The following is a 57671-nucleotide window of genomic DNA, read 5'->3' as shown; positions in this document are numbered from 1 at the left end:
AAAGAAAGCCTTGTCAATGCTGGTTGGCTCTTGCAAGATTCGCATATCACGCCCATTGATAGCGAACATTTTGGGCTATGGTATTTGCTCGGCAATCGCCCTTTACATAAACTCTATATTACAGCGAGTGGTGGGGCGTTTAGGGATTATCCGCTTGATAAGATTCCACTCGCCACACCACAAGAAGCCCTCAAGCACCCAAATTGGCAAATGGGGCAGAAAATCACCATAGATTCAGCGACAATGGCAAACAAACTCTTTGAATTGCTCGAAGCGCGGTGGCTCTTTGATACCTCACATATAGACGCGCTTATTGAATCTAGCTCAAGCATTCACGCACTCATCGAGTTCAAAGACGGCAGCACAACCGCGCACATCAGCCACCCAGATATGAAACTCCCTATTGCCTATGCGATAAATCCTGCCCTTGCAATGGAGCAGGGTTTTATCTCGCCTCTCTCGCCCTACTCGCTCTCTCTTAGCTTTAAGCCTATTGAATCTACGCGCTATCCTTTGTGGACTCTAAAAGATACACTTTTACACACACCGCAAAAGGGTGTAGTGCTTAATGCAAGCAATGAAGTCGCCGTGGCACATTTCTTATCTAGGCACATACCTTTTGGCGAAATTAGTGCGCTTGTCCTTGCGATGATAGAATCTTTTGCAGACACTGATTTCAGCACTCTGCGAAGTTTAGAATCTATTTGCGCTCTTGATAAAAATGTAAGGGCAAAAAGCACAGAATGGCTTCAAGCACGAGGATACAGCATAGACTAATTAATGAGATAAAGCATAAAATTTTAAGATTCAAATACAGCAAAATTATCGTAACTTGGCACTTTATGTAACAAGCTTCATATTTCTTATAGGAAATGGAAAAGTTTATTTTTTTTTTTTTGTCGTTGGGCTACAATAGAAAATCCATTGTCTCAAATTTGATGGGGCAAATTTTAAGGATATGAAAGGATAAGATATGAAAAAAATCTCAATAGTATTAGCGGGTCTCCTCTGCGTAGCGGCAAATGCACAAAGTAACGGTTTGTTTGTCGGGGTAAATGCAGGTGTGCCTATTACTACGCCCTCATATACAGGATTCACAGGATTAAAAGATAACTTCCCTACAAGTGGCTTTGGTTGGGCAGTAGGGCTAGATGTAGGCTATAAACAAGCTTTGAGCGAAAATTATGGTTTAAAATACTATATCAGCTATAACTACAATCAAAGCAAAGGCTCTAAAGATAATTCTACACTAATTGGCAATGTAGATGCTGATATTAATCAACATCTTATCACTGCAAATGTAGATTATTGGTTGAATTTTACTCGCTCTTTTGGCGCGTATATCGGTATCGGTGTAGGCTATCAACAATATGACCCTACTTGGAAAACAGCAATGATGAGTATTTCAGCTGGTGCTAAAGGCGGACTTGCTGTGCCTTTAAATGTAGGGCTTACCTATAACTTCAATGATGCAAGTCAAATCCTCCTTGGAGCAAAGATTCCATTAGTAGCCTATGATTACGAATCAGATACTAATCCTATGATGCTACCTATGGCAAATGGGACAGCTACACTTCGCACTTATATCGTGCAAATTGGATACAACTACACTTTCTAAGATTTTGTCGAACTCTATCTCTTAGAAATATTCTGCTAGGGAATCTCACACTCCCTAGTTTGCTTCTTATTTCTTTTAGCCGTGTTATTAATTGAGTATGGTAGAATACTTGCAAATTTGCGTAATAATCCACTCACAAGGAATACTATGAATATCCGCACTTTTATCTCCACAAGAGATTCTAACCCCGCTCTTGCAAAAAATTTCAAAGATGCTATTCTCAATCCCTCCGCACCACAGGGAGGACTCTACACTTTTGATACTCTGCCAGAACTTAGCACACAAGATATCAACTCTCTAGGTAGTTTAAGCTATGAAGAGCTGTGTATCAAGCTTTTTAAAACTCTTAATTTGGGGCTTGATGAGGTGCTTTTAAAAGATATATTACAATGCTATAAAAGCTTTGATAATCCAAATAATCCTGCCCCAATTATGAGCTTTGATGAAAATCTCTTTATGCTTAATCTCTACTCTGGTCCTACTCGCGCATTTAAAGATATGGCATTACAACCTTTTGGGGCATTGCTTTCGCACTTTGCCGCACAAAAAGAGCAAACTTATATGATTCTTGCCGCCACAAGCGGTGATACAGGACCTGCAACCTTACAAAGCTTTGCCAATAAGCCCTTTATCAAGGCTGTTTGTCTTTACCCAAGTGGTGGCACAAGCGATGTACAAAGACTACAAATGACAACACAAGAAGCAAGTAATTGTAAAGTGATAGGCATTTATGGGGATTTTGATGACGCACAAAATGCACTCAAATCCCTACTAAACAACACACATTTTATAGAATCTCTCCATAAGCAAAACATTGCTCTTTCTGCGGCAAATTCTGTCAATATAGGACGCATTGTTTTTCAAATCGTTTATCATTTTTGGGCGTATATGAGTCTTTTAAAAAATAACAAACTCACACTTGGTGAAAAAATCTCCATTGTCGTGCCAAGCGGTAATTTTGGCAATATTTTGGGAGCATTTTTTGCAAAAAAAATGGGTTTGCCCATAGATAAACTTGTCGTTGCATCAAATGTCAATAATATCTTAAGTGATTTTATCAATACAGGCGTGTATGACATTTCTCAACGCACTCTCCTCAAATCCAAATCTCCTGCTATGGATATTCTCAAAAGCTCAAATGTCGAGCGTGTGCTATATACACTCTTTGGGGCAAAACGCACAAAAGAATGTATGCAATCACTCAATACAACAGGAACTTACGCGCTTAATAAAGATGAATTAGCCCTTTTGCAAGAGGATTTCCTCGCCTTATTTTGTGATGATACACAATGTCTTCAAAGTATAGCGCAAGGATTCAAAAAAGGCTTTGTGCTTGACCCACATAGCGCAATAGCATATTATGGAGCAAAAAAACTACAAGAAGAAGGTGCTATTACTAAAACCATTTTTCTCTCCACAGCAGAATGGAGTAAATTTGCCCCGAGTGTGTGGGAAGCTCTAGCTAAGGCTCATATCGTGCAAGGAATATGCAAAAATGATAAAGAAGCATTGGAGGGTATTTGTGGGCATACACAAGTGAGTATCCCTCCACAAATTGGCATACTTTTTGATAAGGAGGAAGTGCAAAATGATGTGATTTCTCCCACAGAGATAGAATCTTGCATTATGCAGTGGCTTAGAGATAAAAACTGAAAATTTAAAACAAATATGATAGAATCAACGATTTAAGCTAGGCTATATTATCTAAGGAGCAAAGATGGATTTTGTAAGTGTCATTATGGGAAGCAAAAGCGATTGGAATGTAATGAGTGAGTGCATAGAGGTTTTTAAAAAATTTGATGTCGCCTATGAAGTCATCATTAGTTCAGCTCATCGCTCACCCGAGCGCACAAAATCCTACATCAAAGACGCACAATCTCGCGGGGCGCAAGTTTTTATTGGGGCAGCGGGTATGGCAGCACATTTAGCAGGAGCGATTGCCTCACAAACTTGCAAACCTGTTATAGGTGTGCCCTTAAGTGGTGGTGCGCTTGATGGGCTTGATGCACTTTTATCCACCGTGCAAATGCCTAGCTCTATGCCTGTAGCAACGGTAAGTATTGGTAAAGCCGGAGCGATAAACGCAGCGCATTTAGCTATGCAAATCTTAAGCCTTAAAAATGATGAGCTTGCGGGAAAACTTATAGAAGACCGCGTGATGAAAGCAAAAAAAGTCGAGTTAGATTCTGCTGAAATTGAGGTGAGGAGGGGCTAATGGAGAATGCAACGACTTGGGTTGAGTTAGAAGAGTTTGTAAAACTCTCTGGCTTAGATGAAGCCAAAATCACGGAACTCATTAGCGAAGGAAGCATCAAAAGCAAAAAAGACGGAGAAAAAACCTTTGTCGATGCGACTTCTGGCGTGGGTGCGCTCGTGAAAAAAGTAGAATCTAATCTCGTCTCTGCTGATATGAGTGGCAAGGAGCTAGACCCTGTTTTTGTTGAAAAAACAATCTCTACGATTTTAGGGCTACACGATAAAGTCATCTCGGCAAAAGATGAAACCATAAGTGCTTTTAAAAATGAAAATAGCTTCCTCAAGGATGCGCTTATTTCTATGCAAGAAGTCTATGATGATGATAAAAAAACAATGGAAACCCTACGTTTAGAACTTGAAAAAGCGCGTGAGGAAATAGAATTTATGAAGCGAAAATATCGCCTAATGTGGGGTAAAGTCGCTAATATGACCGAGACAAAATGATAGCGACTAATGCGTGTTTTAGCTGTTTGCAATCCCAAGTAGATAATCTCTGCGCTATGTTGCAAATGGATAGCAAAACTATTCGACAAAACATAGATAGTGTGCTTGAAAATGCTAAGGGGCGAGGGCTTATGCCACCTCAAATCGCTATTGATGTGTATGAATCCTTTCGACATAGCACACATTTAAGCGACCCATTTGCAGAGATAAAAAAAGAGAGTATAGCTCAAGCTACTAAAATCGTGCAAAGCCTCCTTAGCACCTATCCTGCGCCGATTTTAGAGATAGGTAAAGATGTAGATTCTAAACAGAATTTAGAATCCCAACAGAAAGCAAATTGTATTGTCAAATCTGCGTGTGAAAGCTTCACCTTAGAATCTCCCACAGAATCTACCACAAACTTCAGCGCAGATTCTATTTTTAAAAGACTTAATTGGGCGGTGCGCGTGGCGATTTTAGGCAATGTGATTGATTATGGCTCACAGCATAGCTTTGATTTCGCGCAAGGCGACTTTAGCTTTCATACTATTAATTTTGCGCGTTTTGATTTAGAGCTGTTTATCTCTAGGCTCAATAGCGCGCAAACTCTCCTTTATATCGCTGATAATGCGGGGGAAAATCTCTTTGATGAGGTGCTACTTCAATCACTTAAAAGCATTTATCCACATTTACAGATTTTCTATGCCACGCGCGGAGAACCTATTATCAATGACTTGACTATTACAGATTTAGCTCACCCTTTAGCACAAAACATACAAAAATATTGCACTTTGCTTGATAGTGGCGTAAGAAGCCCGGGCTTTGTCTATGCGGGAGCAAACGCGCAAACACGGGGTATTTATGATAATGCCGATGTAATTTTAGCAAAGGGAATGGGGAATTTTGAATGTCTCAATACCCAAAAAGATGAACGTCTTTTCTTGCTTTTTAAAGTCAAATGCGATGTGGTGGCGCAATACTGCGATGTGGAAAAAGGCAGAATGATGTTTATCCACAATCGCACAACAAAGGAGTAGTATGCTAAGCTTTTCAAATATTTTATTAAAGCTACAAGAATTTTGGAAAAATCAAGGTTGCCTCATCGTGCAACCCTATGATATTCCCGCAGGAGCGGGGACATTTCACCCGGCAACTTTATTAAGGAGCTTAGATTCTAAGCCGTGGAGTGTAGCCTATGTCGCGCCCTCACGCCGCCCCACAGACGGACGCTACGGAGAGAATCCAAATCGCTTAGGAAGTTATTATCAATTTCAAGTGCTTATCAAGCCAAGCCCGGATAAGATTCAGGAGCTATATTTGCAGAGTCTTGAATCCTTGGGATTAGATTTACGCGCTCACGATGTGCGCTTTGTAGAGGATAATTGGGAATCCCCAACACTAGGCGCGTGGGGGCTTGGCTGGGAAGTATGGCTTGATGGTATGGAAGTAACGCAATTCACATATTTTCAACAAGTAGGTGGGATACCCTGCTCACCTGTGGCGGTAGAAATTACCTATGGTGTGGAACGATTAGCAATGTATATTCAAGGAGTAGAAAACATCTTTGATATAAGGTGGAATGACTTTGAAAATGCTGCACCTATGTCATATGCTGATGTACATTTACAAGGTGAATATGAGTTTTCTAAATATCATTTTGAAATTGCCGATACACAAATGCTTTTTTCACTCTTTAATCAATATGCAAAGGAAGCACAAAACTGCCTACAAGCGAGAATCCCGCTTGTTGCGTATGATTATACGATGTTTGCAAGTCATAGCTTTAATGTCCTTGACGCAAGAGGCGTTATCTCTGTCGCACAAAGACAAGATTATATTTTGCAAATACGCGAGCTTGCTAAAGCCTGTGCCTTGCTATATAAAGAAATGGAAGAAGAAAGAAATCAAAAGCTAGAGAAAGCTAAGGGAGCATGATGCGCATTTTTCTTAAAAATATCATCATTGTCTTTTGTTTCTTTTGTGCTGCGCTCCACGCAGAAAATCTCGTGCGTGATTTTGCACTCTATAAGATCAATGAAGGCGACAAAAGAGCCCCTACCCTGCTTTTAATGGGTGGAATTCACGGCAATGAGCCGGGTGCATATTATGCCACCGATGTTTTTATGCGTCATTACAAAATCACAAAGGGTAGTGTGTGGGTTGTGCCTGTTGTTAATCCTCATAGTATGTTTGCAAATGTGCGTGGTTTGTATGGTGATATGAATCGCAAGTTTGCCGCACTCGCTCCAACTGACCCTGATTATAAAAATATACAAAAAATTAAGGAGCTACTCCATAGCCCAGAAATCGATATTTCCTTGCATTTGCACGATGGGAGCGGGTATTGGCGTCCTACTTATATTAGTTCCTTGCTTAATCCCTTGCGTTGGGGGAATTGCTCCGTAATCGACCAAGCAACACTAGAGGGCGCAAAATATGGGAATCTGAAATCCTATGTGTCTCAAATGGTAGCAGATATTAACGAGCATATTTTAGCTCCCATTCATCGCTACCACCTACATAATACGCACACAGAGGCAAAAAACGATACAGAACAACTCAAAGCCCTCACTTTCTATTCCCTCTCACTTGGCAAACCTGCCCTTACAAATGAGGCGAGCAAAGAGCTTGATTTACCCACACGCGTGTATTATCATCTGCATTCTATCGAATCTTTGCTAGGGCAGCTAGGCATTAGCTTTATGCGCGACTTTACGCTTGATGTAGATTCTATAAAACCGCTTGTCTCGCCCAAAGGCTTGGAGGCGCAAATTAATAATCTCATCACCCTGCCATTAGAATCTTTGCGCCCACACATCACCTATTTTCCACTCCCAAAAAACACCTCACTCAAACATATTAATTTACAGAGTGAGAGCCATTTGCTTGGCTTACTTTCACTCAATCAAGCGCAAACTCAAGTTGCCCTCAAACACGGCTCACACACACTTAGCACTTTGATACCAGAGTATCGTAGCTTTGATAGTAGTCTTAAAGAAATTGGTATAAAAATCAACGGGGAAAGGCGCGTAGTCCCCATAGGATCGCTTATCTACCTTGATGAGAATGAAAACATAGAATTTGAATCTTTAGGAGATTATCGCGTAAATGTGATTGGCTTCGTCCTACCAAACCAAAGCAGCAATGCGCCCAATGAAAGCAATGTGAAAATCTATAAAAAAGACTTGCTTCCTAAATACAGCCTTGATACCACCGCAAAAACCTTTCGCGCAGAATTTTATCGCGGGGAAGCCTTTAGCGGTATGATTACATTTTCTTTTGATACACCAAAGCCCAAAGCACAGCCCACCTTTGTCGCCATACACTACACCCCCGCGACCACTCAAAAGGATTCTGTAAAAGTCTCTCAAGTTATAGCACAAAACACAATCACACGAGATACCAAAGCCCAAAGCACAGCCAAAGAGTATCTAAACAAGCCAGAGCATAAAATCACAAGCAAAGAAACCACGCAAAGCATTGCCACCAAAGACAACACCAAAGAAATTGTGAGTAAAGAATCTTTAAGCAAAAACGCGCAGGATTCTATATATTTTGTCAAAAGCGAAAAAGGCGTAAATGTGCGCACACAAGGCAATACAAACGCACAAATCATTGTCAAGCTCCCACAAGGGACGCGTGTGAATCTTATAGAGGGCGGCAAGTGGAGTAAGGTTTCATTTACATATCATAGCACACACAATAAAGAGGGTTATATCATTACGAGCGCACTCACACAGACAGAGCCACAAACTACAACATCTAAAACGCAAGAAGTCGCCCTATCAAGCGCAAAACACATCAAAGATTCAAAACCTATAGATTCTAAAAATGTAACCTCGCAAGATGCTAAACTTACAGAATCTAGCAATGAGATAAAACAAACCCCGAATGCAAAAGTAAAGGTAAGTATTGCACTCGTGCGCAATGCCCCATCAATGACAGGTGCAGTAGTAGCGAAAGCCCCGCTTGGTCGGCAAATGCGTATTGTTGATTTAAGCGCAGACAAAAAATGGGCTAAGATTCACTATATCTTTCATAGCGACAATGGCACACGCGAAATCAGTGGCTATGTCGCTAGACATCTCCTATCTCCGCTTGAAAACACAAATGAGAGGTAAAATATGAATTTTAATATTACAGAGGATATTTTTCTCATCTCCGATAGTCATTTTGGACATAAAGCTGTGCTAAAACGCGAACCATCGCGTTTGCAATATGCAAAGGCTTGTAAATATGATGATTTTTATGCGCTGCATAGGGATTTATGGAATAAGGCGGTGGGCAAAAAGGATAATGTGCTCCATTTGGGAGATTTGTATTTTGATGGAGGACTACCCTATCTCAAAGACCTAAAAGGCACAAAAACGCTCGTTATAGGTAATAACGACATTAAAACATTTCAAAAACTTAAGGACTTTAAGAGTTGGTATGTACAAAAGGGCTTGAGGCTCAATATCGCACAAAAAGATCGGGTTTTATACACACTTCAAAGCGAATTTGGCAAAGCAAGACTTAAAGATGATATATATGTAAATGCTATCGTGCAAGACATTGCTGGTGAGCGCATTATGTTTTCGCATTTTCCGGTGTTTAATCGCAAGACAAACGACCGCTTTAGTGAATCTCGCGACATACTCGATAGACTTTTTAAACTCGCTGATTGTTCTCTCAATATTCACGGGCATATCCACTCGCGCCAGTGCGAACATTCCTTTTGTTTCAATGTGAGCTGCGAACAGCTAGGCTTTGCACCAAAGCGACTAAGTGAGATTCTAAAATTATGGCGATATAAGATTCACATCTAAGATGATTTATTTTTACGCACTTATTGCAAATTCCACGCGCCTTTGTCGTATTCCAAAATCCTTTACGAGCGCACTAGAGCATTGTAGAGAGCTTGGCATACTAGAAGAGCGTGACAACATTATCTCCTTAAAACCCAATCTACTCATAGGTGTTATTGATGTTTCTCCAACCCATCGATACTTCCTCAAAAGCCTCAACAACACGCATAGCGAAGATTTCCTCATAGAGCAAAATAAACGCATAAGCAGGGCAAAAAAAGGTGTGAAAAAGAAAAAGGATATTCAACCACCCCTAGCTCTTGCAAAAAATGATATTGTCCTTGCTAAAATCACAAAAAAAGGCAAGGCGCGATTTATTAGTGTCCTCTATCGTGCGAAACCCTTTGCCATAGCCACACTTACGGAAAAGGGAGGCAAGATACAAGCCTATGAGCTTCATACACAAGCTTGTATCCCGCTCAAAGTCTCTCAAAAATCCCTCCGCGCCCTGCCACCTCAATGTGTGGTAAAAGTAGAAAAAGCAAGCGGCGATATTGTGGAGGTTTTTGGCGTCCTCAATGATGCGAGAATTGACGAGTATATTGCGCTAGATACCGCAAAAAGCACAAATTTTAGTGCAGAATCTTTGCAAACTGCTGGGGCTTTTGGCGATGAAGTATGCGCGAATATGTATCCACATCGTGTGAATCTAAGCCATTTGCCTTTTTGTGTGATAGACCCAGAGAATGCACGCGACCACGATGATGCGATTTATTTTGATGGCAAGACTCGCACACTCTATGTTGCAATCGCCGATGTGAGTGAGTATGTTAGCATAGAAAGCAGTCTAGACAAAGAGGCTCGGGAGCGAGGATTTAGCCTCTATTTCCCGCATAAAGTGCTACCTATGCTGCCTTTTGACTTAAGCAGTGGAATTTGCTCGTTAAAGCAAGATTGTCTCCGCCTTGCAATGGTGTGGCAAATAAAGCTCGACAAAAACGCGCAAATATGTGAATCTAACCTTTTTGAGGCACTCATCAGTGCTAAAGCAAATGTCAGCTATGGATGTGTAGAGGTATTTTTGCACGAAAATAATATTTTTACACAATCCTACGCAGATTCTCAACATTCTTTAGAATCCGCACTCTCCACCACCGCTCGCACATCACGCAAGACAAAGCAAAAATCAGCCTTACCAAAGGAGATTCAAAAATGGCTTCTTGCATATATGCCCTATGTGCAAAAGCTCAAGGCACAAAGACTACAAAAGGGCTATGAATTTCACACAAAAGATATTACCCTTGAGCTTGATGATATGGGGCAAGTGCGCGATGTGCGCGTATTGAAGCACACACTCGCCCATAGTATCATTGAAGAATCAATGCTTTTAGCCAACAAAGAGAGTGCAAAGATGTTAGAATCTAACGCACCTAAGGCACTTTTTAGAATCCACCCACAGCCAAAACGCACTAAGACACTTTTGTGCGAGTTAGAGGATTTAGGATTCACACTCCCGCCGACAAAACAGCTTCACGAGATTATTTCCACTCTACAAGCAGAATGTGATAAATCTTTACGAGAGACGCTTGATTCACTGCTTATTAAGTCTCTATCAAAAGCCACCTATAATACGCATAATATTGGACATTTTGGTTTGGGTTTTGAATGCTATACGCATTTTACCTCGCCCATTCGCCGATATAGCGATATTATCGTGCATAGAATCTTAAAGGCTATATTGCATAAGCAAAAAAATATAGAGTTCCTCACACGCGATTTAGAGATCATAAGCACTATGCTAAATGCACAAGAAAAGCATTTCACACACATCGAGCATAAATTTTTTATGCTCAAAATGTGCCGTTTGTGCGAGGAGCTTTTGGCAAAGGGGCGCATTATTACCCAAGGCATTGTGATTGATGAGCTATCTCACTGCATTGCGCTAGAAAAGCTCCCACAGGCTAAAATCACGCTTGATTGTTCCTTGAAACGATTTAGCAGAGTGAATATTGAAATTGTAGATGTGGATTTAGCAAAAGGAAGCATTTATGCGAGGGTAATATAAAGGCGTGAAATATGCTAGAATCTCAAGCTAAGTTAAGGTTTAAAACTCACAGAATCTACCGCGAAAATCTACCACACCGCACAGATTCTAAAAACTTAAAGGACATAAATGTATAAAGATAAACTTGATACGCTCTTAAAACAATCCGCTCCACGCGTGAGTTTTTTATATGGTAATAGCTTTTTAGTGGGCTATTATAGTAGAAAAATTGCTCATTGTTTAAAAAGTGAGGAAAAGATAACTTTTTACTTTGATGAATATAATACAAATAATATCAATGCTTTGCTTTCACAAGGCTCACTTTTTGGCTCTAGCTCACTTGTAGTGCTAAAAATTAATCATAAACTCAACAAGGCTGATGTGGGGCTGTTTCTCGAATCTCTTTGCCACAATACCCAAAATGCGCTCATCATAGAGTATTACCAAGCCCCAAATAAATCTCAAACCGATTATGCAAGAGATTGCAAGGTATGTGCGGGGCATTTCAAACACCCAAAGATTCCTAAAGATAGCCTTGTAGAAGTGCGATTTTTTGAGCCAACTATTGGCGAGTGTATGGAGTTTATGCGTCAAAGGAGCAAAGAGCTGGGATTAAAAGCAAATGATAAGATTCTAAACCAAATCCTACTTTTGCAAAATAGCGATATTGCCCTTGCGCTTAGTGAATTAGAAAAATTTATTGTCTATAAAGACAAACCGCTTGAACCAAATGATGTGAATCTGCTCTGTGATGGCATAGCGAGTTTTAGCGTAAGTGAGCTGTGCTATGCGATTATGGATAAAAAACCTTTTATAGAAATCCTGCAAAGTATTTATGATGAGGGCATTAATGAAATAGCAATGATTAGTGAGATTCAAAGATTTTTTTATCAGCTCTTTTTGTTTTATGCCTTTATTCGTATTAAGGGCACTCCAAACGCAAAGGAGATTCTAGGATATCCGCCACCTCTGGACACTGCTACACGCTTGACACGTTATTGCATTCGCCTTAGGGAAATAGAATATATCGCGATTTTTGAGCTTCTCTCATCGTGGCGATATGAGGTAAGCAAAGGTAAGCAGAGGCAATCTATGAATACTTTAATCAAAATTCAAGAAATGATAAGATAGAATCCGCCCTCACACCTTGCTCTTTCTATGCTGTCTTGCAGCGCGAGAAAGGGCGGTTACACCAAAAGGAGCTTAAATGAAATTCTACGAAACGATGTTTATCTTGAAGCCTACGCTTGTAGAAGAAGAGATAAAGACACAGATTACATTTTTTAAAGATGTGATTAGCAAAAATGGTGGCGAGATTGAAACTTGCCTTGATATGGGTATGCGTAACCTCGCTTATGAAATCAAAAAGAATAAGCGCGGATATTACTATGTGATTTATTTCAAAGCACAACCGCAGTTGATTAAGGAGATTGAGCGCAATTATCGCATCAATGAAAATGTTTTGCGCTTTATCGTCATTAAATACGAAAATAAAAAAGAACAAAAAGCGTGGCAAAGCCTCGTCAATAAGGCAAATGGTAAGACAGACAAGCCAAAAGCTCAAAAAGCTGCAAAAGAGGAAGTCTCGGCACAAGCCACACAAGAGGATTCTCAATAATCTAGCAAAGGACGCCAAATGTATAATAAGGTAATTATGCTAGGAAATCTCACGCGTGATGTGGAACTAAGATATTTGCCTAGTGGAAGTGCTCTAGCGACTATCGGTTTAGCAAGTAATCGCAGATTCAAAAAGCAAGACGGCTCTCAAGGCGAGGAAGTATGCTTTGTCGATGTGAAGCTTTTTGGCAGGAGTGCTGAAATAGCAAATCAATATTTGCGTAAAGGCAGTAAGGTGCTTATTGAAGGGCGTTTGACTTATGAAACTTGGAGCGACCAAAGCGGTGCGAAAAGGAGCAAACACACCATTACAGCAGAAACTATGCAAATGCTTGATAGCAAACCAACAGGAGATAGCGCAAACTTCACGCAGGGTGAATATGGTGGCAATGCTTCATATGGCAACAACAATCAGGCACAAAATTATGGCACTAGTTATAATAGTGGTGGCTATAACAATGGTGGGAATTATGGCGGTGGTAATGCGGCAGCAGGAAACTACACGCAAAATATCCCTGAAATCAATATCGATGAAGATGAAATACCTTTCTAATCTTCTCATATCATACTAAGGAGCAATTATGGAAAAGAAAAAATACTCAAAACGATACTGCCGATACACAGAGGCGAAGCTTGAATTTATCGACTACAAGGATATAGATATGCTCAAGCATTCTCTATCAGAGCGATACAAGATTATGCCAAGACGTCTTACAGGCAATACAAAACGTTGGCAAGAGCGCGTAGAGGTGGCGATTAAACGCGCAAGACATATGGCACTTATCCCCTATATCGTGGATAGAAAAAAGGTTGTTGAATCTCCTTTTAAATTCTAAAAACACGATAGAGTCTGTGGTTTGTGGTAGGGTTGTGGCAACCTGCCACTAGCTTTTGGCACATTAAAAAAGCACAAGTTCTACTAGATTCTATTGATTTTGTGTTGTATTTTATAACACGACACGAATTTTATCCTCGCAACTGCTTAACTAAACTAATTCACTTGATATTTTTTAAATCTAGCACTATTTAAGCGCAAAAAGCCTTTGATGTTCGAGCTTAATACAGCTATCTTCCTCATATAAAATATTGCATTCTTGCGCCTTTTGCCTCGCTTCTTGGCTTGTGAGTCCTAGCTGCACCCATACACAAAGACTAGACGAAAAAATCGTGTCATAAGCGTTGTTATGTTTGAGCGCACAAACCTCATCTAGCACTACAGGCAGTGCCTCGCTTTTTCTAAAAATATTGATGATGTCGCATTTTTGATTATCGTGTGCGAGGGATTGTAGAGCTTGGGGCAGTGAGGTATAGACTTTACAGCCTAGAATCTCCCCACCTCGTGGATAAATAGGGATAATATTATAGCCATTTTCAATAAGATATTGTGCTACTTCATAGCTTGGCTTATACTCATTAGGGCTTAAGCCCACGATGACTATGGTCTTTGCATTACATAGAATCTTATACTTTGCTTCATCGTTAAGATGTTGGCTCATATGAACTCCTTTGGCGAAAGTTTGAGATATGAAGTGCCAAAAATTACGAATAATTTTAATATATTTTATTGTAATTTTTGGTGAAGTGAGCGTTTTTCTGTCTTTTGCGCTAAAATCAATTGAATTTTAAATGTGGAGGTTACGATTATGAAGTTAGGCAATAAAGGTATGAAAATATTAAAAACTTTTCATTTAATAAATGTAATTATGTGGATTGGTGGTGTTATATCTTTAGTAACATTGCAGTTAGGCATTACACCAGATTTGAAAGAAACAATGTATGTAGAGAGGGTAGATTTGATTGGTTTTCATTTAAAGCCCCAAGCGTAGTAAAACACTGAAAATAAACCAAAAATAAACCAAAATATGGGGAGCAAAACAATATATGAGGCAAATACTAATAGGGTATTCACAAAAAAATATCTTAATCTCTTTTTTGTAAATCCACATAATAAACGTCTTTTTTTCAAAAAATAAAGCAGAAAAAATATGAAAACAACGATTGAAAACAATGTATGAAAGTATAATGCAATAATATAGCCTTGTTTATCTCCATTCATCATTATCATTATCCACACAGCTTGTATAATGGGAAACATAAAGCTTCCAATAAAAGAACTTAAATAAATACATCTACTCTTGATAAAATACAAAAAGTCATTATCTTTTAGAAGTTTCAAGAAGCATTTTCTAATTTTTAGGATTAGGAATACACATAAAATGCAAGGTAGTATTATTATCGCGGTAAGCATTCACAACTCCATCTTAAAATATTCTTGTGTATTCTTATCTTCAGGCACTTTCAGCACATAGAATCCTTTATGAATCTTATCATTTGTTTTATCTTTTGAGAAGACTCTAAAGTTTAAGCCTTTGTTAAATGTTTTCTTATAGTTGATTGTAGAGAGGGTAGATTTGTTGCAATACCATAATAAGCCTTTAAAAATTGTGGAATCTTTGGTTGATAAAATCTTTTTGTATTGCGCAAAATATTTCTTTGCCTCTTTTAGATGTAGAAAGTCGTATTTTAATCATTTTTGCACCTGCAATCTTTAAGCTCATTATCCTCTACATACGCCCAACCAATGCTTGTAGTGCCTATATCAAAGCCTAAGATTTTCATTTGACTATCCCCCTCTTTTTTAGTGTCAAAATGCTTGATGATAGCTTAGTTACAATAAACTTTAAGATATGAGAGGCACAAAAACTATGCTTATAAAATGTCTCTTATATCGGTAACACGCGGATTTGAGAATCAAGCTGTCCTTGCAAAACAGATTCTATGGCATAAAGTGTGCCTGTCGCCCCACTCGCACACCCGCTACACGCCCCAAGATAGCGGATATACACATCAATAAAGCCATCGCTTGAATCTTTAATATCCAAAATCTCCATATCGCCTCCGTCCATCATCAACATCGGACGGATATTCTCATCAATTACTTTGTCAATGGCTTTGACTTTTTGCACCATTGTCATTTCTCTAAAGTTCCCACTTGCACTTTTTTGCGCCGCATTTTTGACAGATTCTCTATCCATTTCAGCACGCACATCACGCAAAATATCTTCAAGATAATACTCTCTCTTTTCGTGTCCGCCTGCTTTGACGCAGCTTTTGCAAAACGCTCCAGCTTTGGTATAATTTGTAATCTCCTCTACGCTTTTTAAGTCATTAAGCTTAATAACTTCTTTGATTGTAGAAAGACTTACTCTTGCGCATTCACATACGATAATCTCATCTTCAAAATCTTCTGCATTTTTACCTAGATACATTCCTGCTGCTTTTTTAATCACATCATACGCCATAACAGAGCAGTGCATTTTTTGCCCGGGCACTGCGGGAGTATCTGGGTCATCACGCAATGCGTGCTCCACATCAAGATTTGTAATTTTGACAGCTTCTTGCACCTTTTTGCCAAGACAAAGCTCCACCATCATATCGCTACTTGCAATCGCTGTCCCGCAGCCAAAACTTTTAAATTTCGCATCAATAATTCTATCGTCTTTATCCACGAGCCAATATAATCTCACCGCATCACCACAAGATTCTGCACCATAATCTGCTACAATAAGTTTTGCTCCTCTCTCATCAGCATCTTTTTGTGTCAAAACACCTAAATGCGTAGGATTATCCATTCTTTCACTTACTTTATTTGAATATGCGTCCCATAACGCACCACCGATTAAGTCATTCTTTGCCATTTTCTTTCCTTTTGTTGTTTTTTATGCATTGTATGAGCTAGAAATCGCTCGTAGTCTTTCAACAGCTTGCTTGAATACATTAATTGTGTAATCAATTTCTTCACTTGTATTGAATCTGCTAAGCGAGATTCTAATCGCTGTATGGGCGAGTTCTTTATCTGCACCGATTGCCACCATTACGGGATTTGCTTCCAAATCCTCACTTGCACACGCACTCCCTGTGGAAGCGGCAATTCCGGCTTTATTTAAATCCCATAGCATAGCCTCGCCCTCAATGCCTCTTACACTAATGAGTGTCGTATTTGGCACACGATTTTCTCTTGTGCCAACCACAAATACATCGGGGATTTGCAAGAGTGAATCTTCAAGCCTATCGCGTAAGCGTCTTACTTGCGTAAGTTCAAAATCTAAAAAGTCGGTCGCAAGTTTCATCGCCTCGCCCATTGCGACAATATAAGGCACATTAAGTGTGCCACTACGCCGCCCACGCATATGCTCTCCTCCGTGAAAAAGCGGAGTAAGCTCCACACCTTTGCGGATATATAATCCACCAATGCCCTTTGGTCCGTGAAACTTATGCGCACTAAAGCTTAGAAAATCCACCTGCGCCTTTTGCACATCAACGGGAATCTTACCAATAGCCTGTACCGCATCCGTGTGGAAAAGCACATTGCGTTCTTTGCAAAGTGCGCCTATTTCCTCAATAGGAAAAATCAGCCCGGTTTCGTTATTCGCCCACATTATGCTTACAAGTGCTGTATCATCTCTTAGGGCTTCACGCACCTGCTGGGCAGTAATCGTGCCTTGCTGATTGATAGGCAGGTAGGTAACCTCCACGCCAAGTGTCTCCAAAAACGCGCAAGTAGCACGCACAGCGGGGTGTTCCACCTCTGTGGTAATAATATGTTTCTTGCCTTTTTTAAGTATCTCATCAAAATACACGCCTTTAATCACCCAGTTGTTAGATTCGGTCGCGCAAGAAGTGATAATAATATCATCAGCATCATCGGCATTAATACCATTGTAGAGTTTTTCAATAGCATCTGCAATGGCTGCGTGGGTTTGCGTGCCATATTTATGGAGACTATTTGGATTCCCAAACTTTTCGCAAAAATAAGGCTCCATAAGCGGCTTAATACTCGGGTCTAGCATTGTTGTGGCATTGTTGTCTAAATAGACTTTTTTCATCTTTTAACTCCTAACCTTATTATGTTAAATCATTCAAAAAGTAAAATTTCTTTTAACCTACTTAAAAAAGCGCGTAGATTCTAGCATTTTATGATTAATTGATGATATGTGCGGTAAAAAATAGTTTTAACAGGGGAAATATGGGGCATTAGCACAGAATCCAACAAAGCATCAATGTTTCTTATAGAGGTTTGACACAATAATTCAAGATTCCAAAAAGTTACATTTTTTGTTGTCGCATTAAATCTCAAATAGAAATTTTTTCTTTGAATTTCTTTGTAACGAGTGTAGTTAAGAGATATGGCTTTATCCACACTAGATTCTAATCATTCATAATGCGGGATAACTCTTGCAGTGAAGATTCAAAACTCCATTTCTCATCAACATCTTGCTTCAAAAAAACCTCCATAAGCTTTTGTTTATTAATCGCCTCATCAAGTTCTGGGTCTGTGCCTTTTTGATACGCGCCAATGCGGATAATCATTTCATTTTCTTTAATGAGCGAGTATAGCCGCCTAAACTTGCGCACAGCCGCTAAATGTTCCGAGCTAATAATATCATTGATGAGCCGCGAAGCGGAGTTAAGGATATTTATGGGCGGGTAAATGCCCATATCGGTCAAATCGCGATTAAGAACGATATGTCCATCAAGGATAGAGCGGCTTTGGTCGGCGATAGGATCGCTCAAATCGTCCCCTTCAACAAGCACGGTAAAAAATGCAGTAATCGAGCCTATACCATTCTCTTTCCCCGCGCGCTCCATTAATTGGGGCAAAAGGGTAAGCACAGAGGGTGGATAACCTTTGCTTGTAGGTGGCTCACCAAGCGCTAAACCAATTTCTCTTTGCGCCATAGCAAAACGCGTAACAGAATCCATAATAAAAAGCACATCATTGCCAAGAGATTTGAAATATTCCGCAATAGCCATTGCACTAAATGCACCATATTTACGCATAAGCGGTGAATCATCGCTTGTAGCCACCACAAGAATAGTATTTGTTAAATCATCATTGAGATTTTTATGTATAAACTCTGGGACTTCTCTCCCCCTTTCTCCAATAAGAGCAATGACTTTGATTGGTGCATTTGAGCCACGCACAATCATTCCCATAAGAGTAGATTTTCCCACGCCTGAACCAGCAAAAATACCCATTTTTTGCCCTTTGCCACAAGTGAGGATTCCATCAATGGATTTTACGCCCACTTCAAAGACTTCATCAATTAATCCTCGTTTAAGTGCGCTTATAGGTGGGCGCATAAGCGCAATGCTGGTAGAGGCGTTGAGACTGCCTTTATCATCAATAGGTTCGCCGAGTGGATTTATCACGCGTCCCAAAAGCTCCTCGCCTACTGGAATATACAAGCCGTGATTAAGAATCTCCACTCTATCGCCGCTTTTATGTCCCTCCACAAAAGAAAATGGGCTAATAAAAAATCGCTCTTCCTCGATACCTATTACCATACCCAAATCATGCGTATCGTCCATAAAATCATTTTCGGCAAGCACTGAATCTTGCTCCACACTTTGGGGAATACGAGAATAAGGCAAAATTTTCACTATATCGCCTACTGAAGGCTTTACACCATTGGCTACAAGCATATTTTGCATTACTTTTACAAGATGTCCGTAGTTTGGAGAAAGATTAATATTGCTTTTAAGCTTTTGCTTGATTTGAGACAAAGACATAATAAAAACCTACTTTTAAGATTTTTTTGTTAGAATACCAAATTATACTTTTTTATTTTATTAAGGAAGCCTATGAATTTCACTACAAAACGCACAAATAACGCAAATGCTACCATTAATGGTAGTATCACATTAAAAACACTTGAGGAGAAGTTTGATAAAGTTATCAAAAAAATCGCTAAAAGTGCTAAGATTGATGGGTTTAGAAAGGGTAAAGTTCCCTCACAAGTGATTAAGACGCGCTACAAGGAGCAAGTCGAACAAGATGCACAACAAGAAGCAATACAGGATTTATTAGATTCTGCACTCAAAGAGCTTGGTATCGCGCCTAATGAGCTTATCGGTAGTCCTGTGATTGCGAAATTTGACAAACAAGATTCTAAAATCGAGCTTGAAATCAAAGTAAGTATTACGCCTACTTTCTCGCTTGAAAAAGTGCAGGATTATGTGCCTGAAGTCAAACTCAAAGCCATTACACAAGCACAAATTGATGAACGCATAGCAGAAATTGCCAAAAATCGCGCTCCGCTAAGTGAGGTAGCAGAAGACAGAGCATTACAAAAAGATGATACCGCAAATATCGATTTTGAGGGATTTATCGATGATAAGGCGTTTGAGGGAGGCAAGGGAGAAAACTTTAACCTCCTTATTGGTTCGAATCAATTTATACCCGGCTTTGAGGACGCGCTCATCGGTATGAAAAAGGGCGAAAAAAGGGGCATTAAGGTTACTTTTCCCGCAGATTATCAAGCCGCGCATTTAGCCGGAAAAGAGGCGAGATTTGATGTAACCTTGCATAAAATTTTGCAAAAAGACGAAACAAAAATCAATGATGCCTTTGCAAAAAGCGTAGTGGGTGAGGAAGCTACTCTCACAACATTTAAGGATATGATAAAAGAGCAGCTTGAAATAGAGCAAAAAAATGAGCTTTACAATAAAGAGCTAAAAACCGCACTTATAGAATCTCTGCTTAAAAGCATCACATTTGATTTGCCAGAATTGATTGTCGAGCAGGAAATGGATATTTTATTTAGAAATTCACTCTCACAGCTTAAGCCAAAGGAGTTTGAAAATCTAAAAAATAATAAAGATGAGGCGCGAAAACAGCGCGAGGAAAAGCGCGATGAGGCGCGAAAAAGTGTGCAGATTACATTCATTATGGACGCCCTTGCGAAACAATACAACATTGTGGTAAGTGATAACGAAGTAATGCAGACGATTTATTATGAAGCGATGATGATGGGGCAAGACCCACGCGCAACAATCGAATATTACCAAAAGAACAATATTCTTCCTGCGATTAAGATGACAATGATTGAGGATAGAGTATTGCACCATTTGCTTGATACAAAGTTTGAATCTACAAAATCTACGAGCAAGAATGCAAAAGTAAGCAAAGCAGATGGGGGAAGCAAATGAGTAGTTATATACCTTATGTGATTGAGCGCACAGGTCGCGGTGAGCGTAGCTATGATATTTACTCGCGCCTCTTAAAAGATCGCATTATCTTACTTAGTGGCGAAATTAATGACTATGTTGCCTCCTCTATTGTGGCGCAGCTACTTTTTTTAGAGGCAGAAGACCCAGAAAAAGATATTAATTTTTATATCAATTCTCCCGGTGGCGTGATTACGAGTGCATTTAGCATTTATGATACGATGAATTATATCCGCTCGGATATTAGCACGATTTGTATTGGACAAGCTGCTTCCGCTGGTGCCTTTTTATTAAGCTCTGGCACGAAAGGAAAGCGGTTCTCTTTGCCAAATTCACGCATTATGATTCATCAACCTTTAGGTGGCGCACAGGGACAGGCTACCGATATTGAGATTCAGGCAAAAGAAATTTTACGTTTGAAAAAATCACTCAATGAAATAATGGCACAAAATACTGGGCAAAGCATAGAAAAGATTAGCCGTGATACCGAGCGCGATTATTTTATGAGTGGGGAGGAAGCAAAAAAATACGGGCTAATTGATGAGGTGCTTACAAAAAGCTTGAAGTAGGCGATTGTATAGATTCTTAGGAGGTATGGTATGGATTTGGACGATTTGAACTTGGATGATATTGGCAACAATGACTTTTTTGGGAATCTTGACGATGCTGGGCTAGAGGAGAAAAAAAAGAAAAAGCTCCAAAAAGAGGTAGCGCCTACTCCCACCGAGACAACACAGAAGCTAAGCTCCATATCTAAACAAGCCCTAGAAGCTCTTGAAAAAGATGATATTCTACCCTTGCCTGAAAACTTTGAAGCATATTTTGAGAAAACGCTTTCACAAGAGCAAGATGAAGATGTGCGCGAGAAAATCAAGGCGATTGTTGAGAGTTCTCACCACGATACGCGCCTTATTGCGCTTGAAAAGGTTTTTAATGATAATTTTGCGACCCTGCGAACCATACTTGAGCATTTACTTACTCTCTGCAAACAAATGTCTGTAATGGAAAGCAACACACAAAAGCGACTAGCCGAAATTACTGCAATTACAAATCCGCTCGGTGCACAAAATGCCATAAAGGTGCTGATGAATGAGATGAGAGGGTTCCATAAGCAATTTGTGGTGCAAGCGGATTTTATCACGCGCTCATATCGTGAGATGTATGCGCAATCCTCCAATGTCAAGTCTGGCGCGATGTATGATACGACCCTTGGCATTTATACGCGCTCGTTTTTCGTCCATACGCTTGAACTTGAATGCAAAAATGGAAAGGACTTTCCAAGGGCTTGTGCGGTGGTGGTTTTAGCCCCTGTAAAAGAGCTCACATCACAAATAAATGAGCAAAATCAGCTTGTGATTATCTTTAAAAATATTGCGCGGATTGTGTCAAAAAACATCGGCACGAAGGACATTGTCTCATATTTAGGAGGCGGAAGATTCGGTATGCTACTTAAAAATGTGCAAATTGATGATGCAATAGCTTTATGCAAAGATGTAATACACAAATGTAAAACGACTCATATTTTCATTGATGGCACGGAGCTGTCTTTAAATATTACTATGGGCGGCATAGTCTTTGATGTGAATAAAGCACCAGAGCAAATGATACAAGAGGCAAAAGAGCAGTTACAGCTCGCGCAAAAAGAGGGTGAGAGCCTCAAATTCTCGCAAGCCAAGGTGCAAGACAATAATAGCTTGGCAAGTGATGATGATGACGCAGATAGCTTTGAATTACCGGGAGATGGCTTTGGCAGTTTTGACGATTTTGACTTATCCTGAGGACACAAAAAGGCTTAGGGAGAAGTCCAAGCCGGTGGAGTGCTTTGATGAAAATCTTCATTGTTTCCTTGATGATATGTACGATACGATGATAGAGCGCAATGGCGTGGGACTAGCAGCTATCCAAGTGGGTGAGGCGAAGCAGATTCTCGTTATCAACATTCCACGTGAGGACAATAACCAGTACAAGGAAGATTTACTCGAGATTATTAACCCCACATTTTTGATGCAAGAAGATAGTATAGAATGGGACGAAGGTTGCCTTTCTGTGCCAAATTTTTATGAGAGCATAAAAAGATTCAATAAAGTTTCTATTGCTTATAAAGACAGATATGGAAATGATAAGATTCTAAAGGCAGAGGGCTTTTTAGCCGTGGCAATTCAGCACGAGATTGATCATCTCAATGGTGTGCTTTTTGTCGATAAGCTCCCAATCTTAAGGCGCAAAAAATTTGAAAAAGAACTCAAAAAGTGTAAAAACTCTAAAGAATAAAGATTATAAATGACATATACGATTCTTACCGCTACAAGTTTTGGCACAAGCGCGAAAGTGGTGGAAGTAGAGGCGGCTTTTACCAAGGGCTTACCGCAATTTAACATCACAGGACTCGCCCATAGCTCCATTTTAGAATCTAAACAGCGCGTCCTATCAGCCCTTGCAAATAGCGGTATCACGCTCCCTCCACTTAAAGTCAATATCAATCTCTCTCCCTCGGATTTGCCAAAGAGTGGAGGGCATTTTGATCTACCCATCGCCCTTGCCCTGCAGAAAAACACACAGGAGAGTGAGCCTTATTTTGCCTTTGGAGAGCTTGGACTTGATGGCAGTATCAAATATCTTGAATCTATCTATCCACTTCTACTTGATATTGCGCTTTTGTATCCACAAGCAAGGGTTTTTGTCCCCTCCTGTGCGAGAGATTTACTTAGCCCTATACCCAATCTCACTCTGTGTTTTGTCTCGCATTTGAAAGAAGCTATTGAGATTCTAAACCAACCAGAAGTAGCCTTTATAGCGAAAGCACAAGATTCTAATGCACCCACATTTGGCTTTAAGAATATAGAGATTGCAGGGGAGCAATATTTTTATGATGATAGCTTTATGCACGATTTTGCGGAGGTCAAGGGTCAGCAGGTTGCTAAACGCGCCGCACTCGTAGCTGCTGCGGGATTCCATAACTTTATGATGGAGGGCTCACCCGGCTGCGGAAAAAGTATGATTGCAAAGAGACTTTTATATATATTGCCCCCTAGCTCCTTGCAGGAGATGATAGAAAATGTCAAGCACCAAGCACTAAATAAGCAAAATACAGGTTATACGCCCCTGCGCCCCTTTAGAAACCCCCACCAAAGTGCCAGCAAGTCAAGTATTTTAGGCTCGGCTACGCAGTTTGAGAGCAAGCCCGGCGAGATTGCCCTCGCGCACAATGGCATTTTATTTTTTGATGAATTGCCACATTTTAAGAGGGATATTTTAGAATCTTTGCGTGAGCCGCTTGAAAACAATAAGCTTGTTATCTCGCGTGTGCATTCCAAACTTGAGTATGATACAAATTTTCTTTTTGTATGTGCGCTTAATCCCTGCCCCTGTGGGAATCTACTCAGTAAAAGCAAGGAATGTCGCTGTCAAGACAGGGAGATTAGCGCCTATCGCACGAGACTTTCCGAACCACTCCTTGATAGGATTGATTTATTTGTGCAGATGAGCGAATACGATGAAAACACATCACAAAGCAACAAGGAGCTAGATTCACAAAGTATGCAAAAAATGGTTTTTAACGCATTTGCCTTGCAAAAGGAGCGAGGACAAAAAGTCTTTAATGGCAAGCTTGAAGAAAAGGATATTGCACTTTTTTGCGCACTTGATAATGAATGCGAATCTCTACTCAAACAGGCAAGTGAGCGATTTTCACTTTCATATCGCGCACAAAATAAGATTAAAAAAGTGGCACGCACCATTGCAGATTTAGCCAATGAAAAATATATATCCAAATCGCATATTCTCGAGGCATTAAGCTACCGCAGAATCTCATAAGGAGCTATTATGTATGAACAAAACGCACAAAACATTCACAAAAGATTGCAACGCATTATAGGACAACTCAATGGCATTGATAAAATGATCAGCGAGAATGCGTCCTGCCCAGATGTGCTTATCCAACTCAACGCGGCAAAAAGCGCAATACACAAGGTAGGACAAATCGTGCTTGAAGGGCATATCAATCATTGTGTGCGTGATAACATATGCGATGAGGGAAGCGATATTGATAAGACTTTGGGTGAATTAGCAAAAGCTATCGAACACTTCTCGCGTATGAGTTAGGACGCTCCTTATTTTTTTATCATTTGTCAATATACCACTCACCTACGGATACCTTTAAAGATGTGGCAAAGCACTTCTTCATTTAATGAGCTTTCAAATCATCTTAAAAAACTAGATTCTTAATCCTTTGTAGATTTAAAAGTCTCCCCTTAAGGCAATAACTTCGCTTAAGCAAATTTACCCTACAATACGCTATTTTTACAAAGGATAAAAATGAAAAAGGCTCTTATCACAGGAATTACTGGGCAAGATGGCGCATATCTAGCAGAATTTCTCCTTAAAAAAGGCTATGAAGTGCACGGGGTAAAGCGCAGGAGTTCTCTTTTTAACACCGATAGAATCGACCATCTCTATCAAGACCCGCACATTGATAATCGCAATTTTTTCCTACATTATGGGGATTTAACCGATTCTATGAATCTCACACGCATTATTGCAGATACACAACCTGATGAAATCTACAATCTCGCCGCGATGAGCCACGTAGCCGTGAGTTTTGAGACGCCAGAATATACTGCAAATGCCGATGGAATAGGCACACTTAGAATCTTAGAAGCCGTGCGACTTTTAGGATTAACACAAAAAAGCAAAATCTATCAAGCCTCCACAAGTGAGCTTTATGGCTTGGTGCAGGAGATTCCACAAAGTGAAAAAACGCCCTTTTATCCACGTAGCCCTTATGCGTGTGCGAAACTCTATGCTTATTGGATAACGATAAATTACCGCGAGGCGTATGATATGTTTGCCTGTAATGGAATCCTATTTAACCACGAAAGCCCCATACGAGGCGAAACTTTCGTAACGCGCAAAATCACACGAGCCGTGGCAAAAATTGCACTAGGATTGCAAGATAATCTCTATCTTGGGAATCTCTCTGCTAAACGCGATTGGGGACACGCTAAAGACTATGTGCGTATGATGTGGCTTATTTTACAAGCTCAAAAGCCCGAAGATTGGGTGATTGCTACAGGCGTTACCACAGAAGTGCGTGATTTTGTCAAAATGGCGTTTAGTGAGCTTGGCATTGAAGTAGAGTTTAGAGGTGAGGGCGTCAATGAAAAAGGCTATATCAAAAAATGCAATGGGGACTTTCAGCTAGAAATTGGCAAAGAAGTGGTGAGCGTAGATGAACGATATTTCCGCCCTACTGAAGTGGATTTGCTTATTGGCGATGCGAGTAAGGCACGAGAGAAACTCGGGTGGATTCCAGAATATGATTTAAATGCACTCATCAAAGATATGGTGCAAAGTGATTTGAAACTTATGCAAAAGGATAAATACCTCAAAGATGGTGGCTATAAGATTCTAAGCTATTTTGAGTGATGCAAAACTAGCCCTTTATTTTACGCCCAATCTGTGCGCCCTATACCAACTTCAAAGGATAAAAATGGAAAGAAATATACAAACCCCTAATACTTATAAGCTAGCGGGGGGGGGGGATAAAGTATCTTCTCTCTCATACATTTACCCCGCACTCCCATAAATACACTTTTTTCTTTTTTGCCTTTCTTTCTCTTTATTGCATAGGCATTGTTTGCTACTCGCGCTATACTTACAATCTCGATGATATTTGGATGTGGCTTAAAATTTATGAATCTCAACCCATATTTAATGGCTACACACCTAGTAGCGGGCGGTTTTTTCCTCTGGCTTCTTTGGATTTAAATCTCATTGCGATATTTTCACACAATCCTTATATGTTTTTTGCCTTTAATGCGCTTATCGTCTTTGCCGTGGGGCTTTTGCTATGGATTTTATTTGCCCTTGTGTTACAGGAGAGGCACTATACTTTGCGTGTGGTGCTTTTACTTTGTATATTTTTACACCCGGGCTTTATTACAATAATGCTTGGTATCTGTTACCCCGAGCGTTTGCAAGTGCTTTTTCTAAGCCTCTTTGTCCTATCTAGTATAAGATTCTATCAAAATACAAACATTCCTAGTGCCATTATTGGATTCATAAGTGCGAATCTCGCCTTATATTACAAAGAGCCTACCTTTTTAATGATTGGTAGTGTTGGATTGCTTATGCTCATAGATTCTCTTAAGCACAAAAAAGGCACAAAAGCCTATGCCTATTATGGTGTATTACTCGCAAGTGCGCTTTTGTTTCTTGTGTTGTATGCCCTACTTATTATGCCAAATATAGAAAAAACTTATGCGCGTGGGATATTTCTTAGTGCGCACGAGGAATTGCTCCATACACTCAAAGGGCTTTTTAACTTTATGCTTAATGACAGCCTTTTGCTACTTTTATTGCCGAGTTTGCTTTTGTATAGAATTTATAGGTTTATTGTGAAAAGTGATAGATATCATATCTTTTGGGATAGTTTGCTTTTGGGAGGATTCTTATATGCGTGTGCCTTTATCAAGCTTAAACTTTTTGAATCCTACTATCTCATACCTATTTATTTTGTAAGCCTTGTTGGAATGCTTTATTTTCTCTATCAGCTTCATTATATACGATTTAAAATATTTAAGATTCTAAGCATAGTCTGTGTAATTCTCATTTGCATAAACACCCTACCCGCTGGTATTTACAGCTATATCTCTCTCAAAAGTGAAGGAGTAAAATTTCACGATGCCCTAGCCTTTGTCGCAGATAAAGCAAAAAAGAGAGCAGAATCTCATCAAACGCTTAACATTTATTTTGAGGGCAACGGGCGCGGCGAAAATTACGCCACTTGGTATTGGGGATATTTCGCAAAATATTTAGAAATAATATATCATACACATAATGTTGATATAAAAATCAAAGATGAAAATTCCCCGACATTATGGGAAAAAATGCGCTTATGGGGCTATGACCCATATTCAACAATAAGTGCGTATAATAGCGATGCTATCACTACGCCACAAAGCGGGGATTTAATTATCCTTAATAGCAGCACAATTTATAATGCAAATACGGAATATATAGAGAATCTAGCCCAACAATATCGCCTTATCTACACAAGCAGCGCATTTGGGATTCCCTACATCGCCATAAAGCCACTGCTTAAAGCATTTTTTGCTAACTCGCAAACATTAAAAGATGTTACGCTTGGCAATCAAAATCTCTTTAGGCTACCACTTAGAGATTATATTTTTGAAGTGCCTTAAGCTATTGGCAGGATTTGATGAAATTTATTATATAAGGCAAGGAGATTGTGCTTAAGATTCTAACTCACCTTGTGCGCTCATCACGCGCACATCATCACATAATCTACGCGCCACTTCCTCATCGTGTGTGATAAGCAAAATACTCGCTCCTGTGCGCTTTTGCCACTGCTTTAAATATTCCACCACCGCCAAAGATAGCTCATAGTCAAGTCCAGAAGTGTTTTCATCAAGGATAAGTAATTTTGGCTCGACACAGAGGGCACGAATAAGGCATATTCGCTGTGCCTCTCCACCCGAGATACTTCCAACCTGCCTAGAAAATATATCCTCTGGCAATGCCAAGTCTCGCGCCAAAGCCTTTAGTCGCGCTATACTCTCCTCCTTGCTTAAATGCGAGAGGTATTGAAGCGACTCGAGGCAATTTTCAAGGCAGGAATAATAAGGATTCAGTGAGCCTATGCAGTCTTGAAATAGAATCTGCACTTGCCTATAAAAATCCCTTCTTGTCTCTATGTTTTTAAGTTTCAATAAAGCAGAATTATACTCCACGACACCACGCGCACCATTTTCATCTTTACTTGGGTGCAAAAGCCCACACGCGATTTTAGCCAATGTGCTCTTACCACAACCACTCTGCCCCATAATCGCTAGGCTTTGATGAGATTGCATACGCAAGTTAATATGCCTTAACACCTGCTTTGTGCGTGTGCCAAAGAGACGATAAGAGGTGTAGGAATAGGACACATTTTTAAGCTCGAGCATTTTCACTCCTTTGTGCGCATATTTGCGCTAAATGCCTCATTGTAGGTGTTTGTGCGCCCTCTTTCATTATTTTGCCCTGCAGAATCTGCGCAGATTCTATAATCCTCCCCTGCTCCATTACATAGACATATGTTGCATTATCCGCTACCGCCGCCAAATCGTGCGTGATAAGCAAAATACCAAGATTATGTGAATCTTTCAAGTCTCGCAATGTGCGCAAAATCTCATAGGCTATGGGCTTGTCTAAGTCGCTTGTAGGCTCATCGGCTATAATAAATGGTGCTTGTGTAAGCAAAGCAAGAGCTATCATCACGCGCTGAAGCATTCCCCCGCTTAGCTCAAATGGATAAGCAGATAAAATATTAGAATCTAGCCCCGCATTCAATAAACATTGTCTAATAAAATCACTATCATAGGGCTTATATAGTGCCTTGCAAGTCTCTTTAAAATGATAATTGATACTCAAAAGCGGATTGAAGCAAGTGCGCGGATTCTGCATAATACACGCAAAAATCACGCCTCGATACAAGGCAGGATTTATGAGTTTATCATCGAGCTTAACGCTCCCATCTTGCTGTGTAAGGTTAGGAGAGATAAAGCCCTGCAAGGCAAATGCGCTAAGAGACTTACCACTACCACTTTTGCCAAGCAGTGCGCTACACTCTCCCCTATAAATTCGCACAGAATCCACACTAACAAGCTCATTTTCATAAGATTTGATGCGCAAATGTTCTAATTCTAAGCTTTTTGCGCTTTGAATCTGCACAGATTCTATAATTTGCGTATTTTTTGACACAAAGTCTTCAAGCTTATGCGCAAAACCAAAGCTATCTCGCAGACTCTCCCCTATCATATTTGCCAAAGCCACACAAACAAAAAGTGCCAAGCCCGGATACACAATCAACATAGGATAATCCCATAGATAATCTTTTGCCTCGCTCAACATAATGCCCCATTCAGCAGTGGGTGACTGCACACCAAGTCCCAAAAAAGATAATCCAGCAATATGAAGCATAATGTGCCCTATATCCATACTTGCCAAAACAGCGCATTGACTGATGATAGGGAGCATCAAATGCCTTTTGAATCTCTGCAAACTCCCCGCCCCAAAGGTAAAAGAGAGCAGGACATATTCTTTATTTTTGAGACTAAAGACGATACTACGCACAATCCGCGCATACCACGCCCAATGTGTGAGAATAATCGCAATCATCACATTTTCTAGCCCACTCCCAAGCACACCGACCAAAAAGAGAGAAAGTGCGATAGTTGGCACACTCATAAAAATATCGCATATACGCATACACAGCGCGTCAATCCTCCCACCAACAAAGCCAGACAATCCTCCCACACTAATACCCAAAATCACAATAAAAACCAAAATCACCGCAGCACAGCCTAATGAGAGTCTTGCTCCATAGAGAATACGAGAGAAAATATCCCTACCCAAATAGTCGCTCCCGCACCAATGCGCCGCACTCGCAGGAGCAAGAATATTATCCAAATCCTGCATATCAGGCGCATAAGGTGCAACAAAAGGTGCAAAAAATGCTAAAAGCGCGATGATACCCATACCCACAAGAGCGCATTTGCCCCACCAGCTCATCGCCCTCATATCTCGCCCTTTGCATCAAGTGCGTAATTTTGCCTACGCATACGCGGGTCAAAAAGTGCATAGAGTATATCAACAAGCACATTACACAGCACAAAGGTTGCACCCAGCACAACAATAAAGCACTCAATCACCGGAAAATCGTGATTTGCTATGCCCTGAATACTATATAGCCCAATGCCGGGCAGTCCAAACACGCTTTCAATCACAAGCGCACCGCCTATAAGCTCACCTATATGCATACCCATTGCGGTAAGAATTGGCAAGAATGCGTTATAAAAAATATGCGTGATATAAAGCCTCAATCCCTTTATTCCACGCATTCTCGCATATACAATATGCCTCTCCTCCTGCACTTGAAGCATATTTGCCCGAATGAGACGCGCTAAGACACAAATAGACATAAGCGCGATACTAAGGCTTGGCATAATAAAGCTTTGCGCACCCTCAATTCCCACCGCAGGAAGCCACCCAAGATACACACTAAAAAAGAGCATAAGCAAAAAGGCAAACCAAAAATTTGGCATACTCACACCAACAAAGCAAAAGATTCTAATTACAAAATCTATGAATCGATTGTGATAATACATTCCTAATATTCCCAAAGGCAGGGCAAAGATGAAAGTCAAAATGAATCCGCACAACACAAGCAAAAGTGTGTTTGGTAAAAAATGTAAAAAATCCTCGCTCACACTCCGTCCGGTCATATACGATGTGCCAAAATCAAGCTTTATAGCGTCTTGAAGCCATAGGAAATATTGTGTCAAAATTGGTTTATCAAGTCCAAAACTTGCTCGAAGTTCCTCCACAAGTTCGGGCGTGGCGGGGAGATTTGAAGCTATAAGATAGCTCATCACAGGGTCGCTCCCGCCAAGCCGCAAAAGCACAAATACCCCAAAAGATACAAATAACACGATAGGCACTATCCACGTTATCCTATACAGCACAAATTTTTTCATACACACCTCGTTTAAGTTTTAGAATCTTAAAAATTCTTGCTTTTTACTTTAAAAGTCTACTCTTATCTTGGAATCCATTTTTAGAATCCGCACTTCTTTTTGAAAAACATTTGCAAAAAGCCTTACCCTATTTTTTAGAATCCTCATAAAACTCCCAAAATGGCACTTCATAGCTAGAAACACCCATATCAATGCCTTTAATCTTTTTGTGTGCTATAGCTTTATTTCTTTGATTGCTAAGGGGCATATACACACCGCTATCCTCTAGCATAAAGATAATGCGCTCTAATGTGTCTTTAAAAGCCTTAATATGAGGATTAAGCGCAATGAGCTTTCTTATCTCCTCATCAATGAGAGGCTTTGTTGGTAGCCCCTGCTGCGCGGCATAGTCGATGTGGCTAGGTATAAGCATAGAGTGCAAGATAGTCAAAGGATCATAGGGCGCACCCCAAGTATCCCTAAAAGCTATGTCAAATGCCCCATTGAGTAGTCTATTCATATAGATACTATACTCACTCGCGCTTATATGCACTTTCACGCCAAACGCTTTCAAATCGCTTTGGATAATTTCAGCCATCATCTTTTGCGCCGGATTATCACCTATATAGAGGATTTCTATACCCCTTTGCCTTGAATCTGCAAAATGTTTTCGCAAAAATGCCAATGCCTCCTCTTGCTCACTCGCGCTTATACTATGCGCCTCTTCACAAGCCTTGCTTGGCTGAAACATACAATCTGTTGTATCCTGTAAGCCACTATACACCGCTTTTATCAACCTTTGCTTATCTATGCCATAGCCTAGAGCCTTACGCAAGGTGCGCTCTAATTCCGTATTACCGAGCTTGAAAGCGGGTGAGGCGGAATTAATCACAAGATTAGTTGTATAAATGGGCGGACTTAGATAAGTATGAAACTGCGCGCCCCTTTGCATACTCTTAAAAATTTCTAACGGAATCTGGTCGTTCCCATAGATCATATCAATCTGCCCACTCTTTAGTGCGGCAATTTTTGAGCTCGGGTCATAAATCACTTTCAAAATTACCTCATCATAATAGATGCCATTATAGGCGTCCTTATCCCAATAGTGAGGATTTTTCACCAATGTATCACTCACACCATACACACTTTTAGCCAACATATACGCGCCCGTGCCAATGGGTTGTGGATTGTGCTTTATCAAGTCTAAATCTTTAGGCATAGCACTTGGTGCTAAGAATCTAAAAGGACGCGCCACTGCGAGTTCATCTAATGTCGGGCTATAAGGCTTTTTAAGAATCAAGCGCACTTTGTGGGGCGCGAGTTTTTGTGCGGATTCTAAAGCTACAGCAAGCCCACTCCACGAATGTCTTGCTCGATTTTTTAACACAGATTCAAAGTTTTTCACCACCGCGTCAGCGTTAAACTCCTCACCATTTGAGAATCTCACCCCCTCACGCAGGGTAAAATCATACTGCAAAGCATCTGTGCTAATCTCCCACCTAGTAGCAAGACTTGGCACAATCTTGCCCCGCTTATCCACACGCACCAACCCTTCATACACCGCATTTTGCGCAAACATTGCATTACCCTGATAACCTTGAGGATTTAGCGCACCGATATTCTCCGACACCGCTACAATGAGGGTATTTTTTCCCCATACCACGCCTATATACATAAAAAATACGATGATTACGCGCATATTTATCCTTAAGATTCTAAGCTTTTGCAAGATTTATAAAACCCAAAAAGCAGTAGTATATCATATTAAAAATAATAAAAAATAAGTATAAGTAATATTTAAGTTGTGCTATAATAAATTATGTATTATATCTTATTACATAAGGCAATACTATGTTTTATCTCCCTCGCTTTGTTGCCTCCTTGTCATTTTTAAGCTTGTTTGTCCTCACACGTTGCGTCAATGCCTATGGTATAGAGTCCTATACATTCAGTCCATCTATCGTCAAAGAGAGTGCGCTTGCCACCGATGTGGAAAAAATCCCGGGCAACGCAAGTGTGCTAAATGCGAGGCAGATTCAAAATATGCCAAATACCAAAATCGCCGATACGCTTAAAAAACTTGCTGGTGTGCGCGTGGATAATGATACAAGTTTCAATCCTCGCCCAAAAATAAAGATTCGCGGTATCAATTATGGCACACTGCTTATGCTTGATGGAGTGATTTTGAGCGATTTGGAAGGAGAGAGCAGAATCTTAAATCAAATTTCACTTTATGATGTAGAACGCGTGGAGGTGGCGCGCGGGACATTCTCTAGCCTCTATGGTGCAGGTGCGATTGGTGGTGTAGTAAATTTCATCACTGCAATGCCAAGCGAATTTTCATCTCAAATCATCATAAGCTATGGTGATGAGTTTGTCAAAGATACCGCGGATAAGAATCTTATCCGCGCCTATGCGAATGTAGGCGATGTGTTTTTCGATAAAAAGCTAAGGCTCAAGCTTAGTGCGGGATACACACAAAGCGAGGGTTACCCAAGCTTTCCCACCACACTGCCAAGTGGCATTCAAGCCCCCAATGACATAAGCGGTATTACAACAGACAAGACAGGAAATCTCATCATTGGTGATGGAGGCAAGCGAAACTATCACGTTTATGATGTGCGCTTGAAAGCAGAATATGGCATAAACGATTCTCATATGCTCTCCGCTATGCTTAGCTTCTCTAATCACAGCTATAAATTCAAACATTTCACAAGCTACATCACCGATAATGCGGGGCAAAGCACAAACCTTGTAGATGGCAAAGATTATTTTGTAGGCTCGGGGATTGGCGGTATAGGCAATTATTCTCATCTACTTGGGAATCTCACCTATGAGCACGATTTTGACAGCTCCTCGCTCAAACTCTCTTTTTCATCAATGAATCTCTTTAGCCTTTGGCAAGACGCAACACAGGGCGAGGGCAATAGATATGGCGGAGCAGGAGGGACGCAGGATATAGATTCTACAAGCAACTATATAGATATTATCTATACTATGAATCTTGGCAGTCGCCACACACTCATTAGTGCCGCGCAATTTCGCTACTATGACTTCGTGCAGCATAATCGCAATATGACAAATTGGAAAGTCTCCAGCACACGCACAGATACTTATAGAAGCTATGGCGGCAAGGCTTTCGTAGCATCGGCATTTATGAATCTTCATTCTAGTCTTTCACAATCACTCTCTAGCTCACTTGGAATCCGCTATGACTATTGGCGTAATTACGCAGGGTATCTCACCAATACGCTTAATCCCACTACAAATCGCCACAATCAAGGTGCAATCGCCTCTATCCTTAGCCCGAAACTCTCGCTCAACTACACACCAGAATCTACACAAGGACTCATCTTTAAAACTTCGCTTGGCTCGGGCTTTAGAATGCCAACTATGAGGGATATGTATCAATTCACACACGGCAACACTTTTTGGGAGATTAACCCCGACTTAAAACAAGAGAGTGCGCTAAGCTTTGATATAGGCGCAGAATACTACAACAAAAGCTTTGAGGGCAAACTCTACTACTACGATACCGAGTTATGGGATATGATTTACCGCTCTGGCGCGGGAAATCAAAATAATCCATATAAAAATATTAATGCAGGGCGGGGGAGGATTCACGGCGCGGAGCTAAGCGCGCAAGTGCCGATTATGCGCGATGTATTTATAGAGGGCAACTACACGCTTACACTTGCTAAGATTCTAAAAAATGACGCAAAGCCTAATACAGAGGGCAAACAACTCGCCGCTACGCCAAAGCATATGGCAAATATTGCGCTAAATTACTTTCCACAATATGGATTCTATGGCTCAATTTGGGCATATTATGCACCGGCATTTTTCGCAGATGATATGAATACTCCCGCGCTTAAAAACACCTATGGGAATTATGAGGCGCAATTCACGCTTAATGCAAAATGTGGCTACAACTTCAAAAATGGCATTGACTTATCAGCAAGTTTTGCTAATATCACAAACAATCGCTACTATGACTTCTATCGTGTAGCTGGGGCAAGTTATGCGCTGCAATTGCGATATAAAATATAAGGAAGATTCTAAGCAATGCCCTAAAACTTACAAAACTTGCTTTTAAAATCTACTTACCGCTCTATTTTTGCTGATATTTTAGAATCAAGCTAGATTCTCACATTTGCTACATATCCTTTGCATAATGCGCAAGAAACTTAAGCGACTTAAGAGTGATGTTGGATATAATACGCCCTTTAAAATATATTTTAAAACATAAGGGGATTGCAATGCAAAAAGATTCTAAAATCTTTGTTGCTGGACATAGGGGACTTGTAGGCTCAAGCATACTTGAATATCTCAAGCAGCAGGGCTATACGCAACTTATTGCCAAAACGCGCAATGAGCTTAACTTGCTCTCTTCTAGCGCGGTGGAAGATTTTTTTAGCACCTATCGCCCCGAATATGTCTTTTTAGCTGCTGCAAAAGTGGGTGGGATTCTAGCAAATAACACTTACCGCGCAGATTTTATCTATGAGAATCTCGCTATACAAAATCACATTATCTACAATGCTTATAAATATGGTGTTAAAAAGCTCCTTTTCCTTGGTAGCTCGTGCATTTACCCAAAAAATGCTCCTCAACCTATGGGCGAAGATGTGCTACTTACAAGTGAGCTAGAATACACAAATGAGCCTTATGCGATTGCTAAAATCGCAGGAATCAAAATGTGTGAAAGCTTCGCCTTGCAGTATGGTTGCGACTTTGTCTCTGTAATGCCTACAAATCTCTATGGCAATAATGATAATTTTGATTTAGAAACCTCCCACGTCCTCCCTGCACTCTTGCGTAAAATGCACCTTGCAAAACTCTTAGAGCAAAAGCATATACAAGGCTTAGAGCGCGATACAGGGCTAAATGGCACAGACTTACAGGAGTATTTAGCGCGATTTGGCATAGAGGATTCACAAGTGAGTATTTGGGGCGATGGCACACCTCGTAGGGAATTTCTCCACGTGCGAGATATGGCAGAAGCCTGTGTATTTGTAATGGAGCGCATATCTTTTAAAGACCTCGCCACCACTTGTGCGCCGCAGATTCGCAATACCCACCTCAATGTCGGCTATGGCGATGATGTAAGCATATACGAACTTGCGACATTGGTAAAGGATATTGTGGGATTTAATGGCAAACTCGTCTTTGATAGCACTAAGCCAAATGGCACGCCACAAAAACTTATGGACACAAGCAGACTAAACAAGCTCGGTTGGCAGGCAAAAATCTCTCTTAGAGAGGGTATAGAAAGTGTGTATAGGCATTATCTTAACAAACAAAAGGAGATTCTATAAATGCAAAAGCCACGCATTGTTTTAAAGGTAGGCTCATCAAACCTCTGCAATGGCAAAATCATTGACAAAACGCAGATTCAAGCCCTTGCAAATATCATTAGTGAGCTAAAGACGCAATATGATGTCATTTTGGTAAGCTCTGGTGCGGTGGCAAGCGGACACACAGAGCTTACTATTGATAGAAATATCTTACAAAATAAACAAGCCCTAGCAAGCATCGGGCAACCCTTGCTTATGGAATCTTATCGCAATGCCTTTTTGCAGCACAATATCACAATCGCCCAACTATTGCTCGTATGGCGCGATTTTGATTCAAGACGACACACAGATTTTGCCAAAAACACCATAGACACGCTTTTATCGCATAATGTGCTACCAATCATCAACGAAAACGATACAATCGCCACAGATGAAATTGTATTTGGCGATAACGACAGGTTAGGCGCGTATGTGGCGCATTATTTTGGCGCAAAACTGCTTGTGATTTTAAGCGATATTGATGGCTATTTTGATAAGAATCCTCATCAATTCCCTGATGCCAAGATTCTACCAATCGTGCATAGTATTGCACCAAGTGCCTTGCAAGAAAACCACACGCCAAATGAGAGCTTTGCCACAGGGGGTATTGTAACCAAACTTCTAGCGGCTGATTTTTTACTCAAACATAACAGAATGATGTTTTTAAGCAATGGGCGCAAACTCGATATTTTACGCGATTTTCTCCTGCATAAAAAGCATACTTCTGGCACACTTTTTTGCTCAAGTGATATTAAGGAGTGGATTCTATGAGACTTATCCTCGCCGGGACTCCTGCGTTTGCGTGGGAAATTTTTGCCCCGCTATTAGACGATGATTTTTTTGAAATTGTTGCGCTTATTTGTCAGCCTGATAAACCCTTTGGGAGAAAAGCCGAGCTAAAACCTCCACACACAAAGGCAATGCTCCTGCAAAAAATAAAGACAAACCTAAAGCAAGATTCTGAATCTATGCCACATATTTTTCAGCCTAGCAGTATTACGCAAGATTTTATTGAAAATATGCAGATTCTAAAACCCGATATGATACTTGTTGTAGCGTATGGGAAGATTCTACCCAAAGCTTTTTTAGACATTGCGCCTTGTATCAATATCCACGCTTCTATCTTGCCTTTGTGGCGTGGGGCAAGTCCTTTGCAGCAGATGATTCTCTCTCAAAGCCCATACTTTGGCATAAGTGCGATGAGAATGGGTGAAGAACTCGATAATGGCGATATTCTAGGCATATCTTATGTTGCAAATACACAGCAAAATATTACGGAGCTTTCCTCACAACTTGCTGAATCTGGAGCAAAACTCGCGACATTTGTATTGAAAAACTTTGAAAAAATCGAGCCCTTAAGGCAAATTGACGCGGATTCAAGCTATTGCACAAAAATCAAAAAAAGCGATGGTTTTATGTGTTTAGAATCTGCACAAAATGTGTATAAAAGCTACCTTGCCTATTGCGAGTGGCCCCATATCTTTATCCAAAGCGTGAAAGGCTACACGCTCAAGCTCTTTGATGTGAGCCTTATAGAATCTAATGAATCTCACAATGCGGGTGAGATTCTAAAAATCGGGGATTCAAGTATCGTTGTGGGCTGCAGAAGCGGGAGCTTAAATATTGACTCTTTGCAGCAGGAGGGTAAAAACAGACTTGAAGCGGCACTCTATCTGCGCGGTAAGCACCTAAAAATAGGCGATGTGTTATGCTAGATTCTCACCTTACAGGCTTTGATAGCGCATTTATCGCGCTTCTTAATTCGCGCATTTATCACTTTGATACATTAGAATCCACACAGACTTACGCCATAGAGATGATTAAAGAAGACAAGCTCAATGTGCCATTTTGCATTAGTGCAAAAACACAAAGCAATGCCATAGGGAGCAGGGGCAACCAATGGGATAGTGTGCCAAAGTCTTTACTTTTCTCCTTTGCCCTGCCCTTAAAAAGTCTGCCACAAGACTTGCGTTTAGAATCGAGTTCGATTTTTTTTGGTGTAATTATGCGCGAATATTTGCGCTCCCTTGGCTCACAGGTGTGGCTCAAATATCCAAATGATTTATACAGAACAGATTCTAAAATTGGCGGGATTCTCACTCAAAAGGTGAAAGGCAACATTGTGTGCGGAATAGGCATCAATCTCTACTCTGCAAATACCGAACAAAACACGCAATATGCGACTTTAGAAGAAACTATAAGCGCAAATATCGAGCCTGTGCGCTTTTTGGAAGATTTTTTCAAAAGCTTTGAAAATTTTGTATCGTGGAAGCAGATTTTTAGTATTTATAAGCTAGAATTTTACAAGAATAGCTCCTTTTTCTTTCACTTAGGTAAAGAGAGGATGTGTTTAAAGGACGCTATTCTTAATGAAGATGGCTCTTTAAGTATTGATGGAAATAAAATTTATAGCTTACGATAAGGAGAAATTATGTGTGAAATAATAGCTATAGCGAACCAAAAAGGCGGAGTTGGCAAAACAACCACAGCTGTAAATCTTGCAGCCTCCCTAGCCTCTGCTAATAAAAAGGTGCTTGTGATTGATTATGATCCTCAAGCAAACGCAACTACAAACTTTGGTATCCGCCGCAATAAAATAGAATCTGATATGTATCACGTGCTTACGGGCTCAAAGAAGCTGTCTCAAATTATTCTCAAAACTGATATTCAAAACCTCTATCTTGCACCCTCAAATATTGGTCTAGCAGGTATCGAAAAAGAATTTTATAATAAGAATAATATGAAAGGGCGCGAACTCCTCCTTAGTAAGAAAATCGATGAGGTTAAAGAGGAATACGATTATATTGTTATTGATTCTCCGCCTGCGCTCGGCTCTCTCACGGTTAATGCCCTTGCTGCGTCTGATTTTGTTATCGTGCCTATACAATGCGAATTTTTCGCGCTTGAGGGTTTGGCACAGCTACTCAATACAATCAAGCTCCTTAAGGATACAATTAATCCACGATTGAAAATTAAAGGATTCTTGCCTACTATGTATTCTGGACAACACAATCTATCAAGGCAAGTCTTTGATGAGCTTAAAGAGCATTTTAGTAAAGAGTTGTTTAAATATGAAGATGACTACATCATTGTTCCACGTAGTGTGAAGCTCGCCGAATCTCCTAGCTTTGGCAAACCCATAATGCTGTATGATAATCGCTCAAATGGTAGTGTGGCGTATGAGAATCTCGCACGCACAATATTACAAGGGGCATAAACACAATGAGTAAAAAAAAGTTAGCAATCGGCAGGGGGCTAGGCGCGATACTTTCTGAAACAGCAGAGGCTTACGAGCAAAGTCTCAGCGATAATTCCTCGCCCGTGCTTGAACTCGATATTGATATTATTAAGCCAAATCCCTACCAACCGAGAAAAACTTTTAATACTCAAGCCCTGCAAGAACTTTCTGAATCTATACTTGAACATGGCTTATTGCAACCTGTCGTTGTATATGATAATGGCGATGGAGATTATATTCTAATCGCTGGTGAGCGCAGACTCCGCGCCTCAAAGCTTGCGGGATTGAGTAATATCAAAGCCATTGTGGCAGAGATTGATTTTAAACGCTTAAGAGAACTTGCCATCATTGAAAATATTCAACGCGAGGAGCTTAATCCTATCGAGTTGGCACTCTCATACGAGGAGCTTCTCAAGGAGTATGGTATTACCCACGAGGAACTATCTAAACGTATCAATAAATCACGCACACAAATTACAAACACTTTACGCCTTTTACAACTTAGTGATGAAGTCAAGCAAATGCTGAATGAGGATAAAATCTCGCAAGGACACGCAAAGATGCTTGTTACACTAAATGCAGATAAACAAAAGCTCGTAGCAGACTCTATCATAGGGCAAAAGTTAAATGTGCGTGATACCGAAACACTCATAAAAAAAATAAAAGAAGAGCCAAATAAGACTAAAAAATCTCCCAAAGAATATATGCGAAATATCAATAATAAGCTGCTTACAGAGCTTCAAGATGAACTCAAATTGCTTGGCATACAAAGTCAAACAAGCTCATCAAAAATTACCATTTGTTTCCAAAATGATGCCGAAATTGCAACCTTGATAAAAAAAATATCAAAATGATACGCACTTTAAGGTTTAATATATTTTAACTTGTTAGAATATCCCAAGTTTTCACAAAATATTCACAAAGGAGAATAGAATGAGCATTACCCTCAATCCTTACTTAATGCTACTTGTTTTTGTTACCTTTATGCTTCTTATTTTCTTGCTAAATCAATGGCTTTTCAAACCTATGCTTGCTTTTATGAGTAATAGAGATAGCTTTATTGACCAAGAAATTACAAATACACAGGGTTACAGAGGTGAAATAGATGAAATTGAAAAAGAAATTGCACGAACTCTGTCTTTGGCGCGCAAAGAGGCGGCACAGATTCTAGAAAGTGCTACAAAAGAGGCAAAAACTAACTATGAAGAAAAAATTAATGCAAAGAAAGTAGAGAATGAGAGCAAACTCGCACAAGCCAAGCAAGAGCTAGAGGAGCAAAAATCGCAGCTTTATGCAGAGCTGCTTGAGCAACTTCCTGTTTTTAAAAATGCACTTAATGCAAAACTCGAGCAAATATAAGGGGGTATAATGAAAAAGATTCTATGTGTGGCATTACTTTTATTTTTCCCGTCCTTTCTTCTCGCTTCTGCTGGAATAGAAGGAAGCGACTTTGTGGAACGTATTATAAACTTTGTAATTTTCGTAGCAATTTTATGGTATTTTGCTTTCGATCCGATCAAAGGTTTGTTTGTCAATAGAAAAAATGCCATAGCTGCTCGTCTTCAAGAAGCGCAAAGTAACCTCCACAAGGCTAAACAAGAAAAAGAAGAAGCACAAAAACGCTTAGAAGAGAGTAAAGAAAGGGGCAAATCTATCGTTAATGCGGCGAAACAAGAGGCATACTTGGTAGAGCAGAGATACAACGGACAAATCAAGAAAGATGTAGAGGCGTTAAGATATGCTTTAGAGTCAAATATTGAATTTGAGCGAAGAAAAGTGGTGCAGGAAAGTGTCAATAAACTCCTTAATACACTCATTAAGAGCAATGATATTCATCTTAATAAAGAGGAATATGTAAACATCATTACCAAAAGGATTTCATAATGCTTCATATCGTTGCAAAAAAATACACACAAGCCCTTATGGATTCTGTAAGTGATTTGGACGAAGTGCTCCATATTTTGAAGGGATTTTCTAATGTCCTTAGGGAAAAGAAAAATGCAGACATTATCGCCTCGCCATTTTTGAGCAAGTCCCAAAAGGAGCAGTTTTTACTGGAAAGTGTAAGCAAGGTTGGTAAGGTAGATACAAAGTTAGAAAACTTTTTCCGTCTTTTGGCGGAAGCAGATAGAATCTTGTTGATACCATACATAGCTAGTGAATTAGAGAAGTGCCTGCTTGCACGCAGGAAGGAATATGCAGCCACGCTTGTAACAAAGGAAGAATTAGACAGCGCTACGTTGGACAAGATTCAATCTGCTTTAGCTAAGAAGCTTGGCGTAAAGCTTAGCATCATGCAGGAGTTAAGTGGGGCAGAGGGCATTAAGTTGAGCGTTGAGGATTTGGGCATTGAGGTATCTTTTTCCAAAGAACGTTTTAGTAGTGATCTCAAATATCACATTCTAAAAGCACTTTAATTTAACACAAGGAGAGAAAAGTGACAACAAAAATCAAGTCAGAAGAGATTAGTTCAATCATCAAAGAGCGTATTGATAGCTTCAATATCAATATTGATATTAGCGAAACTGGCAAGGTTATCGCTTATGCTGATGGTGTGGCAAAAGTGTATGGTCTCAACAATGTAATGTATTACGAAATGGTAGAATTTGACACAGGTGATACAGGTATTGCATTCAACCTCGAAGAAAGTAGTGTTGGTGTCGTGGTGCTTGGTTCTGGTCGCACGATTAAAGAAGGAACTTCTGTAAAACGTCTTAAAAAACTTATGAAAGTGCCTGTGGGTGATGCAGTTGTAGGGCGCGTTATCAATACACTCGGTGAGCCACTTGATGGCAAGGGTGCGATTGAAGCAAGTGAATTCCGCTTTATTGAGGAAAAAGCACCGGGCATTATGGCACGTAAGTCAGTGCATCAGCCATTACAAACAGGACTTAAAGCAATTGACGCGCTTGTGCCAATCGGTAGAGGACAAAGAGAGCTTATCATCGGCGATAGACAAACTGGTAAAACAACAGTTGCAGTTGATACAATCATTAACCAGAAAGGACAAGATGTTATATGTATCTATGTTGCTGTGGGACAAAAAGAATCTACGGTTGCACACGTGGTGCGTAGTCTCGAAGAATACGGGGCAATGGATTACACAGTCGTGGTAAATGCCCCTGCTTCATTCTCTGCGGCAATGCAATTTTTAGCACCTTACACAGGCGTTACAATTGGCGAATATTTTAGAGATAACGCAAGACACGCGCTTATCATCTATGATGACTTGAGCAAACACGCCGTGGCATATCGCGAAATGTCGCTTATCTTAAGACGCCCACCTGGACGTGAAGCTTTCCCCGGAGATGTATTCTATCTACACTCAAGACTTCTTGAAAGAGCTGCAAAGTTAAGCGATGAGTTAGGTGCTGGTTCTCTTACCGCGTTGCCTATCATTGAAACACAAGCAGGCGATGTGGCTGCATACATTCCTACAAATGTAATCTCTATTACTGATGGACAAATATTCCTCGAAACTGACTTGTTTAACTCAGGTATCCGCCCTGCGATTAATGTTGGTCTTTCTGTTTCTCGTGTGGGTGGTGCGGCGCAGATTAAAGCTACAAAACAAGTAGCAGGAACATTGCGACTTGACCTAGCTCAATACAGAGAGCTTCAAGCATTCTCGCAATTTGCCTCTGACCTTGATGAGACAAGTCGCAAACAGCTTGAAAGAGGACAAAGAATGGTTGAGATTCTAAAGCAGCCCCCATACTCGCCTCTTGCTATTGAAAAGCAAGTAATTATTATTTATGCTGGCGCAAATGGTTTACTTGATGATATCCCTGCTAATAAGGTGGTAGCATTTGAAGCGGATCTTTATCCATTCCTTGAAGCGAAATATCCCAAAATTCTTGAAAATATCAGCGCAAAGAAAGCACTTGATAAAGATATTGAGGCAGAGCTAAACAAAGCACTTGAAGAATTCAAAATAAACTTTGGAGCATAAAAAGGAGCTGCAATGGGGGGCAACCTTAAAGAAATAAGAAAGAAAATAACGAGTGTCAAAAACACGCAAAAGACTACTCGAGCGATGAAACTCGTTTCTAGCTCTAAGCTCAAAAAAGCTGAGGAATTAGCAAGGCGCTCTAGAGTCTATGCGAAACAACTCAGCGCGATGTTTAATGATGTCGTGGCAAGAGTGCGCTTGCGTGGATTAGACAGTATCAATAGTGCCTATTTTGCAAAGTCAAAAGACCGCGAAATCAAAAAGCTTGATATTGTTTTTATCACAGCCGATAAAGGCTTGTGCGGTGGATTCAATACTGCTACGATCAAAGAAGTAGTACGGCTTATGGAATCTTATAAATCACAGGGTATAAAGGTGCGCTTAAGGGGCATTGGCAAAAAGGGTATTTCGTTTTTTGCTTTCAATGACATAGAGGTGCTTGACAAAGCGGTGGGTTTAAGCTCTATGCCTACTTTTGAGAAAGCTGAAAACTTTATCAACAATGTTGTTAATGATTTCTTAAATGGTGCAACAGATGAAGTGATTATTGTGCATAATGGCTTCAAGAATATGATTTCTCAAGAACTTGAAGTTCAGGCGGTGTTGCCACTTACTATTAATATCAACGAAGCAGAGCAAGTCTCTACGCTTAATGTTGAGCCCGAAGATGGAGAGGATGAGGTGCTTGATACGCTTGCGAGAAAATATATTCAATACAATATGTATTACGCACTAGTAGATTCTCTAGCAGCTGAGCATAGTGCTAGAATCCAAGCAATGGATGCAGCTACAAACAATGCGGGTGATTTAGTGAGAAGCCTCACAATCGCTCTAAATAAAGCGCGACAAGAAGCAATCACAACAGAGCTTGTTGAGATTAATGCCGGTGTCGAGGCGATTAAATAAATATACAAAGGAGAAAGAATGCAAGGTAAAATTACACAAGTGATGGGTCCGGTGGTAGATGTTGAGTTTAGCTCTTATCTACCAATGATTAACGAAGCAATTGATGTTACTTTTCAAATTGAAGGGCAAGAGCATAGGCTTGTCTTAGAAGTTGCTGCACATCTTGGCGATAATCGTGTGCGAACAATTGCGATGGATATGACAGAGGGACTTACCCGTGGGCAGGAAGTCAAGGCTCGTGGTAAAATGATTGAAGTGCCAGTGGGTGAAGCTGTGCTTGGCAGAATCTTTAATGTAACAGGTGATATTATTGATGGTGGTGAGCCTCTTAGTAGTGACCAACTCAAATGGGGTATTCATAGAGAAGCTCCAACCTTTGAGCAACAAAGCACAAGAACAGAAATGTTTGAAACAGGTATTAAGGTTGTTGATTTATTGGCTCCTTATTCAAAGGGTGGAAAAGTGGGACTCTTTGGTGGTGCTGGTGTGGGCAAAACCGTTGTGATTATGGAGCTTATCCACAATGTTGCTTATAAGCATAGCGGATATTCAGTATTTGCCGGTGTGGGTGAGCGCACAAGAGAGGGAAATGACCTCTATAATGAAATGAAAGAAGGTGGCGTTTTAGATAAAGTTGCTCTATGCTACGGACAAATGAATGAGCCACCGGGCGCAAGAAACCGCATCGCCTTTACAGGTTTGACAATGGCAGAGTATTTCCGCGATGAAAAAGGGCTTGATGTGCTTATGTTTATCGACAATATTTTCCGCTATGCACAATCTGGTTCTGAGATGTCAGCACTCCTTGGACGCATTCCTTCAGCTGTGGGGTATCAACCTACACTCGCTGGTGAAATGGGCAAGCTTCAAGAACGTATTACATCAACCAAGAAGGGCTCTATTACCTCTGTTCAGGCGGTATATGTCCCTGCGGACGACTTGACTGACCCTGCTCCTGCATCTGTGTTCTCACACCTTGATGCAACAACAGTGCTCAACAGAAAGATATCAGAAAAGGGCATTTATCCAGCGGTGGATCCACTCGATTCTACTTCTAGAATCCTTAGTCCGCAAGTTGTTGGTGAAGAGCATTATGCAGTTGCGACAGGGATTCAACAAGTGCTCCAAAAATATAAAGACTTGCAAGACATCATCGCTATTTTGGGTATGGACGAGCTTTCCGAAGAAGATAAGCAAATTGTTGATAGAGCAAGAAAGATTGAGAAATTCCTTTCACAACCATTCTTTGTAGCAGAGATTTTCACAGGGAGTCCGGGCAAGTATGTAACGCTTGAAGAAACACTTGAAGGATTCAAAGGCATTTTGGAAGGTAAATATGACAATATACCCGAAAATGCTTTCTATATGGTCGGCAATATCCAAGAGGTACTAGAAAAAGCACAAAAAATCAAAAGTGCATAGGGGATGGAATGGAAAAAATCACACTAAGTATCGCAACTCCATACGGAAGCATCTTTGATGGTGAAGTGAAGTATGTCATTGTGCCCGGAAGCGAGGGGGAGTTTGGTGTTTTTCCCGGACACTGCGACTTGCTCTCTCTGCTTAAGATTGGCATTATTGAATTTGAGACTTTAGATGGCGATAAGGGATTCATAGCGATTAATTGGGGACACGCGCAAATCTCCCAAACCGGCACAAAAACAGATGTAAAGATTATTGCCGATGGTGCGGTAGCCATTATGGGCAATACAGAGTCAGGAGTCGCAACTGCTATTCAAGAAGCTAGAGCATTACTAGAAGGAGCCTCCAACGATACTTCTCTTATCGGCACGGTGGTTTCTCGCGTTGAGACTATTGCAAAAAACAGAATCTAGTGATGGATATCTTCAAAACTTTCTTTGCAGAAAGCACAATAACAACTATTATTGTGCTTTTGTGGCTCTCACTCTATTTTCTCACTACTCTTTGGATATATATTTACAAAAGCTTCACGCTTAGTGATTGGTTGGCAACGGAGAAGCATTATCTTGATATGCTTGTGGCTAAGAGTATCCTCATACCAAAAAACACTTTCATAAATGCCCTGCTCGAAAAAAGCGAAGGGCGCGTTTCGCGAGAGATTTTGCAAGTATGGAAGCTCAAAGCCACTCAAAAAGCCACTTCTTCACTCGTTTTTTTAAATATCATTGCCTCTACTGCACCTTTTATTGGACTATTTGGCACGGTAGTTGAGATTCTAGAAACCTTTAGTGTGCTAGGAGGTGGTAATGTCTCTTTTGATGTGATAGCCCCTGTCATATCAAAAGCCCTCGTGGCAACCGCTGCTGGTATTTTAGTAGCCATCCCTGCATACACATTTGCCCTGCTACTCAAGCGTAAAGCCTACCACATCATCACATACATTCAAATGCAAATTGACCTTACACTTTCAAACAAGTAGGATTCTATGCAAAATGATGAATTTGACTGGGAAGAAAAACCCGAGCTCAACATAACACCGCTTGTTGATATTATGCTCGTGCTTTTGGCGATACTTATGGTGAGCACCCCTACTATTACTTACCAAGAGGATATTACTCTCCCAAAAGGCTCAAAATCAAAGAAAATGGCGCAAGATTCTATGATTGAAATTCGTGTGAGCACGGATAGAAAGATTTATATCCGCGACAATGTGTATGAGTTTAAAAACTTCGCAGATAGCTTTGTGCTTTTTAGCAAAAGCTTCGATAAAAACATCAGCGTTTTTATAAGGGCTGATAAGAATCTTAAATATGAAGATGTGATTTATATCCTCAAAACCGCTAAAGAAGCTGGTTTTCTCAAAGTATCCCTCATCACTAGTAGCTAGAACTATGAATAATGCTCTTTTATTTATCACGAGTGGTATTATCTCATTTTGCATATATTCCCTACTTATTATTGCGCTTGTTTTTACACTTTTTCGTTCAAATCCCACGCATTACGCCGCACTTAATGAATCTGCCCTATCGCTACACGCTATAAGCATAGAGGCTATTATAGATGATAAACCCACCCCTAGCAAAAGTAGCCAACCAGCCCTCAATAGCCCTCTTGCTGGTTCTGGTATTAAGGATATGTTTAGCAAGATTGATAGTGATATACCAGCACAAAATGCAGAAATAGGCGACAATAGAGAAAAAGTCGAGCAAAATAGCAAGGAGCAAAAGCTTAAAGATTTACAAGCAAGTGCAGAATCTTTGCAAAAACAGCTGAATACCTTAAGCAATCTCACCATAAGCGCAAACACCAATCAAAGTGATGGAGAATATGATGAGTGGTATGCACAAATTGAAAAAATGATGTTTCAACAATGGCAGCAAACATTTTATGTAGAGGAAAAATTACAGGCTTTGGTGCATATTGTCATCACAAGCAATGGTAATTTTAGCTATAAAGTTGTAAAATACGCGGGCAATGTGGCATTTGATGATTCGCTTAAGGCGATGCTTGAGGAATGTATCAAGATTCACTTCCCACCCCACCCTAAGGGCAAAAGGGAAATTGCCATAACATTTAAAAATTGATTTACGCACAAAGGAGTCCTATGAGAATTTTTACTTTGATTTTGCTACTTACCCTAAATCTTTTCGCTATTGATGCGACAATAGAGATTGTAAAAAATACAAACAAGATTCCATATATTGTTGTCGAACGACTAGATTCTGACAATACAGAATTTGGCAATAAGATTCTAAAAATGCTCATAGCTGACTTGAAAGTAAGCGGACATTTTCAAGCAAATGACGGGGGTATAAAGAAGCCTTCTTCTATCGCATACAAAGAATATGCAGATAAAAAAATTGACCTATTAGCGCAGATTAAAGTAAACAAGTCTTCAAATAATCTCGTTGGCACAATTTCACTCTATGATATAAATACCTCAAAGCATATTTACACTAAAGACTATACAGAAAACGACCTTAAACGATTCCCGTTTATTGCGCACAATATGGCTATTGATGTCAATGGCTACATACGCGCACCCAGCATTCAATGGATGAAACGCCTCGTAGTGCTCTCTCAATACACCAATTCCGGCAATAGTGAGATTCTCATCGCAGATTACACCTTGACTTATCAAAAAGTAGTTGTCAAAGGTGGGCTCAATATTTTCCCTAAGTGGGCAGATTCAAAACAAGAGAGCATTTATTATACAAAATACCTTGAAGTGCCCACTATTGTAAGGCATAATCTCGCCACAGGACAAATTGAACAGCTCGTAGGAAGCGAAGGCGCGGCTATGGTCTCTGATGTGAGTAAAAATGGAGAGAATCTTATTCTTAGCCTATCGCCCAATACCCTTTCGGATTTGTATATCTACAATGTGAGAAGCAAGAATCTACGCCGCTTAACGAATTATTCGGGTATTGATGTAGATGGTAAGTTTGTAAATGATGATAAAGAAATCATCTTTGTATCCGACAGACTTGGCTACCCAAATATTTTTATGATGAGAATTGATGGGGGTGGCACAGAACAGGTTGTTTTACACGGACGCAACAATAGCGCAGTAACTTCAAATGGCAAGTATGCGGTTTATACAAGCAGAGAGACAAATAATGAGTTTGGAAGCAACACTTTCAATCTCTATCTTATTTCACTTGCGCCTGGCTCAAACTATATCCGCCGCCTCACCGCAAATGGCAAGAATCAAATGCCCAAATACTCAAGTGATGGTGGAAGCATTATGTATGTTAAGCATTACAAGGCGCAAAGTGCGTTAGGCATCATTCGTGTAGATTATAATACAAATTATTTTTTCCCACTCACAAAGATGAAAATTCAGGCATTTGATTGGTAAATTTATATATATTTACTTTTGTAGCTTAGAATAATTGGTATCTTAAATATCACAAGGAGTTAGTATGAAAAAGTATTTAGCTATAGGTGCTTTGGTAGCACTTATTTCAGTTGGTTGTTCAGAGCCAGAGGCTGCTGATGGAGGAAGTGGAACTTCTGCTAGCGGTAGCGATAATTTTGTGAAACTCACAGATGCTGCTGAAGGATATGCGCAAGTATTGTTTGACTTTGATAAATATGATATTCGTCAAGATATGGAAGAAAAAGTAAATAACAGTGCTACCGCCCTTAAAAATACAGGAGCAAATGTCGTGCTTGAAGGACACACAGACTCTTATGGGTCAGATGCGTATAACTATGCACTTGGCACAAAGAGAGCAAATGCAGTAAAAAATGCACTTACTGCTCGTGGTGTAAATGCCTCTCAAATTAAAACCGTGAGTTATGGCGAAAGCAAACCCACTTGTTCAGTCGATACTCCTGATTGTAATCAGGCGAATAGACGCGTTGAGTTTAAGCTATCAAAATAACTTCAAGTTGGAGGCTAGAATTTGCTGAAGCATTGTGTTTTTCTCGCACCTCTTTTTCTAGTCTTTAGCCTCAATGGTGAGCCATCTGCTTTTGAAAAGCAGAGTGGCGTTACCAAAAACGATATAAAAACCTTACAGAATCTCGTCAGCAAACTTCAGCAGAAAGTAGATAGTATAGGACAAGCCCAAGAGGGTATCTCCAGCCTTTATGAATCTCAAAGCAGCAAACTACACCAGCAAGTCTCACAGGGTGTGCAAAATGCAAAAGACATTGAGGAGATAAAAGCACAGCTGGATACAAACTCAAAGGACATTGCAACTATCAAGGCTCAAATGAAAGAGATTAATGCGACACTCACAACGCTTAGTCAAACAATTCTTAGCGAGCTAAAGGAGCTAAGCAATAATCCCATACAGACTACAAGCACAAATCAAAAGAATACAGCAACAAATAAACAAGCAGATTCAAAAGCCCCAACTTTCACAAAAGACAAGGCAAAAAGGGCGGATATTTTTACCCAAGCCCAAAATCTTTTTAACAAAAAAGAGTATGAATCTGCCAAAGTGCGCTTTGAATGGCTCATCGAGATAAACTACAAAAAGGCACATAGCTCTTTCTATCTTGCTGAAATTGCCTTTGCAAACAAAAGCCACAACGAGGCAATTAAGCTTTACAAAGAGAGTGCAATAGCAAATGACAAGGCTTCATATATGCCTACACTTCTGCTTCATACTGCGCAATCTTTCAACGCTATCAAAGATACAAAAAACTATAATAGGTTCTTGGATACTTTGATAAGCAACTATCCTTCGAGCAAAGAAGCTCAAAGTGCCAAAAATTTAAAATCTAAAAATAAGGACAAAAATGATTACTCAAAATAAAATCGTAAGTATTGAATACGAAGTGTTTAATCAAGCAGACAATGCCTTGCTTGATTCTAATAAGGGCGGTGCACCACTTGAATTTCTAGTAGGCTCTGGGCAAATCATAAGTGGGCTTGAAAATGCCCTTATGGGTGCAAGCATAGGCGATAATATCAAGGCTACTATCGCTCCCGAAGATGCTTATGGCACATATCAAAGCGACTTCGTGCAAGAAGTGCCAAGGGAACAATTTGAGGGCATTGAGCTAAAGGCTGGTATGACGCTTTTTGGTCAAGGTGAAGACGGACAAACCGTGCAAGTAAGCGTGAAAGACTTTAACGATAATGTTGTGATTATCGACTACAACCACCCTCTAGCAGGAAAAACTTTGCAATTTGATGTAAAAGTAATTGATGTGCGCGAAGCCACCGAAATGGAAATTTTGCAAGGTGGCGTAGGTGGCGGCTGTGGCTGTGGAAGTGGCGGAGGCGGTGGAGGCTGCTGCGGTGGCGGAGGACATAGCGGTGGAGGCTGTGGCTGTTCGCACTAATTTTTAGAATCTACATAAATGTCTAGATTCTATTCAAGTAGCCCAAAAACCAAAATAGCTTCATTTTGCGATTGTGTGCGTTATTAGAATCTTTGGAATCTTAAGCCCACATTGGTGGGTGGATTGCCAAAACTCGCACAAAATTGCAACCCGAGCGTGAATTTATCATATTGTTTATAGAATCTAACCATAATTTACTCCCATTCACTTGATTTTTTTGAATCTAAAGTATAAAATGCAGATTTTATTAGATGAGTTCTAGTAATGGAGGGCAAATATCTCTGGTGGGTATCGTGGGCTTCAAACCCATTGAGAGGCTAGGTGTCTAGTCTCTGGGGAGTTCGATTCTCTCGCCTTCCTGCCAACTTGAGCATTAGATTCTTAACTTAAGGATTTCTTATGGAAGAACAACTTATGGCACTCGCAGTTCAAACCTACAAGCTCACACTCATTCTCTCGCTCCCTATGCTTTTAGCTGGACTTATCGTGGGGCTACTCGTGAGTATTTTTCAAGCTACTACGCAAATCAATGAAATGACACTCACTTTTGTGCCTAAGATTCTAGCCGTGGTTGTCGTCATCATATTTGCTATGCCTTGGATGATGAATATGATTACAGAATACGCGCGTATGCTCTTTACGATGATTTCTAATATCAATTTTTAGCCATAAATGCAAAGCAAAGTTATTGACTTCTCCGCGTATTCAAGCCTCAAAATCGGTGTCCCGCTTGAAGTTTTTGTGATAGAAAGCCCTCAAGACTTGCAAGAGGCTTTAAGCAAAAATCTCCGCATTATTGGCAAAGCAAACAATCTCCTTGTTTCCCCAAATGCTCAAAATCTTGCCGTGCTGGGTAAAAATTTTGCCTATCTTACCGAGCAAGATAATCTTATAGAAATTGGCGGAGCATATAGCTCTGGGCGGATTTTTAGTTATTTCAAATCACATAATCTTAATGGGCTAGAGTTTCTTAATGCCCTGCCCGGCAGCCTTGGCGGACTTATCAAAATGAATGCGGGAATGAAAAGCTATGAAATTAAAAATATTTTGCACTCAGTGAATATCAATGGGCAGTGGCAAAGTATAGAATCTATCTCGATGAATTACCGCCATAGTGGCATTAGCGGCATTATCCTTGCGGCAAGATTCTATAAAAAAGTGGGCTTTGATATGGCTATTTGGGAAGAGTGCGTAGCCTTGCGTAAATCCCACCCGCACGAGCCAAGCTGTGGTAGCTGCTTTAAAAATCCTAAAGGAGACTTTGCAGGAAGACTTTTAGAATCTGTGGGCTTAAAAGGCTTTTGCATTAACGATGCGGCATTGAGCGAGAAACACGCCAATTTTCTTATCAACAAAGGCAAGGCTACTTTTGATGACGCCCTCTCTCTTATTGCACTCGCTAAAAAACGGGTTTTTGAAGCAAATGGTATTGACTTAGAATGCGAAGTGCAGATTCTACACTAAATCATTCATACTTTTTTGAGTTTGAGAGCATAAATGCCACAAAACTCACAACTGCCATAATCCCTAGTGGTAATATAGGCGACATATAGCGGCTTTCTGCCACAGGCGTAAAAGCAGCGATAAAAAATGCGCTAAAGAATCCAGCAAATCCTATGCTAAAACTCAGTATGAGAAGTTTAACTGATGTTTGTGCTATCTTATCAATTTCTTTACACCTTATATATTTGACAAGCAAGAATCCCGCAAGGAGCATTACAGAAGCATTGAGTAGCACGCCCCATAGATGATTAAAAACAATGCGATGTGTATATAAAAAATCATAAATTTCCCTTTGTATCGGACTAAACACTATACTTCTTTCATTTTGAGAAAAACCACTTACAACTTGCAAATGATATGGATGCTGCGCTTTTTGCTCTAAAGCTGTTGCATTAAAAATCCATTGTGGTTGCTGAATCCACATTGCTTGAATAAATCTTAGCTCGTGTGCGACAAAGTAATGCGGGTATTTACATATTGCCTTTATCCATTGTTGGTGCAATCCATCTATCTTGCCATAAGGAATAGGACGCTCATCATCATATCCCCAAGACACATTGAATGGGTCGGCATTAAGCGGATATTTTTTATACAATGCCTTTATATCTTCCCAATTTTTATGTGGATAATACCACTCTTCTTTGAAGCAGCTTGAATCATTAGCAGGCACACACATTGCCGCAAGCTGAAGCAAAAATAGGTGATTGGCAGGATAAGCAGTTGAAGTTTTAAGAATCTTTGGAACAAAAATAACAATACAAAGACACACGAGCGCAGCACTCACTACGCCCTTTACATAGTGCCAAGTAAAGACTTTCTTATCTAATCCCCTATCGCATAGCCACATATACACAAGCACAAAACTCACAGGAAATACGCTAAAAATCGCATTATGTCGCCATAAAATCGCGCAAAAAAACACTATGCCTACGCTACACCATAAACCTATGCTTATATATCTCTTTTGCAACGGCACAAGGATTATAAAAAACACCATAGAATACCCGCAGAAAAGTAGCATTGGCAGCGCAAAGCTATGATACTGAATAAAATTTTGAAAATAAATATTGCCTACTAATAAAGGAAAGAGTAACGAAATTGCAAACACACTCTTAAAGCGCAAATAGAATCCCCACACAAGAAAGAAAAGCCCAGCATAAAAAGGCACGAGATTAAAAAGATAAAGATAATAAAGATGTTTGCCAAAAAGCGCGTAGAGGAATTCTAAAACATAAGATATAAATACCGGGTGTCCGTTATCCTTCGTCAATAATATAGAACTATATGTATCGCCAATGATATGGAATCCGGGGAATCCTAGCCAAAATTGAAATGCAAAAAGCAAAGCGATGAGTAAGCCGCTTATGCCAAGAAATATCTTATCTTTTTTGTTTAAAGTAAGTGTGTGAAGCAATGTTTTCTTAGGATAAGTTGTATTTAATTTCATAGAATCTCTTGCATACACATAAACAAACCCGCATATAAGCACATAAATCAATATACTCAAAGAGTGATACAACAAATAAGATTCAAAATGTGTAACATAGCTCAAAGTGCCTATATTTTTGCCTATTTGCAGCTCTTTATTTGTGTCAATATCAATATAATTCCAGCTTTGACGCACATCTCCTACTAATCCTATATCTTTGCTCCACTGCATATCAAGGAGTGAGATTGTTGCAAATTGTGTATGAGCGCGAAATATAGGATTATCAAACTTCAGTTTCACGCTATAAGTATATGCAGATTGCTTAGAATCTTTGATACAAGCATTTTCACATTCTTTATCAGCCAAACATCGTTCCTTGCATTCAAGCACGACATTAGAATGCACTATCATCGTGGCAGTATAGATTCTATCCTTACTCATTACCTTAAGCACACCAAAGCTAATGCATATAATCACAAATAGTGCAACCCAAAGCATTAGTGCGATTTTCACCCCACGACTTAATCTTTGAAAACTCTTTAACATTCCTTGTATCCTTGTTTATAAATCAATACTTTACGCGCAAAGAATCCATAAAATGCCACAATGCCAGAAGCTAAAATCTTTGCTATCATTGCTTCAATACCGCAAAAATCCACGCATATCCACAAAATCAAAGTGTTTAGTCCAATACCAATAAGATTTTGTATAGTATTGTCTAAAATCAAAGTATATGGAAAATCATTTAAATAAAGCAAAGTGCGAGAGTATGAGGGATATTTTAAAAATCAAAGTGAGACTAAAACTTTTGACATTTTTTGACACTTTTTAGACAAAAACTGACAGAATCCTCAACAAAACTATACACCATACCAAAGCTCCTAGACAATACCGCACATCGCTAAAATTCCTCAATAATCCCCACGCTACCCAAAAAAGCAAAAAGCCTTAAAGCCATATTGTGCTCTTTAAACACCCTTAAATCATTCGTTTAAAAAATCCTACAACCACACCGACAATGTCATATTCTCGCCCCTCTAGCTCTATATTTTCATAGCTCTTGTTATCACTTATAAGGCGGTATTTGGGAAGCTTTTGTAAGCGTTTAACATAGAGCTCATCATCAATACGCACTACACATATCTGCCCCTCTTTAGGCACACTCTTTTGGACTAGGAGTTGGCAATTCTCTGGGATTGTAGGAGACATAGAATCGCCTTTAGCAGTGATAATAGAAAGCCCAAGAAATGAGCTAAGCCCAAAGTGTGTGCGCAAAAAGCCTTTGTCTATGCCTACGCTTTGTGTGGGATACTCATCGTTTATCACGCCACCTCCTGCACTTGCGACTACATCATCATAAATAGGGATTTGAACTACATCAGTATTGATTTGAGCGGTAGGTTTGGGACTTATGGACAACTTATGGACACCATCATTAAGACTTATGGACTTTGACTTATGGACATTTTCGTTTTTTTCGACTAAGTAACACTCATCAGATGACTTAGTAACAGGACTTAGTAACGACTTAGTAACATTCTTAGAATGCTGGACATCATTTATAGGATTGCTGGACATTTGCTGGACAAAAAAAGATTTATCGCTGGACATACCTAACACATCAAATATTTTTTTTAATGTCCCAATCTGTATAGAATCTTCTTCCTGTTCATATCTACGCATAGTCCGTTCTGAAACACCGATAGCCTCTGCTAACTCTATTTGGCTTAATCCCATATCCTCTCTTAATTCCCTAATCATCATAAAATCCTTATTTTTGACAAAATTTACCTATAATACTTGACAATAGGTAAAAAATGTCCTATAATTACATCACTTTTAAGGTAATTATATCATAAAGATAGAAAATCTTAAAAGTGGTCGGGAGGGTGGGAAATCAGCCTGAAGGATTTGAGATGTTATGTTTCAAGTTCAAAAAGGTTGTGAAAATCAAGCTTCAAGTCTTTATCCGAGTAGGCAAACTTAGAATAAAGATAAAAGCTTGATGCAAACAATCTTCCTTCACCTTTTTGGTGGAGGTTAGATTGAATTGTAGCACAAAAGGAGTAAAAATGCAAAAAGATTCTATCCCCATTACGCAACAAATGTCTCAAAAAGGCATTAAGCTGCGCACTTGGTGCAAAGCGATGAGTTTAAGTGATGCAGATTATTTCATTATAAAGGATATATCTAAGGGTAAAATCAAGGGCATACGAGGTAGGAGCAAAGAGCTTAAAGAAATGCTTGAAACAGAGGGATTTTGTATCTAAGAAAGGAGTATCAATGAAAAAGAAGCAAAAGAGAGAAGAATGCAAAGCGTGGCTAAAGGGCGATAGAGACAACAATCTCAATTATGTTAGAGAGCTTTTAGAGGGCATACACTATATTGGTATGCGTAAGGATTTCTATGGGAAACACGCTTGTCTCAGCTCTCTTATTGTGAGGGTTGCGACTTGTATAGACGAGCTTGTGCCAGAAAAAAATGAATCCTCCGCAATACATCATCACGAGAGAGGGAGTATAGGTTTTGAAGAGATTGTGCGGCAAAATCTTTGTAAGAAAGACGGGCGTTCAACCAAAGGGAATCAATAATGTTATTACAAGAAATGTGTGCTTTTGCTAACATATAGAGGGCAGGAAAAATGAATATTGTTATCTTCGCATCATCCTTACCTAGCAAAGCTTCGTGTCTCTTTTTGGCGGTGAGTTTGATATATTTTGTAGCATTGGCAATTGTTTCATCACTAAGGGGCTCTATCTTTATATCTTCGTCTTGCCTGCAGTCTTCAATGAGGGATTCTATCTGCTCTAATACTGAATTAGGTAATTCTTTGAGCATATCAATTGCAATATTTTCAAGACTAGAGAAATATTTTAAAGTTTTTTTCATTAGGACAACCTTCTTTGGTTTATTATAACATAAAAATAGATGAGGAATCATAATGGGACAATGGGTAAGTAGCAAGGAGTTCGCAAAAGCGCATAGCGTTAAAATAGATACCCTATATAAAACAATTCAACGCAATTCAAAATGCGAGAAAAAAATTTGCAAAATTATAGGCAAATTTTGTCCTATATTGTATGCAAATGGACATATTGGAGGTAATGCTGGTAAAGTCCTCCGCATTTGGAGTGAGCCATTTAAGACGCAAGCAGAGGCAGAGGCGTTTGTGGAATCTTATATAAAAGCACAAGAGGCTTCTTTTCAAAAGATTACAACACCTACAACACTTACAACACCGCATAAAATAGGCACTTCTAGCGTTTTAGCACAAGAGCAAGCAAAAGCCTTGAGCTGTCCATCACACTTTA

Annotated in this window: 59 protein-coding genes, 1 tRNA gene and 1 pseudogene (1 of these 61 running past the window's edge); 50 read left to right on the top strand and 11 right to left on the bottom strand. The window is 39.9% G+C overall.

Annotated elements, in window-relative coordinates; all coding sequences use genetic code 11:
• The 14 genes from dxr to rpsR form a co-directional block, all read left to right on the top strand.
• Window positions 1–777, top strand: partial view of a 1-deoxy-D-xylulose-5-phosphate reductoisomerase gene (gene dxr / locus LS67_RS07935; protein WP_138109684.1) — the 3' portion only. The gene continues 339 nt to the left of window position 1, outside the view; only the last 777 of its 1116 coding nucleotides appear in the window; its start codon lies off the left edge, out of view; the stop codon is at window positions 775–777.
• 196 nt (window positions 778–973) lie between these two features.
• Window positions 974–1618, top strand: coding sequence for an outer membrane beta-barrel protein (locus LS67_RS07930; RefSeq protein ID WP_034328198.1), 645 nt, complete (start codon window positions 974–976; stop codon window positions 1616–1618).
• A 147-nt stretch (window positions 1619–1765) separates the two neighbouring features.
• Window positions 1766–3271, top strand: coding sequence for a threonine synthase (gene thrC / locus LS67_RS07925; protein WP_034328200.1), 1506 nt, complete (start codon window positions 1766–1768; stop codon window positions 3269–3271).
• A 64-nt stretch (window positions 3272–3335) separates the two neighbouring features.
• Complete coding sequence (gene purE / locus LS67_RS07920) at window positions 3336–3833, top strand: 5-(carboxyamino)imidazole ribonucleotide mutase (protein ID WP_034328201.1); 498 nt, start codon at window positions 3336–3338, stop codon at window positions 3831–3833.
• Window positions 3833–4318, top strand: a complete 486-nt coding sequence (locus LS67_RS07915; protein WP_034328203.1) for a DUF3972 domain-containing protein — start codon at window positions 3833–3835, stop codon at window positions 4316–4318. Before purE ends, LS67_RS07915 begins: the two co-directional genes overlap by 1 nt.
• On the top strand, window positions 4315–5334 hold the full coding sequence (locus tag LS67_RS07910) for a damage-control phosphatase ARMT1 family protein (protein WP_034328204.1): 1020 nt from the start codon (window positions 4315–4317) through the stop codon (window positions 5332–5334). The genes LS67_RS07915 and LS67_RS07910 overlap by 4 nt, the downstream gene beginning before the upstream one ends.
• Window position 5335: 1 nt before the next feature.
• Window positions 5336–6232: a glycine--tRNA ligase subunit alpha gene (gene glyQ, locus LS67_RS07905; protein ID WP_034328205.1), complete on the top strand. Its 897-nt coding sequence runs from the start codon at window positions 5336–5338 to the stop codon at window positions 6230–6232.
• The gene (locus LS67_RS07900; RefSeq protein WP_034328207.1) at window positions 6232–8418 is read left to right on the top strand and encodes a M99 family carboxypeptidase catalytic domain-containing protein; all 2187 of its coding nucleotides are present in this window, start codon (window positions 6232–6234) and stop codon (window positions 8416–8418) included. The genes glyQ and LS67_RS07900 overlap by 1 nt, the downstream gene beginning before the upstream one ends.
• 3 nt (window positions 8419–8421) lie before the next feature.
• Entirely contained in the window at window positions 8422–9105 is a 684-nt protein-coding gene (locus LS67_RS07895; RefSeq protein WP_034328209.1) for a metallophosphoesterase, read from the top strand.
• Between the two features lies 1 nt (window position 9106).
• Window positions 9107–11149, top strand: coding sequence for an RNB domain-containing ribonuclease (locus tag LS67_RS07890; RefSeq protein ID WP_034328214.1), 2043 nt, complete (start codon window positions 9107–9109; stop codon window positions 11147–11149).
• Between the two features lie 108 nt (window positions 11150–11257).
• Window positions 11258–12259, top strand: a complete 1002-nt coding sequence (holA, locus tag LS67_RS07885; protein ID WP_034342913.1) for a DNA polymerase III subunit delta — start codon at window positions 11258–11260, stop codon at window positions 12257–12259.
• A gap of 76 nt (window positions 12260–12335) precedes the next feature.
• Window positions 12336–12746: a 30S ribosomal protein S6 gene (gene rpsF / locus LS67_RS07880; protein ID WP_034328009.1), complete on the top strand. Its 411-nt coding sequence runs from the start codon at window positions 12336–12338 to the stop codon at window positions 12744–12746.
• 18 nt (window positions 12747–12764) lie between these two features.
• Window positions 12765–13298 (top strand): single-stranded DNA-binding protein, encoded by a 534-nt coding sequence (locus LS67_RS07875; protein ID WP_034328007.1) that lies wholly within the window; start codon window positions 12765–12767, stop codon window positions 13296–13298.
• Window positions 13299–13326: 28 nt separating this feature from the next.
• The gene (rpsR, locus tag LS67_RS07870; RefSeq protein ID WP_034328005.1) at window positions 13327–13581 is read left to right on the top strand and encodes a 30S ribosomal protein S18; all 255 of its coding nucleotides are present in this window, start codon (window positions 13327–13329) and stop codon (window positions 13579–13581) included.
• Window positions 13582–13767: 186 nt separating this feature from the next.
• On the opposite strand, the gene LS67_RS07865 is transcribed toward rpsR, so the two are convergent.
• Entirely contained in the window at window positions 13768–14241 is a 474-nt protein-coding gene (locus LS67_RS07865; RefSeq protein ID WP_034328004.1) for a CoA-binding protein, read from the bottom strand.
• A gap of 147 nt (window positions 14242–14388) precedes the next feature.
• Here LS67_RS07865 and LS67_RS07860 point away from each other — a divergent pair, with 147 nt between their 5' ends.
• The gene (locus LS67_RS07860; protein ID WP_034328002.1) at window positions 14389–14571 is read left to right on the top strand and encodes a hypothetical protein; all 183 of its coding nucleotides are present in this window, start codon (window positions 14389–14391) and stop codon (window positions 14569–14571) included.
• Between the two features lie 897 nt (window positions 14572–15468).
• Here the strand turns inward: LS67_RS07860 and LS67_RS07855 are convergent.
• The 3 genes from LS67_RS07855 to fliI form a co-directional block, all read right to left on the bottom strand.
• A complete protein-coding gene (locus tag LS67_RS07855) occupies window positions 15469–16443 on the bottom strand; it encodes an iron-sulfur cluster assembly scaffold protein NifU (protein ID WP_034327998.1) in 975 nt (324 codons plus the stop codon).
• Window positions 16444–16464: 21 nt separating this feature from the next.
• Window positions 16465–17631: a NifS family cysteine desulfurase gene (locus LS67_RS07850; protein ID WP_034327996.1), complete on the bottom strand. Its 1167-nt coding sequence runs from the start codon at window positions 17629–17631 to the stop codon at window positions 16465–16467.
• 322 nt (window positions 17632–17953) lie between these two features.
• Window positions 17954–19318 (bottom strand): flagellar protein export ATPase FliI, encoded by a 1365-nt coding sequence (fliI, locus tag LS67_RS07845; protein ID WP_034327995.1) that lies wholly within the window; start codon window positions 19316–19318, stop codon window positions 17954–17956.
• A gap of 72 nt (window positions 19319–19390) precedes the next feature.
• On the opposite strand from fliI, the gene tig reads away from it, so the two are divergent.
• From tig to LS67_RS07805, 8 genes are all read left to right on the top strand, one after another.
• Window positions 19391–20737, top strand: coding sequence for a trigger factor (gene tig, locus LS67_RS07840; RefSeq protein ID WP_034327993.1), 1347 nt, complete (start codon window positions 19391–19393; stop codon window positions 20735–20737).
• Window positions 20734–21324, top strand: a complete 591-nt coding sequence (gene clpP / locus LS67_RS07835) for an ATP-dependent Clp endopeptidase proteolytic subunit ClpP (RefSeq protein ID WP_034327991.1) — start codon at window positions 20734–20736, stop codon at window positions 21322–21324. Before tig ends, clpP begins: the two co-directional genes overlap by 4 nt.
• Window positions 21325–21354: 30 nt before the next feature.
• Window positions 21355–22533 (top strand): GGDEF domain-containing protein, encoded by a 1179-nt coding sequence (locus LS67_RS07830; protein ID WP_034327989.1) that lies wholly within the window; start codon window positions 21355–21357, stop codon window positions 22531–22533.
• Window positions 22496–23026: a peptide deformylase gene (def, locus tag LS67_RS07825; protein WP_034327986.1), complete on the top strand. Its 531-nt coding sequence runs from the start codon at window positions 22496–22498 to the stop codon at window positions 23024–23026. Before LS67_RS07830 ends, def begins: the two co-directional genes overlap by 38 nt.
• A gap of 9 nt (window positions 23027–23035) precedes the next feature.
• A complete protein-coding gene (locus LS67_RS07820) occupies window positions 23036–24568 on the top strand; it encodes a YifB family Mg chelatase-like AAA ATPase (protein WP_034327983.1) in 1533 nt (510 codons plus the stop codon).
• Window positions 24569–24577: 9 nt separating this feature from the next.
• Window positions 24578–24856 carry a metal-sensing transcriptional repressor gene (locus LS67_RS07815; protein ID WP_034327980.1) on the top strand — a complete coding sequence of 93 codons (279 nt, stop codon included), beginning with the start codon at window positions 24578–24580 and terminating at the stop codon, window positions 24854–24856.
• Window positions 24857–25069: 213 nt separating this feature from the next.
• Window positions 25070–26179, top strand: a complete 1110-nt coding sequence (gene gmd / locus LS67_RS07810; RefSeq protein ID WP_034327978.1) for a GDP-mannose 4,6-dehydratase — start codon at window positions 25070–25072, stop codon at window positions 26177–26179.
• Between the two features lie 251 nt (window positions 26180–26430).
• A complete protein-coding gene (locus tag LS67_RS07805; RefSeq protein WP_138109682.1) occupies window positions 26431–27957 on the top strand; it encodes a hypothetical protein in 1527 nt (508 codons plus the stop codon).
• Window positions 27958–28008: 51 nt separating this feature from the next.
• Here the strand turns inward: LS67_RS07805 and LS67_RS07800 are convergent, their stop codons facing one another.
• The 4 genes from LS67_RS07800 to LS67_RS07785 form a co-directional block, all read right to left on the bottom strand.
• Window positions 28009–28719, bottom strand: coding sequence for an ATP-binding cassette domain-containing protein (locus tag LS67_RS07800; protein ID WP_034326886.1), 711 nt, complete (start codon window positions 28717–28719; stop codon window positions 28009–28011).
• Window positions 28706–30334, bottom strand: a complete 1629-nt coding sequence (gene nikC, locus LS67_RS07795) for a nickel ABC transporter permease subunit NikC (protein ID WP_034326880.1) — start codon at window positions 30332–30334, stop codon at window positions 28706–28708. The genes LS67_RS07800 and nikC overlap by 14 nt, the downstream gene beginning before the upstream one ends.
• A complete protein-coding gene (locus tag LS67_RS07790) occupies window positions 30331–31290 on the bottom strand; it encodes an ABC transporter permease subunit (protein ID WP_052082121.1) in 960 nt (319 codons plus the stop codon). The genes nikC and LS67_RS07790 overlap by 4 nt, the downstream gene beginning before the upstream one ends.
• A gap of 127 nt (window positions 31291–31417) precedes the next feature.
• On the bottom strand, window positions 31418–32968 hold the full coding sequence (locus LS67_RS07785) for a nickel ABC transporter substrate-binding protein (RefSeq protein ID WP_034326878.1): 1551 nt from the start codon (window positions 32966–32968) through the stop codon (window positions 31418–31420).
• A 152-nt stretch (window positions 32969–33120) separates the two neighbouring features.
• Here LS67_RS07785 and LS67_RS07780 point away from each other — a divergent pair, with 152 nt between their 5' ends.
• The 24 genes from LS67_RS07780 to LS67_RS07670 all read left to right on the top strand — a co-directional run bounded on the left by LS67_RS07780 (window position 33121) and on the right by LS67_RS07670 (window position 52891).
• Entirely contained in the window at window positions 33121–35319 is a 2199-nt protein-coding gene (locus LS67_RS07780; protein WP_034326876.1) for a TonB-dependent receptor, read from the top strand.
• Window positions 35320–35528: 209 nt separating this feature from the next.
• Window positions 35529–36587, top strand: coding sequence for a GDP-L-fucose synthase family protein (locus LS67_RS07775; protein ID WP_034326875.1), 1059 nt, complete (start codon window positions 35529–35531; stop codon window positions 36585–36587).
• Window positions 36588–37376, top strand: coding sequence for a glutamate 5-kinase (proB, locus tag LS67_RS07770; protein WP_034326873.1), 789 nt, complete (start codon window positions 36588–36590; stop codon window positions 37374–37376).
• A complete protein-coding gene (locus LS67_RS07765) occupies window positions 37373–38320 on the top strand; it encodes a methionyl-tRNA formyltransferase (protein WP_034326871.1) in 948 nt (315 codons plus the stop codon). The genes proB and LS67_RS07765 overlap by 4 nt, the downstream gene beginning before the upstream one ends.
• A complete protein-coding gene (locus tag LS67_RS07760) occupies window positions 38314–39027 on the top strand; it encodes a biotin--[acetyl-CoA-carboxylase] ligase (protein ID WP_034326870.1) in 714 nt (237 codons plus the stop codon). Before LS67_RS07765 ends, LS67_RS07760 begins: the two co-directional genes overlap by 7 nt.
• A 9-nt stretch (window positions 39028–39036) precedes the next feature.
• Window positions 39037–39822 (top strand): ParA family protein, encoded by a 786-nt coding sequence (locus LS67_RS07755; protein WP_034326867.1) that lies wholly within the window; start codon window positions 39037–39039, stop codon window positions 39820–39822.
• A 5-nt stretch (window positions 39823–39827) separates the two neighbouring features.
• A complete protein-coding gene (locus LS67_RS07750) occupies window positions 39828–40697 on the top strand; it encodes a ParB/RepB/Spo0J family partition protein (RefSeq protein WP_034326866.1) in 870 nt (289 codons plus the stop codon).
• A 79-nt stretch (window positions 40698–40776) separates the two neighbouring features.
• Window positions 40777–41202 carry a FoF1 ATP synthase subunit B' gene (locus LS67_RS07745; protein WP_034326865.1) on the top strand — a complete coding sequence of 142 codons (426 nt, stop codon included), beginning with the start codon at window positions 40777–40779 and terminating at the stop codon, window positions 41200–41202.
• A 9-nt stretch (window positions 41203–41211) separates the two neighbouring features.
• A complete protein-coding gene (locus LS67_RS07740) occupies window positions 41212–41727 on the top strand; it encodes a F0F1 ATP synthase subunit B (protein WP_034326864.1) in 516 nt (171 codons plus the stop codon).
• A complete protein-coding gene (locus LS67_RS07735; RefSeq protein ID WP_034326863.1) occupies window positions 41727–42260 on the top strand; it encodes a F0F1 ATP synthase subunit delta in 534 nt (177 codons plus the stop codon). Before LS67_RS07740 ends, LS67_RS07735 begins: the two co-directional genes overlap by 1 nt.
• A gap of 20 nt (window positions 42261–42280) precedes the next feature.
• The gene (gene atpA, locus LS67_RS07730; RefSeq protein ID WP_034326861.1) at window positions 42281–43795 is read left to right on the top strand and encodes a F0F1 ATP synthase subunit alpha; all 1515 of its coding nucleotides are present in this window, start codon (window positions 42281–42283) and stop codon (window positions 43793–43795) included.
• Window positions 43796–43807: 12 nt separating this feature from the next.
• Window positions 43808–44701: an ATP synthase F1 subunit gamma gene (gene atpG, locus LS67_RS07725; RefSeq protein WP_034326859.1), complete on the top strand. Its 894-nt coding sequence runs from the start codon at window positions 43808–43810 to the stop codon at window positions 44699–44701.
• An 18-nt stretch (window positions 44702–44719) separates the two neighbouring features.
• Window positions 44720–46123, top strand: a complete 1404-nt coding sequence (atpD, locus tag LS67_RS07720; protein WP_034326858.1) for a F0F1 ATP synthase subunit beta — start codon at window positions 44720–44722, stop codon at window positions 46121–46123.
• A gap of 8 nt (window positions 46124–46131) precedes the next feature.
• Window positions 46132–46536, top strand: coding sequence for an ATP synthase F1 subunit epsilon (atpC, locus tag LS67_RS07715; RefSeq protein WP_034326856.1), 405 nt, complete (start codon window positions 46132–46134; stop codon window positions 46534–46536).
• 2 nt (window positions 46537–46538) lie between these two features.
• Window positions 46539–47102 (top strand): MotA/TolQ/ExbB proton channel family protein, encoded by a 564-nt coding sequence (locus tag LS67_RS07710; protein WP_034326855.1) that lies wholly within the window; start codon window positions 46539–46541, stop codon window positions 47100–47102.
• Window positions 47103–47108: 6 nt separating this feature from the next.
• The gene (locus tag LS67_RS07705) at window positions 47109–47510 is read left to right on the top strand and encodes an ExbD/TolR family protein (protein WP_034326854.1); all 402 of its coding nucleotides are present in this window, start codon (window positions 47109–47111) and stop codon (window positions 47508–47510) included.
• 4 nt (window positions 47511–47514) lie between these two features.
• The gene (locus LS67_RS07700; RefSeq protein WP_034326852.1) at window positions 47515–48207 is read left to right on the top strand and encodes a TonB C-terminal domain-containing protein; all 693 of its coding nucleotides are present in this window, start codon (window positions 47515–47517) and stop codon (window positions 48205–48207) included.
• Between the two features lie 20 nt (window positions 48208–48227).
• Window positions 48228–49484: a Tol-Pal system protein TolB gene (gene tolB / locus LS67_RS07695; RefSeq protein WP_034326851.1), complete on the top strand. Its 1257-nt coding sequence runs from the start codon at window positions 48228–48230 to the stop codon at window positions 49482–49484.
• A gap of 64 nt (window positions 49485–49548) precedes the next feature.
• Window positions 49549–50013, top strand: coding sequence for an OmpA family protein (locus tag LS67_RS07690; protein ID WP_034326849.1), 465 nt, complete (start codon window positions 49549–49551; stop codon window positions 50011–50013).
• Window positions 50014–50034: 21 nt separating this feature from the next.
• Window positions 50035–50895, top strand: coding sequence for a tetratricopeptide repeat protein (locus tag LS67_RS07685; protein WP_236096375.1), 861 nt, complete (start codon window positions 50035–50037; stop codon window positions 50893–50895).
• A complete protein-coding gene (locus tag LS67_RS07680; protein ID WP_034326848.1) occupies window positions 50879–51427 on the top strand; it encodes an FKBP-type peptidyl-prolyl cis-trans isomerase in 549 nt (182 codons plus the stop codon). The genes LS67_RS07685 and LS67_RS07680 overlap by 17 nt, the downstream gene beginning before the upstream one ends.
• Before the next feature lie 265 nt (window positions 51428–51692).
• Window positions 51693–51791: transfer RNA gene (locus LS67_RS09520), tRNA-Sec, on the top strand.
• A 35-nt stretch (window positions 51792–51826) separates the two neighbouring features.
• Window positions 51827–52093 carry a flagellar biosynthesis protein FliQ gene (gene fliQ / locus LS67_RS07675; RefSeq protein WP_034326847.1) on the top strand — a complete coding sequence of 89 codons (267 nt, stop codon included), beginning with the start codon at window positions 51827–51829 and terminating at the stop codon, window positions 52091–52093.
• A 6-nt stretch (window positions 52094–52099) separates the two neighbouring features.
• Entirely contained in the window at window positions 52100–52891 is a 792-nt protein-coding gene (locus LS67_RS07670) for a UDP-N-acetylmuramate dehydrogenase (RefSeq protein WP_034326845.1), read from the top strand.
• 1 nt (window position 52892) lies between these two features.
• Here LS67_RS07670 and LS67_RS07665 read toward each other — a convergent pair whose 3' ends face one another.
• From LS67_RS07665 to LS67_RS07655, 3 genes are all read right to left on the bottom strand, one after another.
• A complete protein-coding gene (locus tag LS67_RS07665; protein ID WP_034326843.1) occupies window positions 52893–54905 on the bottom strand; it encodes a hypothetical protein in 2013 nt (670 codons plus the stop codon).
• Window positions 54899–55087, bottom strand: a complete 189-nt coding sequence (locus tag LS67_RS07660) for a GtrA family protein (protein ID WP_201274031.1) — start codon at window positions 55085–55087, stop codon at window positions 54899–54901. The genes LS67_RS07665 and LS67_RS07660 overlap by 7 nt, the downstream gene beginning before the upstream one ends.
• 250 nt (window positions 55088–55337) lie before the next feature.
• Window positions 55338–56120, bottom strand: coding sequence for an XRE family transcriptional regulator (locus LS67_RS07655; protein WP_052099852.1), 783 nt, complete (start codon window positions 56118–56120; stop codon window positions 55338–55340).
• A gap of 311 nt (window positions 56121–56431) precedes the next feature.
• On the opposite strand from LS67_RS07655, the gene LS67_RS07650 reads away from it, so the two are divergent.
• From LS67_RS07650 to LS67_RS07640, 3 genes and pseudogenes are all read left to right on the top strand, one after another.
• On the top strand, window positions 56432–56629 hold the full coding sequence (locus LS67_RS07650; protein WP_034326840.1) for a hypothetical protein: 198 nt from the start codon (window positions 56432–56434) through the stop codon (window positions 56627–56629).
• 13 nt (window positions 56630–56642) lie between these two features.
• Window positions 56643–56951: a hypothetical protein gene (locus tag LS67_RS07645; protein ID WP_034326839.1), complete on the top strand. Its 309-nt coding sequence runs from the start codon at window positions 56643–56645 to the stop codon at window positions 56949–56951.
• 350 nt (window positions 56952–57301) lie between these two features.
• Window positions 57302–57671: pseudogene (locus LS67_RS07640) on the top strand (hypothetical protein); the annotation flags it as partial.

The organism is Helicobacter sp. MIT 03-1616 (assembly GCF_000765685.2).
GTDB classification, from domain to species: domain Bacteria; phylum Campylobacterota; class Campylobacteria; order Campylobacterales; family Helicobacteraceae; genus Helicobacter_C; species Helicobacter_C typhlonius.
Note: the sequence above shows the minus strand (reverse complement) of the source record. Positions and strands in the feature narration are given on the sequence as shown.

Excerpts from the sequence above, each read along its gene's own strand:
- purE (WP_034328201.1), top strand. The coding sequence starts at position 3,336 with ATGGATTTTGTAAGTGTCATTATGGGAAGCAAAAGCGATTGGAATGTA.
- holA (WP_034342913.1), top strand. The coding sequence starts at position 11,258 with ATGTATAAAGATAAACTTGATACGCTCTTAAAACAATCCGCTCCACGC.
- LS67_RS07735 (WP_034326863.1), top strand. The coding sequence starts at position 41,727 with ATGCTTCATATCGTTGCAAAAAAATACACACAAGCCCTTATGGATTCT.
- LS67_RS07900 (WP_034328207.1), top strand. The coding sequence starts at position 6,232 with ATGCGCATTTTTCTTAAAAATATCATCATTGTCTTTTGTTTCTTTTGT.
- LS67_RS07930 (WP_034328198.1), top strand. The coding sequence starts at position 974 with ATGAAAAAAATCTCAATAGTATTAGCGGGTCTCCTCTGCGTAGCGGCA.
- LS67_RS07830 (WP_034327989.1), top strand. The coding sequence starts at position 21,355 with ATGGATTTGGACGATTTGAACTTGGATGATATTGGCAACAATGACTTT.
- LS67_RS07690 (WP_034326849.1), top strand. The coding sequence starts at position 49,549 with ATGAAAAAGTATTTAGCTATAGGTGCTTTGGTAGCACTTATTTCAGTT.
- proB (WP_034326873.1), top strand. The coding sequence starts at position 36,588 with ATGCAAAAGCCACGCATTGTTTTAAAGGTAGGCTCATCAAACCTCTGC.
- LS67_RS07765 (WP_034326871.1), top strand. The coding sequence starts at position 37,373 with ATGAGACTTATCCTCGCCGGGACTCCTGCGTTTGCGTGGGAAATTTTT.
- LS67_RS07865 (WP_034328004.1), bottom strand. The coding sequence starts at position 14,241 with ATGAGCCAACATCTTAACGATGAAGCAAAGTATAAGATTCTATGTAAT.
- nikC (WP_034326880.1), bottom strand. The coding sequence starts at position 30,334 with ATGAGGGCGATGAGCTGGTGGGGCAAATGCGCTCTTGTGGGTATGGGT.
- LS67_RS07760 (WP_034326870.1), top strand. The coding sequence starts at position 38,314 with ATGCTAGATTCTCACCTTACAGGCTTTGATAGCGCATTTATCGCGCTT.
- LS67_RS07740 (WP_034326864.1), top strand. The coding sequence starts at position 41,212 with ATGAAAAAGATTCTATGTGTGGCATTACTTTTATTTTTCCCGTCCTTT.
- LS67_RS07800 (WP_034326886.1), bottom strand. The coding sequence starts at position 28,719 with ATGCTCGAGCTTAAAAATGTGTCCTATTCCTACACCTCTTATCGTCTC.
- LS67_RS07750 (WP_034326866.1), top strand. The coding sequence starts at position 39,828 with ATGAGTAAAAAAAAGTTAGCAATCGGCAGGGGGCTAGGCGCGATACTT.
- LS67_RS07655 (WP_052099852.1), bottom strand. The coding sequence starts at position 56,120 with ATGATTAGGGAATTAAGAGAGGATATGGGATTAAGCCAAATAGAGTTA.
- LS67_RS07670 (WP_034326845.1), top strand. The coding sequence starts at position 52,100 with ATGCAAAGCAAAGTTATTGACTTCTCCGCGTATTCAAGCCTCAAAATC.
- LS67_RS07645 (WP_034326839.1), top strand. The coding sequence starts at position 56,643 with ATGAAAAAGAAGCAAAAGAGAGAAGAATGCAAAGCGTGGCTAAAGGGC.
- tolB (WP_034326851.1), top strand. The coding sequence starts at position 48,228 with ATGAGAATTTTTACTTTGATTTTGCTACTTACCCTAAATCTTTTCGCT.
- LS67_RS07710 (WP_034326855.1), top strand. The coding sequence starts at position 46,539 with ATGGATATCTTCAAAACTTTCTTTGCAGAAAGCACAATAACAACTATT.
- clpP (WP_034327991.1), top strand. The coding sequence starts at position 20,734 with ATGAGTAGTTATATACCTTATGTGATTGAGCGCACAGGTCGCGGTGAG.
- LS67_RS07785 (WP_034326878.1), bottom strand. The coding sequence starts at position 32,968 with ATGCGCGTAATCATCGTATTTTTTATGTATATAGGCGTGGTATGGGGA.
- LS67_RS07875 (WP_034328007.1), top strand. The coding sequence starts at position 12,765 with ATGTATAATAAGGTAATTATGCTAGGAAATCTCACGCGTGATGTGGAA.
- LS67_RS07755 (WP_034326867.1), top strand. The coding sequence starts at position 39,037 with ATGTGTGAAATAATAGCTATAGCGAACCAAAAAGGCGGAGTTGGCAAA.
- gmd (WP_034327978.1), top strand. The coding sequence starts at position 25,070 with ATGAAAAAGGCTCTTATCACAGGAATTACTGGGCAAGATGGCGCATAT.
- fliI (WP_034327995.1), bottom strand. The coding sequence starts at position 19,318 with ATGTCTTTGTCTCAAATCAAGCAAAAGCTTAAAAGCAATATTAATCTT.
- LS67_RS07745 (WP_034326865.1), top strand. The coding sequence starts at position 40,777 with ATGAGCATTACCCTCAATCCTTACTTAATGCTACTTGTTTTTGTTACC.
- LS67_RS07890 (WP_034328214.1), top strand. The coding sequence starts at position 9,107 with ATGATTTATTTTTACGCACTTATTGCAAATTCCACGCGCCTTTGTCGT.
- LS67_RS07650 (WP_034326840.1), top strand. The coding sequence starts at position 56,432 with ATGCAAAAAGATTCTATCCCCATTACGCAACAAATGTCTCAAAAAGGC.
- LS67_RS07815 (WP_034327980.1), top strand. The coding sequence starts at position 24,578 with ATGTATGAACAAAACGCACAAAACATTCACAAAAGATTGCAACGCATT.
- def (WP_034327986.1), top strand. The coding sequence starts at position 22,496 with ATGGCTTTGGCAGTTTTGACGATTTTGACTTATCCTGAGGACACAAAA.
- atpC (WP_034326856.1), top strand. The coding sequence starts at position 46,132 with ATGGAAAAAATCACACTAAGTATCGCAACTCCATACGGAAGCATCTTT.
- LS67_RS07820 (WP_034327983.1), top strand. The coding sequence starts at position 23,036 with ATGACATATACGATTCTTACCGCTACAAGTTTTGGCACAAGCGCGAAA.
- LS67_RS07705 (WP_034326854.1), top strand. The coding sequence starts at position 47,109 with ATGCAAAATGATGAATTTGACTGGGAAGAAAAACCCGAGCTCAACATA.
- LS67_RS07790 (WP_052082121.1), bottom strand. The coding sequence starts at position 31,290 with ATGAAAAAATTTGTGCTGTATAGGATAACGTGGATAGTGCCTATCGTG.
- LS67_RS07915 (WP_034328203.1), top strand. The coding sequence starts at position 3,833 with ATGGAGAATGCAACGACTTGGGTTGAGTTAGAAGAGTTTGTAAAACTC.
- atpD (WP_034326858.1), top strand. The coding sequence starts at position 44,720 with ATGCAAGGTAAAATTACACAAGTGATGGGTCCGGTGGTAGATGTTGAG.
- LS67_RS07700 (WP_034326852.1), top strand. The coding sequence starts at position 47,515 with ATGAATAATGCTCTTTTATTTATCACGAGTGGTATTATCTCATTTTGC.
- fliQ (WP_034326847.1), top strand. The coding sequence starts at position 51,827 with ATGGAAGAACAACTTATGGCACTCGCAGTTCAAACCTACAAGCTCACA.
- LS67_RS07665 (WP_034326843.1), bottom strand. The coding sequence starts at position 54,905 with ATGTTAAAGAGTTTTCAAAGATTAAGTCGTGGGGTGAAAATCGCACTA.
- rpsR (WP_034328005.1), top strand. The coding sequence starts at position 13,327 with ATGGAAAAGAAAAAATACTCAAAACGATACTGCCGATACACAGAGGCG.
- rpsF (WP_034328009.1), top strand. The coding sequence starts at position 12,336 with ATGAAATTCTACGAAACGATGTTTATCTTGAAGCCTACGCTTGTAGAA.
- LS67_RS07895 (WP_034328209.1), top strand. The coding sequence starts at position 8,422 with ATGAATTTTAATATTACAGAGGATATTTTTCTCATCTCCGATAGTCAT.
- thrC (WP_034328200.1), top strand. The coding sequence starts at position 1,766 with ATGAATATCCGCACTTTTATCTCCACAAGAGATTCTAACCCCGCTCTT.
- LS67_RS07860 (WP_034328002.1), top strand. The coding sequence starts at position 14,389 with ATGAAGTTAGGCAATAAAGGTATGAAAATATTAAAAACTTTTCATTTA.
- glyQ (WP_034328205.1), top strand. The coding sequence starts at position 5,336 with ATGCTAAGCTTTTCAAATATTTTATTAAAGCTACAAGAATTTTGGAAA.
- LS67_RS07775 (WP_034326875.1), top strand. The coding sequence starts at position 35,529 with ATGCAAAAAGATTCTAAAATCTTTGTTGCTGGACATAGGGGACTTGTA.
- atpG (WP_034326859.1), top strand. The coding sequence starts at position 43,808 with ATGGGGGGCAACCTTAAAGAAATAAGAAAGAAAATAACGAGTGTCAAA.
- tig (WP_034327993.1), top strand. The coding sequence starts at position 19,391 with ATGAATTTCACTACAAAACGCACAAATAACGCAAATGCTACCATTAAT.
- LS67_RS07855 (WP_034327998.1), bottom strand. The coding sequence starts at position 16,443 with ATGGCAAAGAATGACTTAATCGGTGGTGCGTTATGGGACGCATATTCA.
- LS67_RS07780 (WP_034326876.1), top strand. The coding sequence starts at position 33,121 with ATGTTTTATCTCCCTCGCTTTGTTGCCTCCTTGTCATTTTTAAGCTTG.
- LS67_RS07680 (WP_034326848.1), top strand. The coding sequence starts at position 50,879 with ATGATTACTCAAAATAAAATCGTAAGTATTGAATACGAAGTGTTTAAT.
- LS67_RS07850 (WP_034327996.1), bottom strand. The coding sequence starts at position 17,631 with ATGAAAAAAGTCTATTTAGACAACAATGCCACAACAATGCTAGACCCG.
- LS67_RS07805 (WP_138109682.1), top strand. The coding sequence starts at position 26,431 with ATGTGGCTTAAAATTTATGAATCTCAACCCATATTTAATGGCTACACA.
- LS67_RS07910 (WP_034328204.1), top strand. The coding sequence starts at position 4,315 with ATGATAGCGACTAATGCGTGTTTTAGCTGTTTGCAATCCCAAGTAGAT.